This window comes from Enterobacter roggenkampii (assembly GCF_001729805.1).
Classification (GTDB): Bacteria; Pseudomonadota; Gammaproteobacteria; order Enterobacterales; family Enterobacteriaceae; genus Enterobacter; species Enterobacter roggenkampii.
Genome location: NZ_CP017184.1, coordinates 3,839,558 through 3,897,228, shown reverse-complemented (window position 1 = coordinate 3,897,228; position 57,671 = coordinate 3,839,558). Strand labels below are relative to the sequence as shown.

Sequence of the window (57,671 nt, the reverse complement as noted above, 5' to 3'; positions counted from 1 at the left end):
ACCGGCGGTTGGCACAATGCTCTTACGCGTATCCTCTACATCGACACTCATTGATGTACCTTTTGGATCAATGAAGACATCGTTGTATCTGTAAGGCGTCAGATAGCCGACAATCCCGTAGCCGTTATCTTTAATGACCGCATTTGAATCAGGGTAAACTCTTGCCCCTTCAGCGCCTTTGGCCTCTATCACGCCAATGGTGTCGCCTAACGTTGGGGTCAAATTGATACCGCCACGGTGCACAACCACGCCACCGTTCATGTTCAAACCGCCCATGAAGCTATGGAGGGACTGGCTGAACGCGACGCCGCCGGAAGCGCTATCGCCCACATAAGACAGGTTGGTACCGAAGTTGGTTTCCGGCCTGCTGGACTCGCTGAAATAGCCGCTAAAGCCATACTGCGATCGCTCGCCGGCCGAGCCGCTGAGCGAGGTGCGGATGGTGGCCTCATCACTGTTGTAGCTAAAGTTTGCTCCCAGGCGAGCCTGTTTTTCATAACGATGGCCGAGCGGCATAGATACGCTCAGGTAGATCGTATCGTCGTGACCACCGTCTTCATTGTTGGTTCGGCCAAGCGAAATGCCCCAGGTCGACGAGCCAAACCGGTTGTTGTATCCCAGCGCGTAGTTGGATTTTTCCGTGCGGCCCAGTTCATCGTTCCAGATGTTGCCGATGAAACCACTGACGTAGAAACTTCCCCAACCCGCAGGCAGCATCTGGTTGATGTTTGCTTCCAGGCGTTCACGATAGCGTTCGGGTAAATATCGGTCGTTACCATGCTCCAGCGCCTGCTTCACGCTGACGGCATCCGACAGCGAGTAGTAATTTTTACTGGAGTAGCGGTAACCCACCAGGCTGAAATTTGTCCCGGTTTCGGAAAGATTTTTAGCAAGGCTGATACGCAGGGACATGTCACACAGTGAGCCGCAGTCATCGCTCCCGGTGCTGGAGTTAAAGTTCGTATAAGAGCGGGTAACGTCCAGGCCTAATGCCCCCAGCGGGGTATTGATAGCCACACCACCCAGCAGGGCGTTGTAATCGCCATCAAACGCGGTTTGAGCGCCTACGTAACCGGTCAGATTATTAAGCAAACCGTACTGAAGCGTGCCTTCCGTCATCCACGGATCATCGGCAAGAAATGTGTTGCGGATTTCACCCGAGGAGACCGAATAGCGAAAATAGCCTTCGCGCAGCAGCTGCGGAACGCTGGAGTAGGGGACGGTAAAGGTATTGATGGTGCCATCGGTCTCTTTGACGGTGACTTCCAGATCGCCGTTGTAGCCCGTTGCATAGAGATCGCTGATGGCAAACTCGCCTGGGGGAACCACTTTTTCATAGAGGGTACTGCCGGACTGCTTGATGGTGACCGTCGCGTTGCTGTTGGCAAAACCACGAACGACAGGCGCATAGCTGCGCACGGAATCCGGCAGCATGCGATCGTCGGTGGCGAGTCTGACGCCGCGAATAGCCGTTGTATCAAACATCTCCCCGCTGGTGTTGAGATCGCCCAGCACCACTTCAGATTGCCAGGCCGCAATTCCCCGGCTGGCAAATGCCTGCAGATGATCGACCCCTTCATCCTCAATATCATTGCCGAGGTTCAGGGTGTCATAGGTTACAAAACGCCACGCACCGAGCGTCATAGCGGTTTGCAGGTTACCAAAGAGATAGTTGCTGGTTTCACCTAACTCACGGTTGCGCGTGCTTGAACCACTCAGCGCGTAGGAGGCCATGAGGGTAGGTTCACCGTCATCCCATAGTTCAGGGCTGATATAACCCTCTGGTGTATTGAGCAGCATCGCCTGCGGAACGGTGACATCCAGGCGCTCATCATCCTGGTTGTAGGTGACGGTCGCGCCGGGGATAAGCGTTTCGAGGATCAGGCAGCGGCCCGTCTTCCAGTTTTCCGGCAGTTTGCTGGTATCGACATCAAAGCGGATAATCATTTCCGGCGTCATGCAGGCATTTACGCCCTGCGTATTGTTTGCCGGAATAAATGAAATGGGCCAGGTTCCTAATTTCCGCAAGTTGCTAAATACTTCCAGTTTGTAATCACCTGGCTGGATTTTATCTACCCCGTCGAACTGGCTAAGGTCTAATCCACTGTCATAGAAATTCATAAAGCCGCGAGAAAAGTTTACCGCTTTTTTTTCTGTTTCTGCGTTAACCTGGCCTGAAATGCACAATGCCAGAATCATTATCTGGCCAAGGGTACTTTTCGCTTTTTTGAGAAGCCTGTATTTATTATGGCGTGCGGACATTTGACCTTCCGAAAGGTAGAACGTATAAAAAGTTAAAAGTTATAGGTGCGCTTAATATATGCGCCTAAATCAGTGATATAATTGTATTTAAATATGCCGCGTCCACTCACTGCGCTCACCTGCGGAAAGTGATAAACCAGCGTTCCATAAGGGACAATCATGTCACCGGGGATCTCAATGTCTTTATTGTCGGCATTCGTTAGCCACACGCTCGTCATGCTCACGTGGAAAGGCGAGTTATTGGTTCCCACCACGTCGTAGCCCTTTGCCACTTTACGCAGTTCCCACTTCAGATCGTCGCCCGCCTGCATGGGATTGCCTTTCAGGCCCGCAGGGCGATAGAAAAATTTGATCATCGTGCGGAACGCCATTTTTATCTGATTCCGATCCGCCTCTTCCGGCAGTTCAGGTGGAATATCCAGCACGTTTAGCCAGAGCAGGGTTTCACGATCTTTCGGGTATTTTCCTGCGGCTTCCTCTGTCTGGAATATACGGAAAACTTTCCCTTTCTGACCGTTAACGCGCGCAGCGGGAGGGTTGATAAAGAACGGAAGATTCTCCTTCTCCGTCCCATCGGTTTTGTCGGTGCTGGAAAGCCAGACCTGCACCAGCTCCGGGTTTTTACTGAGGTTATTTACGCGAACGGTTTGTTCACTCTCGTTTGCATTGAATGCCACACGAGTTGTTAAAATTTGTATAGTGGCGTTGGCGCAGGGGAACCACGTCAATGTCACCATTAACATTACTTTGAGAATATTACTGACCATCAGGCTCAACGTTCCTAAATGTGGCAGGGAAAGCAGTGGGATCACTCCCACTGCTCAAAGGTCTTACTGATACTTAATGGAATAAATGACGTCAGTGGTGACTTTACCGGCCGTTGCCGCACCGCCGGTGGCAACGTACTGCGCCCAGTAGTCGAAGCGAGCGGTATTACCCGAAATGACCGCTGTTTTCGGGTTATTGTTTGCGGTATTCAGATCCAAAACAGCTTTGCTGGAATCTAACAGACCGATTTCAACTTTATCGGCACCACCCGTGGTAACGGTGTTTTTCAGGTTACCGGTCGCGGTGTTGATATTGGTGCTCTGTGCCAGTTCGAAGAAGACGCTGGCGACTTTGTTGTTGGTGCAATTTGAGCCGCTCAGTTTAATGAAGAATGGCGTGTCTCCCGCGCGCTGACCCGCAGTGGCCAGCGCGGTGGTGCTGACGCTTGGCAGATGCACGGTGAAATCAGGAGAGGTGGATTCACCCTGTGCGTCACCGCCTGTAATGATACAGGTGGCGTCACTGATCGTTCCGTCAAAGGTAATTGTGCCATCTTCTGCCGCTGCTGCAGAACCCGCTCCCGCCAGAATGGTAAAAAGACCAATTTTTAAATATTTGTTCATAGATAATTCCATTTAGACATAAATTTTAATAAAGCGGCGGGATTGTAGGGAGTAAAAAAAGAGAAAACCACAGGATGAAACTAAATAAATTCCGAATTGAGACAGTCTCATGCTGTTTATGTATGTATGAATATGGTATGAGGTGTTTTTTTCTTTGAATTACAAGGGCGAAATAGATGGTGGGATGAATTAAATATTCGCTTGGAAAATATATGGATTGTAAAGATTATAATATTTTTATGGCTATGATTTTATTTGGTGAATAGGATGGGTTGTCTATATATGTTGTATTTATGAGTCGCTTGAATTTAATGGATTCAGGCGCTATTCTTAGCGCCATACAGCATTACGATATGAAACGATCCCTTCCTCGTCGGGCTTAACGACGCGGAAGGGATTTTTTTTCACCTTTAGCAACGATCGTCTATCTATGATACGAGGACAGGACATGAGCACTTTAGGTCATCAGTACGATAACTCTCTGGTATCTAACGCGTTTGGTTTTTTACGCCTTCCGATGAACTTCCAGCCGTACGACAGTGATGCGGACTGGGTGATCACCGGCGTGCCGTTCGACATGGCAACGTCAGGCCGTGCGGGTGGCCGCCATGGCCCGGCGGCGATCCGTCAGGTTTCCACTAACCTGGCCTGGGAGCACAACCGCTTCCCGTGGAACTTCGACATGCGCGAGCGTCTGAACGTGGTGGACTGCGGTGACCTGGTGTACGCCTTTGGCGACGCGCGTGAGATGAGCGAAAAGCTGCAGGCCCACGCCGAGAAGCTGCTGGCTGCCGGTAAGCGCATGCTCTCCTTCGGCGGCGACCACTTCGTGACCCTGCCGCTGCTGCGCGCCCACGCGAAGCACTTTGGTAAAATGGCGCTGGTGCACTTCGATGCCCACACCGACACCTACGCCAACGGCTGTGAGTTTGACCACGGCACCATGTTCTTCACCGCGCCGAACGAAGGTCTGATCGACCCGAACCACTCCGTGCAGATCGGTATTCGCACTGAATTCGACAAAGACAACGGCTTCACCGTGCTGGATGCGGGTCAGGTTAACGATCGCGGTGTTGATGACATCCTCGCGCAGGTGAAGCAGATCGTGGGTGATATGCCTGTGTATCTGACCTTCGACATCGACTGCCTGGATCCGGCATTTGCACCGGGTACCGGTACGCCGGTGATCGGCGGCCTGACCTCAGACCGTGCCATCAAGCTGGTGCGCGGCCTGAAGGATCTCAACATTGTCGGGATGGACGTGGTGGAAGTGGCGCCTGCGTATGACCAGTCCGAGATCACTGCGCTGGCCGCAGCGACCCTGGCACTGGAAATGCTCTACATCCAGGCAGCCAAAAAAGGCGAATAAGCCTCTTCTGGCGTAAAAAAAACCTCTCCCTGGAGAGGTTTTTTATTGCCTTTAAAACACGTTAAACGGGTATTCCACGTAAGCGCGGATCTCGTCCCCGCCCACGTTATAATCGCTGGCGTTGCTGGAGACGCGCAGTACGGAATAGCGCAGTTTCAGTTTCAGATCCTTCGCCGGACCATCCTGCACCTGGTACTGGATCTGATTAAACCACTCGTGCTCTTTGCCGTTGCTGGTTTCTGCGGTTTTGATGTTGTCCCCGCGCACGTAGGCGGTGGTCCAGCTCAGACCCGGCAGGCCAAGGCCACCAAAGTCCAGACCGTAGGATGCCTGCCAGGAACGTTCATCTTCGCCGTTAAAATCAGACCAGTAGGAGTTTGCCAGCCAGATGGTGTTACCGCCATCACCCACGCCGCCCTGGTCGCGGTAGCCGCCGTAGTTGTAGCCGGTGCTGCCGCTGCTCTGCTGGTACGCCACTTTGAACGTGTGAATATCCCAGATGTAGCTCGCCGCCAGGCTCCAGATAGCGTTGCTGCGGCCCGTGTCGAGGCTGTCCGCATAACTCTGGTCCAGACGGGAGTTATAACCGTTGAAGTCGAGCACCAGCTGCTGCCCGGTGCTGAACGGCTGTTTGAAGTTCAGGCCCAGATATTGCTTGTTCATTACCTCTTCATTGTGAGAGGCGTAAAACGCGCCGCTGAACTGGTCGTTGAACTGGTAGCTCGCGCCGCCGAAGGAGAGGCTCTTCAGCCCGCTGTCGTGGCGGTCGTCACTTTTACGCTGCTCGTCCGTGAAATAACCGGCGTTGATTTCCAGACCATCGATCTCTTTTGAGGTCAGCATGGTGCCGGTATAGCTTTCAAACAGCAGGCGGGAGCTGTCGGCATTCACGATAGGCAATTCTGGTCGCTGATTCCCGTAGCTCAGTACGGTATTCGAGATGCGCATTTTGGCGGTTGCGCCAAACTTTGCCAGATCGGATTTTGCCCGGCCGTCGTCTTCCTGCTTAAAGAAGTCGATGCCGCCCGCGCCGCTCTTGCCGCGGCCGCCGTCCAGGCGCACGCCGTATTGAGCAATACCGTCCACACCAAAGCCAACCGGTCCTTCAGTATAGCCGGATGCAAACGTGGCGATGATCCCCTGACCCCATTCGGCTTTGTCCTGCTGGCCCTGATGATAATCACGGCTGATATACGCATTGCGTAAAAACAGGTCCAGATGGCTGTCGTCAATAAAACCCTGGCTGTCGGATTGCTGACTTGCAGCGGCAGGTAATGCGGCAAATAAACTTAAAGCAATTAATGATAATTCTTTTTTCACGGAGGGAACGTCTCTGTCTGGATATATTAATTGAATAACTGCAGGGAGGATAATTACCGGAAAAAGTGACCTTTGCAATAATTATGTGACCAGGTGTTTCGATGTGACAGGGCAGATTTTGCGGGGCTTTCAGGGGTGTTATCGATACGTGCTGTTAAGTTAACAATTCATGCGAAATAAAAAGGAGGCAAAACTGCCTCCTTCTGAAATTATTTAATTCCGTCTGCGGCCATACGGTCGCGAATATGCTGTGCGCGTTCTTCTGAGGCAGGGTGATCGTCAAACATGGAGCTTTGACGTCCCGCTTCCAGCTTGGCCAGTTTTTCGAAGCTGGTGGCTAAACCGGATGGATTAATGCCGCGTTTGCGCAACAGATCGTAGGAGTAGTCATCCGCTTCGGACTCCTGACGCTGGGAGAACTGAGAGTTCACCAGCTTTTCACCTACGTCGCCCAGCTGTGACTGCGACAGGCTGCCAACGATACCGCCCGCTGAGGCTGCCGCTGCGCGGATGGCATTGGTGCCCAGGGCTACCTGCATCCCTTTCTTCACGTGGCCCAGGGCAACGTGGCCCATTTCATGGCCGATAACCGCTTCCACTTCGTTGTCGGTCATCATGTCCATCAGCCCGCTGTAAACGCGGATACAGCCGTTTGCCATCGCGAAGGCGTTGACGTCTTTCGCCATGTACACCTTGTAGTTCACCGGCTGGCCATTGATGTTATCGCCCAGCGCGGAAGCAATCTTATTCAGACGCTGCGTGTAGGTACTATCAGACGGCGCAAGGGTGGCTTTTCCGTCCATATCTTTACAGGCCTGGTCGCTCAGCGCTTTTACCTGCGCATCGCTCAGGGAATAGGCATGAAAGGCCTCTGCGCCTGACGTCATCAGACCGTTAGAGTCCATATTCTGACAGCCGCTCAGCAGGAGCGTTGTACCCAGGGCCAGCACTATTGCACGCATTTTCATGAGGTTGCTTCCGTACTCGTTAATCTGAATAAAATCCGAAAAGTGCACCGTCAGCGAAGCCGGTGTTGGGCTAAGTATAAGGAATATCTACAGGGCCGGGCGAGCAGATTGCGCAACATGCGAGCATGATCCAGAGATTTCTTAACAAGCAAAAGAATGCTCCATGTACATGACTTGCGGCTTGGGTTACATTGTTGGCACTTTTTTCCGGCGTAGCCCAAAACGCGCTGTCGTCAAGGGCATGGCCTTTAACAGTCCGATCTGGAGTTAAAATGTCCTCACGTAAAGAGCTTGCTAATGCTATTCGTGCGCTGAGCATGGACGCAGTACAGAAAGCCAAATCCGGCCACCCAGGGGCCCCTATGGGTATGGCTGATATCGCCGAAGTTCTGTGGCGCGATTTCCTGAACCACAACCCGCAGAACCCGTCATGGGCTGACCGCGACCGCTTCGTGCTGTCAAACGGCCACGGCTCTATGCTTATCTATAGCCTGCTGCACCTCACCGGCTACGATCTGCCTATCGAAGAGCTGAAAAACTTCCGCCAGCTGCACTCCAAAACTCCAGGTCACCCGGAAGTGGGCTACACCGCTGGCGTAGAAACCACCACCGGCCCGCTGGGTCAGGGTATTGCTAACGCTGTGGGTATGGCGATTGCTGAGAAGACCCTGGCGGCGCAGTTCAACCGTCCTGGCCACGACATCGTTGACCACTTCACTTACGCGTTCATGGGCGATGGCTGCATGATGGAAGGCATTTCTCACGAAGTGTGCTCCCTGGCAGGTACCCTGAAGCTGGGTAAACTGGTTGCGTTCTATGACGACAACGGTATCTCCATCGACGGTCACGTTGAGGGCTGGTTCACTGACGACACCGCTGCACGTTTCGAAGCCTACGGCTGGCACGTTGTGCGTGGCGTTGATGGCCACGATGCTGACTCGATTAAACGTGCAGTAGAAGAAGCGCGCGCTGTGACGGACAAACCGTCCCTGCTGATGTGCAAAACCATCATCGGCTTCGGTTCTCCGAACAAAGCGGGTACGCACGACTCCCACGGCGCGCCGCTGGGCGACGCGGAAATCGCACTGACCCGCGAAGCGCTGGGCTGGAAATACCCTGCATTCGAAATCCCATCTGAGATCTATGCTCAGTGGGATGCAAAAGAAGTAGGCCAGGCGAAAGAAGCGGCATGGAACGAGAAGTTCGCTGCTTACGCGAAAGCCTTCCCACAGGAAGCGGCTGAATTCACCCGTCGTATGAAAGGTGACATGCCGTCTGACTTCGACGCGAAAGCGAACGAATTCATCGCTAAGCTGCAGGCGAACCCGTCTAAAATCGCGAGCCGTAAAGCGTCTCAGAATGCCATTGAAGCGTTCGGTCCTCTGCTGCCTGAATTCCTCGGCGGCTCCGCTGACCTGGCGCCATCTAACCTGACCCTGTGGTCCGGTTCTAAGCCAATCAACGAAGACACTGCCGGTAACTACATCCATTACGGTGTACGTGAATTCGGTATGACTGCGATTGCCAACGGTATCTCCCTGCACGGTGGTTTCCTGCCGTACACCTCTACCTTCCTGATGTTCGTTGAATATGCGCGTAACGCCGTGCGTATGGCGGCGCTGATGAAACAGCGTCAGGTGATGGTCTATACCCACGACTCCATCGGTCTGGGCGAAGACGGCCCAACTCACCAGCCGGTAGAGCAGGTGGCTTCCCTGCGCGTGACCCCGAACATGAGCACATGGCGTCCATGTGACCAGGTGGAATCCGCGGTGGCGTGGAAATACGGCGTTGAGCGTCAGGACGGTCCTACCGCGCTGATCCTCTCCCGTCAGAACCTGGCGCAGCAGGAACGTACCCCAGAGCAGCTGGCGAACATCGCGCGCGGCGGTTATGTGCTGAAAGATTGCGCGGGCCAGCCAGAGCTGATCTTCATCGCTACCGGTTCTGAAGTTGAACTGGCCGTTGCTGCATGGGAAAAACTGACTGCCGAAGGCGTGAAGGCGCGCGTGGTTTCCATGCCGTCTACCGACGCGTTCGACAAGCAGGATGCTGCTTACCGTGAATCCGTACTGCCTAAAGCGGTTTCCGCGCGTGTGGCAGTGGAAGCGGGTATCGCTGACTACTGGTTCAAATATGTGGGCCTGAACGGCGCTATCGTCGGTATGACCACCTTCGGTGAATCTGCTCCGGCAGAACTGCTGTTCGAAGAGTTCGGCTTCACCGTTGAGAACGTTGTCGCGAAGGCGAAAGAACTGCTGTAATCACCATTTTGCCCGGTGGCGCTTATGCTTACCGGGCCTACAAATGGCTCGAAAGTAGGCCGGGTAAGCGCTAGCGCGCCACCCGGCTTTTTTGTAAGCATTATTCCACCTAAAATGTGACGCAAGTCATATAGCTCGCTTATTCATCTGGACAGACATTCCTTTTATTCCCCGATTCGCTTATTCTTGCTGAAGCGTTTCAGTCGATTAAATGTTCGACAAATGACCAATCAATCGCAGTTTGTGACAGCAAGGATTCCCCTTCGGGCGTAGCTGGATTACTCTTTCAGCCACCTCAAACTCAGGGATTGCTTTGCAGGAGATCTATGACCGTACGCGTAGCGATTAACGGCTTCGGTCGCATCGGGCGTAATGTGGTTCGTGCTTTGTATGAATCCGGACGTCGGGCGGAAATGACCGTGGTGGCAATCAATGAACTGGCGGATGCTGCGGGCATGGCGCATTTGTTGAAGTATGACACCAGCCACGGACGCTTTGCCTGGGATGTACGCCAGGAAAGAGATCAGCTTTTTGTGGGTGATGACGCTATTCGTGTGCTGCATGAGAACAGCATCTCCGGGCTACCCTGGCGTGAACTGGGTGTGGATGTCGTGCTTGACTGTACCGGTGTGTATGGCAATCGCGAACATGGCGAAGCGCATCTCTCTGCAGGTGCGAAAAAAGTCCTGTTTTCTCATCCCGGCAGTAACGACCTCGACGCGACCGTCGTGTTTGGCGTCAACCAGCATGAGCTGCAAGCCGAACATCGCATTGTTTCCAACGCCTCCTGTACCACCAACTGCATTATTCCGGTCATCAAACTGTTAGACGATGCGTATGGCATTGAGTCCGGCACCGTGACCACGATTCACTCCGCCATGCACGATCAACAGGTCATTGACGCTTACCACCCGGATTTACGGCGCACGCGTGCAGCGAGCCAGTCAATCATTCCGGTGGATACAAAGCTGGCTGCTGGGATTACCCGAATTTTTCCGCAGTTCAACGATCGTTTTGAGGCGATTGCCGTGCGCGTCCCGACGATCAACGTCACCGCGATCGACCTTAGCGTGACGGTGAAAAAACCGGTAAAAGCCTGTGAAGTCAACCTGTTGCTGCAAAAAGCGGCACAGGGGGCATTTCATGGTATAGTTGACTATACGGAATTACCGTTGGTCTCAGTAGATTTTAACCACGACCCGCACAGCGCCATCGTCGATGGCACGCAAACGAGGGTCAGTGGCGCACACCTTATCAAGACGCTGGTCTGGTGTGATAACGAATGGGGCTTTGCTAACCGAATGCTCGACACCACGTTAGCAATGGCTGCTCAAGGTTTCAGGTAAGGCGCATCGTGCGTCTGCAAAACTTTAAGAATCAACGAGAGGATTCACCATGTCTGTAATTAAGATGACCGATCTGGATCTGGCTGGTAAACGCGTTTTCATCCGTGCCGATCTGAACGTACCGGTTAAAGATGGCAAAGTGACCAGCGACGCGCGTATCCGTGCATCTCTGCCAACCATCGAACTGGCTCTGAAGCAGGGCGCGAAAGTGATGGTCACCTCCCACCTGGGTCGTCCAACTGAAGGCGAGTACAACGAAGAGTTCTCTCTGCTGCCAGTGGTTAATTACCTGAAAGACAAACTGTCCAACCCGGTTCGCCTGGTGAAAGATTACCTGGACGGCGTTGACGTTGCAGCCGGTGAACTGGTTGTGCTGGAAAACGTTCGCTTCAACAAAGGCGAGAAGAAAGACGACGAAACCCTGTCCAAAAAATACGCTGCACTGTGCGACGTATTCGTGATGGATGCATTCGGTACGGCTCACCGTGCTCAGGCGTCTACCCATGGTATCGGTAAATTCGCAGACGTAGCGTGTGCCGGTCCTCTGCTGGCTGACGAACTGGAAGCGCTGGGTAAAGCACTGAAAGAGCCTGCTCGTCCGATGGTCGCTATCGTTGGTGGTTCTAAAGTTTCTACCAAACTGACCGTTCTGGATTCTCTGTCTAAAATCGCTGACCAGCTGATCGTTGGCGGTGGTATCGCGAACACCTTCGTTGCCGCTCAGGGCCACAACGTCGGTAAATCCCTGTACGAAGCAGACCTGGTTGACGAAGCCAAACGCCTGCTGGGTACCTGTGATATCCCGGTTCCAACTGACGTTCGCGTCGCGACCGAGTTCTCCGAAACCGCAACCGCGACCCTGAAATCTGTAAACGACATCAAAGACGAAGAGCAGATTCTGGACCTGGGCGACGTTTCTGCACAGAAACTGGCTGAAATCCTCAAAAACGCAAAAACTATCCTGTGGAACGGTCCTGTTGGCGTGTTCGAATTCCCGAACTTCCGCAAAGGGACTGAAATCGTGGCTAACGCAATCGCAGACAGCGAAGCGTTCTCTATCGCAGGCGGTGGTGACACCCTGGCAGCAATCGACCTGTTCGGTATCGCTGACAAGATCTCCTACATCTCCACTGGTGGCGGCGCATTCCTCGAATTCGTGGAAGGCAAAGTACTGCCAGCAGTAGCAATGCTCGAAGAGCGCGCTAAGAAGTAAGCCATTCAAGGGCAGGGAAACCTGCCCAATTTTCAGCGCGCTTTTAAGAGCTCGCACCTTTTCTAACGGCCGAAGATACAGGACTAAGCAACATGTCTAAAATTTTTGATTTCGTAAAACCTGGCGTTATCACTGGTGATGACGTACAGAAAGTGTTCCAGGTAGCTAAAGAAAACAACTTCGCTCTGCCAGCAGTTAACTGCGTGGGTACCGACTCCATCAACGCCGTACTGGAAACTGCTGCTAAAGTTAAAGCTCCAGTTATCGTTCAGTTCTCTAACGGCGGCGCTGCGTTCATCGCAGGTAAAGGCGTGAAAACTGACATTCCTCAGGGTGCTGCAATCTTGGGTGCTATCTCTGGTGCGCACCACGTACACCAGATGGCTGAGCACTACGGTGTTCCAGTTATCCTGCACACTGACCACTGCGCGAAGAAACTGCTGCCGTGGATCGACGGTCTGCTGGACGCGGGTGAAAAACACTTCGCGGCAACCGGTAAGCCACTGTTCTCTTCTCACATGATCGACCTGTCTGAAGAGTCACTGCACGAAAACATCGAAATCTGCTCCAAGTACCTGGCGCGCATGGCCAAAATGGACATGACCCTGGAAATCGAACTGGGTTGCACCGGCGGTGAAGAAGACGGCGTGGACAACAGCCACATGGACGCTTCTGCACTGTACACCCAGCCAGAAGACGTTGATTACGCTTACACCGAGCTGAGCAAAATCAGCCCACGCTTCACCATTGCAGCGTCCTTCGGTAACGTACACGGCGTTTACAAACCAGGTAACGTGGTTCTGACCCCAACCATCCTGCGTGATTCTCAGGAATACGTTTCCAAGAAACACAACCTGCCGCACAACAGCCTGAACTTCGTCTTCCACGGCGGTTCCGGTTCTTCTGCTCAGGAAATCAAAGACTCCGTAAGCTACGGCGTCGTGAAAATGAACATCGACACCGACACCCAGTGGGCAACCTGGGACGGTATCCTGCAGTACTACAAAGCGAACGAAGCTTACCTGCAGGGCCAGTTGGGCAACCCGAAAGGCGAAGACCAGCCGAACAAGAAATACTACGATCCACGCGTATGGCTGCGCGCAGCGCAGACGTCCATGGTGACCCGTCTGGAGCAGGCTTTCAAAGAACTGAACGCGATCGACGTTCTGTAATTTGAGCTGCTAACAGCATCAGAAGGCCCGCAAATGCGGGCCTTTTTTTATGCTTTTTCAATACCCTGCCAGCCCTGTTTTTGTGATCTGTTTGGCAAAGCCGGTGCTTTTTGTTTACCCTTTACTGACCTGCCTGTCTCCATGGGGGATGGATTTTGTGTTTTGGTTTAACAAAAGGAAGAATAAATGGAACAACTCGATGTTGTAGACAGCATCAATAACGCCGGTAACTGGCTGGTGCGCAACCAGGCCCTGCTGCTGAGCTATGCCGTGAACATCGTCGCGGCGATTGCCATCATCATCGTCGGGATGATCGTGGCGCGTATTGTCTCGAATACGGTTAACCGCGTAATGCTGGCCCGTCACATTGACGCCACGGTGGCAGACTTCCTCTCCGCACTGGTGCGCTACGGCATTATCGCCTTCACGCTGATTGCCGCGCTGGGCCGTGTGGGGGTGCAAACCGCCTCCGTCATTGCCGTTCTCGGTGCCGCCGGTCTGGCCATTGGTCTGGCACTGCAGGGCTCGCTTTCAAACCTGGCGGCAGGCGTGCTGCTGGTGACCTTCCGTCCGTTCCGCTCCGGCGAATACGTTGACCTTGGCGGCATTGCCGGAACCGTGCTGCAGGTGCAGATTTTCTCAACGACTATGCGTACCGTCGATGGCCGCATCGTGGTCGTGCCGAACGGGAAAATTATCGCGGGCAACATTATCAACTTCTCCCGTGAGCCGGTGCGTCGTAACGAACTGATTATCAGCGTGGCATACGACTCCGACATCGATCAGGTGAAGTCGCTGATTACCAACATCATTGCTTCTGACGATCGCATTCTGAAAGACAAAGAGCAGACGGTTCGCCTGAATGAACTCGGCGCTTCCTCCATTAACTTTGTGGTGCGTATCTGGAGCAAAAGCAGCGATCTGCAAAACGTATACTGGGACGTGCTGGAACGCATTAAGCGCGACTTCGACGCCAACGGCATCAGTTTCCCGTATCCGCAGATGGACGTGAATCTTAAACGCGAGAAAGCCGCCGAGTAATCCCCCGACGTTGTAGGCCCGGTAAGCGCTAGCGCCACCGGGCTTTACCTTCATAAGCTCCGCTAATACCCAATTAATATTATCCATTTCATCTAATGTAGTTCGCGCAGTATAGTCAGCTTCCAGAACAACACTGCGAGAAAATCATCATGCTATCTTATTATTTTCAAGGGCTTGCCTTAGGTGCGGCTATGATCCTTCCCCTCGGCCCGCAAAATGCGTTCGTGATGAATCAGGGCATCCGCCGCCAGTACCATCTGATGATTGCCCTGCTGTGCGCGGTAAGCGATTTGCTGCTGATCTGTGCCGGGATTTTTGGCGGCAGCGCGCTGCTGATGCAGTCTCCGTGGCTGCTGGCGCTGGTCACCTGGGGCGGCGTGGCGTTTCTGCTCTGGTACGGATTCGGCGCGCTGAAAACGGCAATGAGCAGCAACCTCGAACTGGCGAGCGCGGAGGTCATGAAGCAGGGCCGCTGGAAGATTATCGTCACCATGCTGGCGGTGACCTGGCTTAACCCGCATGTGTATCTCGACACCTTCGTCGTGCTGGGCAGCCTGGGCGGTCAACTGGACGTTGAGCCGAAACGCTGGTTTGCGCTCGGTACGGTCAGCGCCTCTTTCCTGTGGTTCTTCGGTCTCGCCATTCTGGCGGCATGGCTGGCGCCCCGCCTGCGTACGGCCAAAGCCCAGCGCATCATTAATACCCTGGTCGGCCTGGTGATGTGGTTTATCGCTTTCCAGCTGGCGAAAGAGGGGATTCATCATGTCCAGGAATTGTTCAACTAATCCTTGTCTTATGGACAACTGAATAAGACCCGCTAAGCTTGCTGGCATGCGCCCTGTTATTGGGGCACTCTTCGCAACATGGAGGAATGACAGTGAAGTTTAAAGTGATGGCCCTGGCGGCATTAGTGAGTTTCGGTGCGGTGTCGGTGCAGGCAAGCGAATTGCCGGATGGCCCGCACATCGTCACGTCAGGCACCGCAAGCGTGGACGCGGTACCCGATGTTGCAACCCTGGCAATTGAGGTGAATGTGGCGGCGAAAGATGCAGCGACGGCCAAGAAGCAGGCTGACGATCGCGTTGCGCAATACCTCTCTTTCCTCGAGCAGAACGGTGTCGGTAAAAAAGATATCAACTCTGCGAACCTGCGTACTCAACCCGATTACGACTACCAGAATGGCAAAAGCATCCTGAAAGGCTACCGTGCGGTGCGTACCGTTGAAGTGACCGTGCGTCAGCTGGATAAGCTTAACTCGCTGCTGGACGGTGCGCTGAAGGCGGGCCTGAACGAGATCCGTTCCGTGTCGCTGGGCGTTGCGCAACCGGAGAAGTACAAAGACGAAGCGCGTAAAGCGGCGATTGATGATGCCATTCACCAGGCGGAACAGCTGGCTTCTGGCTTTAAGAGCAAGCTCGGTCCGGTTTACAGCGTGCGTTACCACGTCTCAAACTACCAGCCAAGCCCGATGGTTCGTATGATGAAGGCTGACGCAGCGCCGGTATCCGCTCAGGAAACTTACGAGCAGCCGACGATCCAGTTCGACGATCAGGTGGATGTGGTGTTCCAGCTTGAACCTGTTGCAGCACAGCCGAAACCGGCTCAGTAATCTGTAGGCCGGGTAAGGCGTGGCCGCCACCCGGCTTTTCTTTTTAATCCTGTCTCAATACCTTATGCCCGTACGCCAGCAGCGCGTCAGTGACGTTGCGCATCATGCGGCTTTCCGGCGCAAAACGGTGCCAGTAGAGCATCCGACGCTGATACAGCCCCGGCGTTAAGTCAATCAGCTCACCGCTTTTCAACTCTTTCTCAATCTGCAGGTGCGGGATCATGCAGCAGGTCGTGCCCTGGCGTGCAAGCTGCACGAAGGCTTCTGACGAGTTCACGATATGGCACGGCACGCTGCCCGGCGGCAGGTCGAAGTTTTGCTGCAGGAACGCCTGATGCATATCGTCCAGATGGTCGAAGGCCACGGCAGGGGCTTTCAGCAGCGCCGCGCGGGTGACGCCGTTGGGGAAGTAGCGTTCCGCAAAGGCTTTTGAACCCACAAACAGATAGTCCAGGGCGCCTAACTGATCGACAAGGCAGCTTGGCAGCGCCTGAGGCTGAATACTGACCGCCCCAACCACTTCACCGCGACGCAGGCGTTCCTGGGTGCGGGTTTCGTCTTCAACCTGCAAATTCAGACGGATAGGGGAGTCCGCGAGGACCGGCGCCAGGGCCGGCAGCAGCCAGGTTGCCAGACTGTCGGCGTTGACCGCCAGAGAGAGCAGCAGCGGCGTAGAGCCCGTTTGTTCGTCACCCAGCCACTCGTCTTCCAGCAGTTCAACCTGACGCAGCAGAGCGAGGAGCTTTTGCCCTTGCTCTGTTGGACGTGGCGGCACGGTACGCACCAGCAGCGGCTGGCCGAACATGTTTTCAAGCTGTTTGATACGCTGAGAGACGGCGGACTGCGTGATGCAAAGCTTTTGCGCCGCGCGCTCAAAGCCTCGTTCACGAATAACTGCATCAAGTGCCTGTAGTGTTCTGTAGTCCGGACGTTTCATTGCTCTGGCTGGCTCCTTAATTTTGCTTATTCTGCACTATGACACAATTTTCCCTTTGTGGCAGACGAATTCCATTCGACGTGTTCTATAATGCGCCCTGAGTTTTCACACCACAGGCAAAACGATCATGACGCAGGATGAACTGAAAAAAGCAGTAGGATGGGCCGCTCTCCAGTACGTACAGCCGGGTACCATTGTCGGTGTCGGTACGGGATCAACCGCGGCACACTTTATCGATGCGCTGGGCACGATGAAGGGGCAGATCGAGGGCGCGGTTTCCAGCTCTGATGCTTCCACGGAAAAGCTGAAAAGCCTCGGCATTACCGTTTTCGATCTTAACGAAGTGGATCGTCTGGGGATTTACGTTGATGGCGCGGATGAAATCAACGGCCACATGCAGATGATCAAAGGCGGCGGCGCGGCGCTGACGCGCGAAAAAATCATCGCCTCCGTTGCGGACAAGTTTATCTGCATCGCCGACGCCTCCAAGCAGGTGGACATTCTGGGGAATTTCCCGCTGCCGGTTGAAGTGATCCCGATGGCCCGCAGCGCGGTTGCCCGTCAGCTGGTCAAGCTGGGCGGTCGTCCGGAATATCGTCAGGGCGTAGTGACCGACAACGGCAACGTGATCCTCGACGTTCACGGTCTGGAAATTCTTGACGCGATTGCGCTGGAAAACGCCATCAACGGCATTCCAGGCGTAGTGACCGTAGGGCTATTCGCCAACCGTGGCGCGGATGTGGCGCTGATCGGCACCGCTGACGGCGTGAAAACCATCGTAAAATGATCTGACGGGGGGAGTCCTCCCCCCGCTAAAAAATTTTTGAAACGCTAAATTTGGTGACTTGTGTCACGTTTTTATGTCTCTTTTGCCGATCCTTCCGCGTTTGTAAATTTCCATAGCATTTTCCTCTGCCATTTTGCGCTGTATGACTTTCCTTCAGCGTACTGACGCAAACGTTCATATTGCTGCAATAGTTTTTTTTGATATGTTGGCTACAGCGGATTTATATCCAGCACAACATCAGTTCAGACAAAAACAGGGTCGGGTAAATGGCAAAGGTATCACTGGAGAAAGACAAGATTAAATTCCTGCTGGTCGAGGGCGTGCATCAAAAAGCAATCGATAGCCTTCGTGCGGCAGGTTACACCAACATCGAATTTCACAAAGGCGCGCTCGATACCGAAGAGCTGAAAGCGTCCATCCGTGATGCCCACTTCATTGGCCTGCGATCCCGTACTCACCTGACTGAAGATGTGATTGCCGCGGCGGAAAAGCTGGTGGCTATCGGCTGCTTCTGCATCGGTACCAACCAGGTTGACCTGAATGCTGCTGCGAAACGCGGTATTCCTGTCTTTAACGCCCCGTTCTCCAACACCCGTTCCGTGGCGGAGCTGGTGATTGGCGAACTGCTGCTGCTCCTGCGCGGCATTCCGGAGGCTAACGCCAAAGCACACCGCGGCGTCTGGAACAAACTGGCTGCAGGCTCCTACGAAGCCCGTGGGAAAAAACTGGGTATCATCGGCTATGGCCACATCGGTACCCAACTGGGGATTCTGGCGGAATCTCTCGGTATGCATGTCTATTTTTACGATATCGAAAGCAAGCTGCCGCTGGGCAATGCCACCCAGGTTCAACACCTGTCTGACCTGCTGAACATGAGTGACGTGGTAAGTCTGCACGTGCCGGAAAATGCGTCCACCAAAAACATGATGGGCGCAGAAGAGCTGGCGCTGATGAAGCCGGGCTCACTGCTGATTAACGCCGCGCGCGGCACGGTGGTCGATATCCCTGCGCTGTGCGATGCGCTGAAGCGTAAGCATCTGGCAGGGGCGGCCATCGACGTTTTCCCAACGGAGCCCGCCACCAACAGCGATCCGTTCACCTCTCCGCTGTGCGAGTTCGACAACGTGATCCTGACGCCGCACATCGGCGGGTCTACGCAGGAAGCGCAGGAGAATATCGGTCTGGAAGTGGCAGGTAAGCTGAGCAAATACTCCGACAACGGTTCTACGCTCTCTGCGGTGAACTTCCCGGAAGTGTCTCTGCCGCTGCACGGCGGTCGTCGTCTGCTGCACATCCACGAAAACCGTCCAGGCGTGCTCACCGCGATCAACCAGATCTTTGCCGAGCAGGACGTCAACATTGCCGCGCAGTATCTGCAGACCAACTCGCAGATGGGCTATGTGGTCATTGATATCGAAGCGGATGACGATGTGGCCGAGAAAGCGCTGCTGAGCATGAAGGCCATTCCAGGGACGATTCGCGCGCGTCTGCTTTACTGATGGTGCGGTCTGTGGTGTCGGGGGGCGCTGACGCTTACCCGACCTACAATGTTTGAGGATTTATGTAGGCCGGGTAAGGCGCAGCCGCCACCCGGCTTTATCCTACCAGACCCAGATTTTGCTGGGCGTCACCACCGCCGGTAACGGCACATCCCATTTCTCCACCGGCAACGCCTCCACGCCCTGGCAATCATGCGCGTAGCCTACCGGCTGCAAACCATACTGCTGCCAGTTTTGTAGCGTTCTGTCGTAAAAACCACCGCCCATTCCCAGGCGCTGTCCCTGCTCATCAAACGCCACCAGCGGCGTAATCAGCACATCCAGCTGTGACAGCGGCAGCACGTCGCGCACGTCAAGTTTCGGCTCGGTGATTTTCAGACGATTCACCACCAGCTCGCTCTGCGGGTGATAGTGCAAAAAAAGCAGATTGCCTTCGCTGAACGGGTGCAGCACCGGCAGGTATACCTTCTTCCCGGCGCGCCAGAGCTGCTCTATCAGCGGTTGGGTGTCCAGTTCGCCGTCAAACGACAGAAACAGGGCAACCGTGCGCGCCATCACGACAGGGGGATACGCCATCATACGGGCGGCGGCCTGCTGGGCAAAATGCGCTTGCTGTTCTGGAGTTAACGCACGACGGCGCTGGCGAATGAGCTGACGGATGTCCTGGCGTGAAGCCGAAACTTCAGGGAATTGAGTCATGGTAGTCGGTAGAAGAAGAAAGAGGGAATCTCCGAGATGCCGCCGCAGGCTGTAACCCTTGAACCCTTGGTTCAAGGTGAATGTGTCGTCATAGTTTTAAGGCTTCTCGGACGGACCGAGCATGCTCACCAACCATGGAGCGCCACATTCTTGTGGTATGAAATATCGGCTCAGGGGACTGGCCCGCTTGCGAACATCTCAGAGAAATTTTGTCTTCACAGTTACTCTACCATAGTCAACTGAGAAGTGTTATTCAAACTTGGGTCCCGGTCTTTCGGGATTGCGACCTTGATCAAGCAATGCTTGTTCTATGGTCTGCTGGAGCATTTTTATGCGCTGCTCCATGCTTGCCGCGTAGTCGCGGGTCTTCGCTTTTTCCTGAGTCAGTTCATAGCTGATGTTCAACGCGGCGATGAAAACCAGCTGCTCAGTATTTGTGACTCTAGTGCGTTCTTTTAGATCTTGCAACCGCTGATTCAAATCGTCCGCAGCCTGATTCAAAGCATCCCTTTGTTCAGGCGGACAATTCACTCGCAGTGAACGGCCAAAAATCTGGAGATCGACGGGTTGTGCAGACATGCCACCTTCCTGCTGATTGACTGCGCTGCCTTCGCTTACTGCCCCGGGGGCTGCGAAGGGGCGACACTATAGCTACCCTGATGTGAAGATACAAGCCCTTTTCTGGTATCACCAGGGTCCAAAGTGGTAGCATATCATGAAACTTCCCCCCAATGATGACGAATGCGCATGTCTATACAGAACGAAATGCCTGGTTACAAGGATTTAAACCAGTTACTGAACCAGCAGGGAGTCGGTTTAACCCCTGCCGAAATGCACGGTCTGATCAGTGGCATGCTGTGCGGCGGAAACAGCGACAGCTCCTGGCAGCCGCTGATCCACGACCTCACGAATGAAGGGCTGGCGTTTGGTCACGAGCTGGCGGAAGCGCTGCGTAAAATGCACGCCGCCATCAGCGATTCGCTGGAAGACGATGGCTTCCTTTTTCAGCTTTATCTGCCTGACGGCGACGACGTCAGCGTGTTCGATCGCGCCGATGCGCTGGCCGGCTGGGTAAACCACTATCTGCTGGGGCTGGGCGTCACGCAGCCTAAACTGGATAAAGTGACCGGCGAAGCGGGTGAAGCGATCGACGACCTGCGCAACATTGCCCAGCTTGGCTACGATGAAGACGAAGACCAGGAAGAGCTGGAAATGTCTCTCGAAGAGATCATCGAGTACGTGCGCGTGGCGGCACTGCTGTGCCACGACAACTTTACGCGCTCACAGCCGACCGCACCGGAAGTTCGTAAGCCAACCTTACATTAAGAAAAATAACGCACAGGAGGGTGTCATGGTTATCTCGAGTCAAGAGTATTCGCGCCGCCGTCAGTCGCTGCTGGCGAAAATGCAGCCGGGCAGCGCCGCGCTAATTTTTGCCGCGCCCGAAGTGACGCGCAGCGCCGACAGCGAATATCCCTATCGCCAGAGCAGCGATTTCTGGTACTTCACCGGCTTTAACGAGCCGGAAGCGGTACTGGTGCTGATTAAAAGCAATGACACCCACAACCACAGCGTGATTTTCAACCGCGTGCGCGACCTGACGGCCGAAATCTGGTTTGGCCGCCGCCTGGGCCAGGAGGCCGCGCCGGCGAAGCTGGGCGTTGACCGTGCGCTGGCGTTTAGCGAAATCAACCAGCAGCTCTACCAGCTGCTTAACGGCCTCGACGTGCTCTATCACGCGCAGGGCGAATATGCCTACGCCGATGAGATTGTCTTCACCGCGCTGGATAAGCTGCGCAAAGGCTCGCGCCAGAACCTGTCCGCACCGGCCACGCTGACGGACTGGCGTCCGGTGGTGCATGAGATGCGCCTGTTCAAGTCTGAGGAAGAGCTAAATGTGATGCGCCGCGCGGGCGAAATCAGCGCGCTGGCACACACCCGCGCCATGGAGAAATGCCGTCCCGGGATGTTCGAATACCAGCTGGAAGGCGAAATTCACCACGAATTTAACCGCCACGGCGCGCGCTATCCCTCCTACAACACCATTGTCGGCGGCGGCGAAAACGGCTGCATTCTGCACTACACCGAAAACGAAAGTGCGCTGCGCGACGGCGATCTGGTGCTGATTGACGCCGGTTGCGAATATCAGGGCTATGCGGGGGACATCACCCGTACCTTCCCGGTGAACGGTAAATTCTCGCCGGCACAGCGCGCGATTTACGACATTGTTCTCGAATCCCTTGAGACAGCGCTCAAACTGTATCGTCCGGGGACTTCCATGCAGGAAGTGACCGGCGAAGTGGTGCGCATCATGATTACCGGTCTGGTCAGGCTCGGGATCCTGAAAGGGGATGTCGACACCCTGATTGCTGAAAATGCGCACCGACCGTATTTCATGCACGGCCTGAGCCACTGGCTGGGGCTGGACGTGCATGACGTTGGCGCATACGGCGCCGACCGTTCGCGCGTGCTGGAGCCGGGCATGGTGTTAACCGTGGAGCCGGGTCTCTACATCGCGCCGGATGCCGACGTGCCAGAAGAATACCGCGGGATTGGCATTCGTATTGAAGACGATATCGTGATTACCGAAACCGGTAACGAAAACCTGACCGCCAGCGTCGTGAAAAACGCTGACGATATCGAGGCGCTGATGGCAGCGGCGCGCGCATGAGCGTGATTATCGTGGGCGGCGGCATGACCGGGGCCACGCTGGCGCTGGCCATTTCGCATTTGACGCAGGGCCAGCTTCCGGTGCACCTGGTGGAAGCCGTTGCGCCAGAGGCGTCAAACCACCCTGGTTTTGATGCCCGCGCCATTGCGCTGGCGCAGGGCACCTGCCAGCAGCTTTCCCGCATTGGGATCTGGCAGGCGATTGCCGACCGCGCCACGGCGATCGGGACCGTTCACGTCAGCGATCGCGGACATGCAGGCTTTGTCACGCTGGACGCGCAGGATTACCGGATTGATGCCCTGGGTCAGGTTGTTGAGCTGCACGACGTCGGATTGCGTCTGTTCCGCCTGCTCCAGGACGCGCCGGGCGTCACGCTGCATTGCCCCGCGCGCGTGGCCAGCGTGAGTCGGAGTGACGCGTCGGTCAGCGTGACCCTGGAAAGCGGTACCGTCCTTGAAGGCCAGCTTCTGGTCGCTGCGGACGGTTCGCGCTCGTCGCTCGGTACCCAGTGCGGCGTGGAGTGGCGCCAGCAGCCTTACGGCCAGGTGGCGGTCATTGCGAACGTCTCTACCGCAGCTGACCACAACGGCAGGGCCTTTGAGCGCTTTACGCAGCATGGCCCGCTGGCGATGCTGCCGATGTCGGACGGGCGCTGTTCCCTGGTCTGGTGTCACCCGCAGGATAAGGCGGAAGAGGTTAAGGCCTGGTCCGACGAACGTTTTTGTACCGAGCTGCAGAAAGCCTTTGGCTGGCGGCTGGGGCGTATTACCCATGCCGGCAAGCGGACGGTCTACCCGCTTTCGCTGACCACGGCGTCTCAGTCTGTCTCCCATCGTCTGGCGCTTGTCGGTAACGCCGCGCAGACGCTGCACCCTATCGCGGGGCAAGGTTTCAACCTTGGCTTACGCGATGTCATGAGCCTGGCCGAATCTCTGGCGCAGGCGTGGGGCGAGCAAAAAGACTGTGGGGCCTATTCGGTGCTGAGTCATTACCAGAAGCGCCGACAGGCGGATAAAGAGGCCACCATCGGTGTGACCGATGGTCTGGTTCATCTTTTTGCCAATCGCTGGGCACCGCTGGTTGCGGGTCGCAACCTTGGGCTGATGGCGATGGAATTATTCATTCCGGCACGTGACGTGCTGGCGCAGCGGACCCTGGGTTGGGTCGCGCGTTAAGGAGTTATCACCGTGCAAAATGTTGATGTCGCCATCGTTGGCGGCGGAATGGTTGGACTGGCATTGGCCTGCGGATTACAGGGCAGCGGCCTGCGCGTGGCGGTGCTGGAGCAAAAGCAGCCTCAGCCCGTTGCACCGGATGCGCCGCCGGAACTCCGCGTCTCGGCGATCAATGCGGCCAGCGAAAAGCTGCTGACGCACCTTGGCGTCTGGGCAGATATTGTGGCTTACCGCGCCAGCTGCTATCACGGCATGGAAGTGTGGGATAAAGACAGCTTTGGTCATATTGCTTTTGACGATGAAAGCATGGGCTATAGCCATCTGGGGCACATCGTTGAAAACGCGGTGATCCACCACGCGCTCTGGCAGAAAGCACAGCAGTGCAGCGACGTGACGCTGATTGCGCCTGCGCAGATCCAGCAGGTGGCGTGGGGCGAAAACGAGGCGTTTATCACCCTGCAGAGTGGCGACATGCTGACCGCGCGTCTGGTGGTCGGTGCTGACGGTGCCAACTCCTGGCTGCGTAATAAAGCCGATATCCCGCTGACGTACTGGGATTACCGCCATCATGCTCTGGTCGCGACGATCCGTACCGAAGAGGCGCACGGAGGCGTGGCGCGCCAGATTTTCCACAACGATGGCATACTGGCGTTCCTGCCGCTTGCCGATCCGCACCTGTGCTCAATTGTCTGGTCCCTGGTGCCGGAAAAAGCCCAGCAGATGCATGAGGCGACGCCGGAGGCCTTTAACCAGGCGCTGTGCGTGGCCTTTGATAACCGCCTTGGCCTGTGCACGCTTGAAAGCGAGCGTCAGGTATTCCCGTTAACCGGCCGCTACGCGCGCCAGTTTGCGGCGCACCGTCTGGCGCTGGTGGGGGATGCGGCGCATACCATTCATCCGCTGGCCGGGCAGGGGGTTAACCTTGGCTTTATGGACGCGGCGGAGCTGGTAGAAGAGCTGCGTCGCCTGCATCGTGAAGGCAAAGATATCGGCCAGCATCTCTACCTGCGTCGCTACGAGCGCAGCCGCAAGCACAGCGCGGCAATGATGCTGGCGGGCATGCAGGGCTTCCGCGAGCTGTTTGCCGGGTCAAATCCGGCGAAGAAATTGCTGCGCGACATCGGCCTTAAGCTTGCTGACACCCTTCCGGGTGTTAAACCTCAACTCCTCCGTCAGGCGATGGGTCTGAACGACCTCCCGGACTGGCTGCGTTAATGTAGACCCCTGTCACACTTTCTTTTCCCGGCCTCTGCGCCGGGGAAATTCCCTCGTTTGAAATATTCTAATTTCACGTCATTTTTCGCATTAGATAATCTAATGTCGTGTTTTTCTCGTTACGGAAATTCGGCCCGTTTTTCCGCACGAAATATCACCATGTGCTAAATCCTGTTAGATCATTGTTAATTTTGTGCGGGGTTAATCGCATTTTTCCAGTGGATAACTCTGTAGGCTTTTCAGCGTTTTTTGGTCATAAGCTAATGTGATGACCTGTTTTGCCTTATGGTTAACCGCCGTTTTCGGTGGTAAGTTCAGGTAAAAGAGAACGTTTGCGTCGGTGCCCGAACGCGGGGCCGATACCGGGTTTCACGGTGAATTTTTCAACGAGGACAAGATGGCTCAACAGACTCCTTTGTACGAACAACACGTGTTATGCGGCGCCCGCATGGTGGACTTCCACGGCTGGATGATGCCGCTGCACTACGGCTCGCAGATTGATGAGCACCACGCGGTGCGCACCGATGCCGGTATGTTCGACGTGTCCCACATGACGATTGTCGATCTGCGCGGTAGCCGCACCCGGGAGTTTTTGCGTTATCTGCTGGCAAACGACGTCGCCAAACTGAAGACGCCGGGTAAAGCGCTCTATACCGGCATGCTGAATGCCTCGGGCGGCGTGATTGATGACCTTATCGTCTACTACTTCACCGAAGATTTCTTCCGCCTCGTTGTAAACTCCGCCACCCGCGAAAAAGACCTCTCCTGGATCACCCAACACGCCGAACCGTATGCCATCGACATCACCGTCCGTGATGACCTGTCGCTGATCGCCGTGCAGGGGCCTAACGCGCAGGCGAAAGCCGCGTCTCTGTTCAACGATGAGCAACGTAAAGCCACCGAAGGCATGAAGCCGTTCTTCGGCGTGCAGGCGGGGGATCTGTTTATCGCCACCACCGGCTACACCGGTGAAGCGGGCTACGAAATTGCGATGCCGAACGAAAAGGCCGCTGATTTCTGGCGTGCGCTGGTGGAGGCGGGCGTGAAGCCTGCGGGCCTGGGCGCGCGCGATACGCTGCGTCTGGAAGCGGGCATGAACCTCTACGGTCAGGAGATGGACGAAGGCGTCTCTCCGCTGGCCGCCAACATGGGCTGGACCATCGCGTGGGAACCGGCTGACCGTGACTTTATTGGCCGTGAAGCGCTGGAGATGCAGCGCGAGAAGGGCACTGAACAGCTGGTTGGCCTGGTGATGAAGGAAAAAGGCGTACTGCGCGGCGAGCTGCCTGTACGTTTTACCGATGCTGACGGCAATCCTCGCGAAGGCGTGATCACCAGCGGAACCTTCTCACCGACGCTGGGCTACAGTATTGCACTGGCACGCGTGCCGGCGGGCATTGGCGAAACGGCGGTGGTGCAAATCCGCAACCGCGAAATGCCGGTCAACGTGACCAAACCGATTTTTGTTCGCGCCGGTAAGCCGGTCGCCTAACTATTTTTATCAGGAGAACTTCAATGAGCAATGTGCCAGCAGAACTGAAATACAGCAAAGAACACGAGTGGCTGCGTAAAGAGGCGGACGGCACTTACACCGTCGGGATCACCGAGCACGCGCAGGAGCTGCTGGGCGACATGGTGTTTGTTGACCTGCCTGACGTGGGCACGACCGTGAGCGCGGGCGACGACTGCGCCGTGGCGGAGTCCGTAAAAGCGGCATCAGACATCTACGCACCGGTAAGCGGTGAGATTGTTGCAGTCAACGACGCGCTGAGCGACTCCCCGGAGCTGGTCAACAGCGAGCCTTATGAAGGCGGCTGGATCTTCAAGATCAAAGCCAGCGACGAATCCCAGGTTGCCGCGCTGCTGGATGCGACCGCATACGAAGCACTACTGGAAGACGAATAACGTTGTGCCGGATGGCGCTGCGCTTATCCGGCCTGGAGATCAACGTAGGCCCGGTAAGCGTTAGCGCCACCGGGCAACAGCGTTACAGATAACTACGATTCACTGCACGTTTCAGGAACCATCGCTCATGACACAGACTTTAAGCCAGCTTGAAAACCGTGGCGCCTTCATTGAACGTCACATTGGGCCGGATGCTCAGCAACAGCAGGAGATGCTGAAGACGGTTGGCGCGGATTCATTAAACGCACTGATCGGCCAGATTGTGCCAAAAGACATCCAGCTAGCCACGCCGCCTCAGGTGGGGGAAGCCACCACGGAGTTCGCCGCGCTGGCGGAGCTGAAGGCTATCGCCGGCCTGAACAAGCGCTATAAGTCTTACATTGGCATGGGCTACACCAACGTGCAGTTGCCGCCGGTGATCCTGCGCAACATGCTGGAAAACCCGGGCTGGTACACCGCCTATACGCCGTATCAGCCAGAAGTGTCCCAGGGTCGCCTGGAAGCGCTGCTGAACTTCCAGCAGGTAACGCTGGATCTGACCGGTATGGATATCGCCTCCGCGTCTCTGCTCGATGAAGCGACCGCCGCCGCCGAAGCGATGGCGATGGCGAAGCGCGTGAGCAAGCTGAAAAATGCCAACCGCTTCTTCGTGGCGGCGGACGTGCATCCGCAGACGCTGGACGTGGTGCGCACACGTGCGGAAACCTTCGGCTTTGACGTGATCGTCGATGACGCTGACAAAGTGCTGGATCACCAGGACGTCTTCGGCGTGCTGCTGCAGCAGGTGGGCACCACCGGTGAAGTTCACGACTACGGCGCGCTGATTGCCGAGCTGAAATCCCGCAAGGTGGTTGTGAGCGTTGCCGCCGATTTTATGGCGCTGGTGCTGCTGACGGCGCCGGGCAAACAGGGCGCGGATATCGTATTCGGCTCTGCGCAGCGCTTCGGCGTACCGATGGGCTACGGCGGCCCGCACGCGGCGTTCTTCGGCGCGAAAGATGAATTCAAACGTTCCATGCCTGGCCGTATTATCGGCGTCTCCAAAGACGCTGCCGGTAATACCGCGCTGCGCATGGCGATGCAGACCCGCGAGCAGCATATCCGCCGCGAGAAAGCGAACTCCAATATCTGTACCTCACAGGTGCTGCTGGCTAACATCGCCAGCCTGTACGCCGTGTTCCACGGCCCGGCTGGTCTGAAACGCATTGCCAGCCGCATTCATCGCCTGGCCGATATCCTGGCCTGCGGCCTGCAGCAAAAAGGTCTTAAGCTGCGCCATGCCCACTACTTCGATACCCTGTGCGTGGACGTGGCGGACAAAGCGGCCGTGCTGGCCCGCGCGGACGCGGCAAAGATCAACCTGCGCAGCGACATCCACAACGCCGTCGGCATTACGCTGGATGAAAGCACCACCCGCGACGATATCCTGAACCTGTTCAGCGTGCTGCTGGGTGACGCGCACGGTCTGGACATTGACGCGCTCGACAAAGAAGTTGCGCTCGACAGCCGCTCCATTCAGGACAGCATGCTGCGTAACGACGCCATCCTGACGCACCCGGTCTTCAATCGCTACCACAGCGAGACCGAGATGATGCGTTACATGCACTCTCTGGAGCGCAAGGATCTGGCGCTGAACCAGGCGATGATCCCGCTGGGATCCTGCACCATGAAGCTGAATGCTGCAGCAGAGATGATCCCGATCACCTGGCCTGAATTCTCCGAGCTGCACCCGTTCTGCCCGCCGGAGCAGGCGGAAGGTTATCACGTGATGATTAACCAGCTTTCCGACTGGCTGGTGAAGCTGACCGGTTACGACGCGCTCTGCATGCAGCCGAACTCCGGCGCGCAGGGTGAATATGCGGGCCTGCTGGCAATCCGTCACTATCACGAAAGCCGCAACGAAGGCCATCGCGATATCTGCCTGATCCCAAGCTCCGCCCACGGCACCAACCCGGCTTCAGCCCAGATGGCGGGCATGGAAGTCGTGGTGGTCGCGTGCGATAAGAACGGTAACATCGACCTGGCTGACCTGCGCGCGAAAGCCGAACAGGCGGGCGACAAGCTCTCCTGCATCATGGTGACCTATCCGTCCACCCACGGCGTGTACGAAGAGACCATCCGTGAAGTGTGCGAAGTGGTGCACCAATTCGGCGGTCAGGTATACCTCGACGGCGCGAACATGAACGCGCAGGTGGGCATTACCTCTCCGGGCTTTATCGGCGCGGACGTGTCACACCTTAACCTGCACAAAACCTTCTGCATCCCGCACGGAGGTGGCGGCCCGGGCATGGGCCCAATCGGCGTGAAGGCGCACCTGGCACCGTTTGTCCCAGGCCACAGCGTTGTGCAGATCGAAGGCATGCTGACCCGTCAGGGCGCGGTCTCTGCGGCACCGTTCGGTAGCGCCTCTATCCTGCCAATCAGCTGGATGTACATCCGCATGATGGGTGCGGAAGGGCTGAAGCAGGCGAGCCAGGTGGCCATTCTGAACGCCAACTACATTGCGACGCGCCTGAAGTCTGCCTACCCGGTGCTCTATACCGGCCGCGACGGTCGCGTGGCGCACGAGTGCATCCTCGATATTCGTCCGCTGAAAGAGCAGACCGGCATTAGCGAGCTGGACATTGCCAAACGCCTGATCGACTACGGCTTCCACGCGCCTACCATGTCGTTCCCGGTTGCGGGCACGCTGATGGTGGAGCCAACGGAGTCCGAAAGTAAAGCCGAGCTGGACCGCTTTATCGACGCGATGCTGGCCATCCGCATGGAAATTGACCGCGTGCAGGACGGCGAGTGGACGCTGGAAGATAACCCGCTGGTCAACGCTCCGCACACCCAGCACGAGCTGGTGGCCGAGTGGAACCACGGCTATTCCCGCGAGCTGGCCGTCTTCCCGGCAGGCGTGGCGAACAAATACTGGCCGACCGTGAAGCGTCTTGATGATGTCTACGGGGACCGTAACCTGTTCTGCTCCTGCGTACCGATGAGCGAATACCAGTAACATTGCTGATGTAGTAACGTAGGCCGGGTAAGGCGAAGCCGCCACCCGGCTTTTTTATTGGGAGAAGAAAATGGGCATTGCACTTGTGACCGGCGCCAGCCGGGGCATTGGGAAAGCCACTGCGCTGCAGCTGGCCCGTGAAGGCTACACCGTGGCGGTGAACTATCATCACAACATTAAGGCCGCAACGGATGTGATCAACCAGATTGTTGAGGCGGGCGGTAAAGCCTTTGCCGTTCGGGCAGACATCAGTGATGAAGCTCAGGTGCTGGCGATGTTTGAAAGCCTCGATCGTGAAGGCGAGCCGCTGACCGCGCTGGTGAATAATGCGGGGATTCTGTTTGAGCAATCCACCATTGAGAATCTCTCCGCCGAGCGCATTAACCGCGTCCTGGCGACCAACGTCACGGGCTACTTCCTCTGCTGCCGGGAAGCGGTAAAACGCATGTCCTTCAAACATGGCGGCAAGGGCGGGGCGATAGTGAATGTCTCTTCCGCGGCGTCCCGCCTGGGCGCACCGGGGGAATATGTGGATTACGCCGCGTCCAAGGGGGCGGTGGATTCGCTGACAACGGGGCTGTCGCTGGAGGTGGCGGCGCAGGGCATTCGAGTCAACTGCGTCCGTCCGGGCCTGATCTATACCGATATTCATGCTTCGGGCGGAGAACCGGGGCGAGTGGACCGCGTGAAAGCGTTACTGCCGATGCAGCGCGGCGGCCAGCCGGAAGAGGTCGCCCAGGCGATTGTCTGGCTGCTGAGCGAAAAGGCGTCGTACGTGACGGGGAGTTTTATTGAGTTAGCGGGCGGGAAATAAGCCGGGTGGCGGCCCGGCCTCCTATTCGTGTAGGCCCGGTAAGCGCAGCGCCTCCGGGCAAAAAATCACAGCGCCTCGCCGTTGCTGGCAATCACGCCTTTATACCACTCGAAGCTCTTCTTGCGGGAACGCGACATGTCGCCCGTGCCGTCGTCGTGCTTGTTCACGTAGATAAAGCCGTAGCGCTTGCTGTACTGGCCGGTGGTGAACGACACGCAGTCGATACAGCCCCATGGCGTATAGCCCATCAGATCGACGCCATCGTGGGTGACGGCTTTGATCATCTCCTCCACGTGGGCACGCAGGTAGTCGATGCGATAGTCATCGTTGATGCTGCCGTCTTCTTCCACCTTGTCGTAGGCACCGAAGCCGTTTTCAACGATAAACAGCGGCTTCTGGTAACGCTCGTACAGTTCGCACAGAGAATAGCGCAGGCCCACCGGGTCAATCTGCCAGCCCCAGTCGGAGGCCTTCACGTGCGGGTTCGGCACGCTGCCTTCGAAGCCGGAAATGGCATCGCCGGTACCGCCTTCCGCCTTCACTGCGTTGGTCATGTAGTAGCTGAAGCCCAGGTAGTCGCAGGTGCCTTCGCGCAGGATCTGCTCGTCACCCGCTTCCATTTTGATGGAGAAGCCACGACGCTCCCATTCGTTCAGCACGTAGGACGGGTAGTAGCCGCGCAGCTGGACGTCGGTAAAGACGTAGCGCTCGCGCATCGATTCCTGGGCGAACATCACGTCTTCCGGTTTGCAGGAGAACGGATAGAGCGCCACCATCGCCAGCATGCAGCCGACTTTCATCTCCGGGTTGATGCGGCGCGCGGCCTTCACCGCCAGGGCGCTGGCCACAAACTGATGATGCAGGACCTGGTACATGGTCTCTTCCGGATTTTCATGTTCCGTATAGACCACGCCCGAGCAGCAGTAGCCGAAGAGCGGGGCGCGCCAGTTACGCTGGTTGTTGATTTCGTTGAAGGTCATCCAGTATTTGACCTTGTTTTTGTAGCGCTCGAAGACCACTTCCGCGAAGCGTACATAGAAATCGACCACTTTACGGTTGGTCCAGCTGCCGTACTCCTTCACCAGGTGCAGCGGCATTTCGAAGTGGGAGAGGGTGATCACCGGTTCGATGTTGTATTTCAGCAGCTCATCGAACATGTCGTCGTAAAACTTCAGCCCTTCTTCGTTTGGCTGCGTTTCGTCACCGTTCGGGAAGATACGCGTCCAGGCAATCGAGGTGCGGAAACACTTGAAGCCCATCTCGGCAAACAGCTTGATGTCTTCTTTGTAATGGCCGTGGAAATCAATCGCTTCATGGTTGGGATAGTATTTTCCCGGCACCACGTCCTGCGTGATTTCGCGCGGCACGCCGTGTGCGCCGCCGGTTAATACGTCGCAAATGCTTGGCCCTTTGCCGCCTTTGTTCCAGCCGCCTTCAACCTGGTGAGCGGCAACCGCGCCACCCCATAAAAAATCTTTTGGTAAGGTCAATTTTTTCATCGCTGCTATTCTCAATAAATGGCTTATTGGCATCGAGTCTAGCAAAGCGAAATTAAATGTCACGATATAACAAATTGGGCATAATGTGATTTGTCACATCAAAAAAACAGGATGTTTTATTCTGCAAGTTTCTTCGCCAGCTTACGGCCGAGAGATTCCAGAATATAGATGACGGGAATTTGCGTGGTGATATCGTAGACGCCTGCAATACGCGTCTGGGGAACGTGCCAGGAGAGATTAAAGTCCGCCAGTTTTGCGAGACGCGAGTGCTCGTGGCTGGTAATGGAGAGCACCTTGCAGTGATGCAGGCTAAACTGGCTGGCGAAGCGCAGGATCTCCTCGGTCTCACCCGAGACGGAGAGCACAATCGCCAGCGCATTTTTCGCCATGTCATTGGTGACCGGGAAATAAGGGTCATCAATATGGTTACTGAATTTTCCGATATTAGAAAAGAAACGTGCGCCATATTTTGCCAGCGAGCCTGACGTTCCTGCGCCGACAAATATAATGCGTTCCGACGATAAAATAATATCGACCGCATTATCTAATAACGCGTCGAACTCTTCATTATTTACGCTTTTAAAGAAGCTGATAATTTCGCTGGCGCCAAAGTTCGCCTGCTGGGGTTCATTCTGCTCGAGATAGAGCTTAAAGCGCACGCGAAACTCCGAGTAGCCTTCGCAGTTAAGCTTGCGGCAAAAGCGCAGGATAGTGGTCGTCGAGACACCCGCCGCATCCGCCAGCTCGCGGATGGTCATGTACATGACTTTGTCACGGTTTTTAATGACATAGTTGTAGACCATCATCTCCAGGTTATTGAGACTGGCAATGGCGGAGTGGGTGAACATACTCACAGTGGCATAACTCTTATTCAGACCTCATGTATCCATCATAACATGCGGCCAGACGGCAGGATCCATTTTTATGCTCTTGATTCTTAATGGTTAAATTTTAATGTGAACAAATGTTAGGTGAAAAATTCATTTATACCTATGATTTTTAGGTATAAATCCTGATGTGAAATTATTTTAGCTAACAGGTGTTCACTGGAATCATTCTCAGTTAGCATAGTGATGCGATGAATAATCATCTTTTGTTTTCCCGGAGTTTTGTATGGTGAGCAGACCATTAATCGCACAGGGATATTCGCTGGCTGAGGAAATAGCCAACAGCATCAGCCACGGCATTGGCCTGGTGTTTGGGATTGTCGGTTTAGTGTTATTGCTGGTGCAGGCGGTAGACGCCAATGCCAGCGCGATGGCTATTACCAGCTACAGCCTCTATGGCGGGAGCATGATCCTGCTGTTTCTGGCCTCGACGCTGTATCACGCGATCCCGCATCAGCGGGCCAAGATGTGGCTCAAGAAATTTGACCACTGCGCTATCTACCTTCTCATTGCAGGTACCTACACGCCGTTTCTGCTGGTGGGGCTCAACTCACCGCTGTCGCGCGGGCTGATGATCGTTATCTGGAGCCTGGCGCTGCTCGGGATCCTGTTTAAGCTCACCATCGCGCACCGGTTTAAGGTGCTGTCGCTGGTCACCTATCTGACCATGGGCTGGCTGTCGCTGATCGTGGTGTACCAGCTGGCAATCAAACTGTCGATAGGGGGCGTAACGCTTCTGGCCTTAGGCGGCGTGGTGTATTCGCTCGGCGTCATTTTCTACGTCTGCAAGCGCATTCCGTACAACCATGCTATCTGGCACGGCTTTGTGCTGGGCGGCAGCGTGTGCCACTTTTTGGCGATTTATTTGTACGTGGGGCAGGTGTAGTTTTTCGTCGGGTGGCGGCTTCGCCTTACCCGACCTACGGGATAAGTAGACCCGGTAAGCGCAGCGCCACCGGGCGATACAGCATCACTCTTCCAGAGAATACGGCAGCGGCTCGATGCTCAGTGTGTTCACATCGTCACGCACGCGGAACACGCTGTCCGCTTCCATGTCGTTATTCATAACGGCCTGTACCAGAAGACGTCCATCCTCCAGCTGTACGGCGGCTAATACGGTGCCGGTACGGCGCCAGTTTTCACCCATCTTCAGCTCTAAATCTTCACCCGCTTCAGGGACGCGGCTGGCATGTCCCGCCAGCGTCCACAGCGCGCGTTTGTTTGCCCCGCGGAATTTCGCACGCGCGACCATCTCCTGGCCGGTGTAGCAGCCTTTTTTAAAGCTGATGCCGCCCAGCGCCTGTAAGTTCGTTGCCTGAGGAATAAACTGCGCGCTGTTTGCAGCGTCAATGATCGGCAGACCCGCTTCGATGTTCAGCGCCAGCCACTGCTGGCTGTTGTTGAGCTGCGCTTCGCCGCGCAGCGCTTCGGTCACGCGTTCGGCAGTTGCCGCATCCGTGACTAACAGGAAACGCTCCGCCGGGTGTTCAAACCACAGGATTGAGGTGGCGCCTTCGCTGACGAGCTGCTTTTCGGCATCCGGCAGTTCGCTGAACAGGTTTTTCAGCGCCGCACGCGCCTGGAAGCCGGCCACACCCAGCAGGACATGTTCGTCGTCTGCGGCAATGGTGACTTTGGAAAAGACCGCGTATTTTTTCAGCTCTTTGAGCTGGGCGTCTCGCAGGCTGCGGCGCTCAATAAAGGCAAAGCCGTCCTGACGGCGGAACAGACGCAGGTTGCTCCACATTTTGCCTTTTGGGTCGCAATGGGCGGCCAGCAGGTGCTGGTGTTCGGTCATCTGGCTGACGTCGGCGGTCACCTGGCCCTGCAGATATTTTTCGGCGTCGGCACCGGTGAGCGTTGCCAGCGCCCAGTCATCAAGAGAAATAAGCGTCAGCGGCAGACGCGCAGAGGCGGCGGGCTGGCGAGGAGAAAATGGTGTAAAGGCCATAACGATATCCTGAATTGCTTAACGCTTTGATAATGCCTAATGGTAAAAGAGCCTGCAGGCAATGCAAGCGCTTTCAACAGGCCATTTGTGCCATAAATCGGTTCTGCGTAGCGCCACGCAAAATAGTGTAATCCGCTGTCTTTGTAGGGATTATTCTGGAAGCCTGCTCGTTGATCGCAATATTCCAGTAATGAAACGGTCAAAAACACGTTACACTAGCTGGTGTCCCCGTAGAGAAATAAAGAACACCGAATGGGGTACCGACTGTGCCAAACGTAATGCAGGAAACTGAACATGGATATTAACAACAAGGCCCGTATTCACTGGGCGTGCCGTCGCGGCATGCGTGAACTTGATATTTCCATCATGCCTTTCTTCGAATATGAGTATGACACCTTAAGCGACGACGATAAGCGTCTGTTTGTTCGCCTGCTTGAGTCTGACGATCCGGATTTATTCAACTGGCTGATGAACCACGGCAAACCCGCCGACACCGAGTTGCAACGGATGGTGCAATTAATTCAAACACGGAATCGGGAACGTGGTCCTGTGGCAATCTGATCTTCGCGTCTCGTGGCGCTCGCAGTGGATGTCTTTATTGCTCCACGGCCTGGTTGCGGCCTTTGTGTTACTGATGCCGTGGCCGCTGAGCTATACGCCGCTGTGGCTGCTGCTACTTTCGTTTGTCGTTTTTGACAGCGTACGCAGCCAGCGTCGCATTAATGCCCGTCAGGGAGAGATTAAATTACTGATGGATTCCCGCCTGCGCTGGCAGGGTAAAGAGTGGGATATTCTCGGTATGCCCTGGATGCTCAACTGCGGCATGATGTTACGGTTACGCAAGGTGGACGGCGGGCGTTGCCAGCATCTGTGGCTGGCGGCTGACAGTATGGATGCTGCCGAATGGCGAGACCTGCGCCGGATGCTATTGCAACAGACGACGCAGGGGTAATACGCGTTAGCTAAACTTTTCTGCCATTTCGCCCAGAATCTGCTCGCACCAGGTTTGCAAACGTTCATCGCTAAGATCGTACTGGTTGGTTTCGTCCAGCGCGAGCCCAACAAACAGCTCGCCGTCGGCAATAATCGGTTTTTTACTGGTGAACTCGTAACCTTCGGTTGGCCAGTAGCCGATGAACGACACCCCTTTCGGCGCCAGCTTGTCGTGCAGCATGCCGAGCGCGTCCAGGAACCATTCCCCGTAACCCAGCTGATCTCCCATGCCGTACATGGCAACAATCTTGCCGTCGAGATTGACTGAGTCGAGTTGATCCCAGATGACTTCCCAGTCTTCCTGTATCTCACCAAAATCCCAGGTTGGGATGCCCAGAATCAGCACATCGTACTGTTCCATCAGCGCGACCGCGTCATCTTTCAGGTTATGCAACGTCACCAGTTCCGGGCCAATGATGTCGCGAATTTTCTCTGCCGCCATTTCGGTGTAGCAGGTGCTGGAACCATAGAACAGACCAATATTCATCGCGTAACTATCTCAATTCATGCTTTGACTTTGCGCGTAGTGTACCAGAAACCGGTCACAATCAGGCATAATGGCCTGACTGCAGAATCAAAGGGGCTGATGTGGAAAAGGATCTCGCACTCGTTGAACAGTTTCTCGACGCGCTGTGGCTGGAAAAAAATCTGGCCGAGAATACGCTCAGCGCCTACCGGCGCGATCTTACCATGCTGGTGGAGTGGCTGGCCCGTCGGCAGCTCTCGCTGGCGAGCGCGCAAAGCGACGACCTGCAGGCGCTGCTCGGTGAACGTGTAGAAGGGGGCTACAAAGCCACCAGCTCTGCGCGCTTGCTCAGCGCCATGCGTCGGCTGTTCCAGCATCTCTACCGTGAGAAGATCCGCGAAGACGATCCCAGCGCGCTGCTGGCATCCCCGAAACTTCCGCAGCGGCTGCCGAAAGATCTCAGCGAAGCACAAGTTGAGAGATTATTACAGTCACCGGCTGTTGACCTGCCGCTGGAGTTACGCGATAAAGCGATGCTTGAGCTATTGTATGCTACCGGCCTGCGCGTTTCGGAGCTGGTTGGCCTGACGATGAGCGACATCAGCCTGCGTCAGGGCGTGGTGCGCGTCATCGGTAAAGGAAACAAGGAAAGGCTGGTTCCGCTGGGCGAAGAGGCGGTTTACTGGCTGGAAACGTATCTGGAGCATGGTCGCCCGTGGCTGCTCAACGGCGCGTCTATCGACGTTCTGTTTCCGAGCCAGCGCGCACAGCAGATGACGCGGCAAACGTTCTGGCATCGCATCAAGCATTACGCCACACTGGCCGGTATCGACAGTGAAAAGCTTTCGCCGCACGTATTGCGTCATGCCTTCGCGACGCATCTGCTCAACCACGGCGCGGATTTACGCGTGGTGCAGATGCTGCTGGGACATAGCGATCTTTCCACGACGCAAATTTACACCCATGTCGCGACGGAACGCCTGCGGCAGCTACACCAACAGCACCACCCTCGTGCGTGAGTGCCGACGAATTGTAACAGGATCAACTATGAAAAAGAGTTTCGCGCTGTTCACCCTGCTGGCAGCCTCCTTCACCGGTTTCGCCCATGCTGACGACGCCGCTATCAAACAGTCGCTCGCTAAGCTTGGCGTCACCGGCAGCGATATTCAGCCAGCACCGGTCGCCGGGATGAAAACGGTACTGACTAACAGCGGCGTGCTGTACGTCACCGAAGACGGTAAACACATTATTCAGGGGCCGATGTACGACGTGAGCGGCGCGCAGCCGGTCAACGTGACCAACCAGCTGCTGATGAAAAACCTGAACGCGCTCGAAAAAGAGATGATCGTCTATAAGGCGGCGCAGGAAAAACACGTTATCACCGTCTTCACCGATATCACCTGCGGCTACTGCCACAAGCTGCATGAAGAGATGAAAGACTACAACGCGCTGGGTATTACCGTGCGTTACCTGGCCTTCCCGCGCGCGGGCGTGCAGAGCCAGCCGGAGCAGGACATGAAGGCCATCTGGTGTGCAAAAGACCGCAACAAAGCGTTTGACGACGCGATGAACGGCAAAGGCGTTAAGCCGGCCTCCTGCGACATTGATATCGCTAACCACTACGCGCTGGGCGTGCAGTTTGGCGTGAGCGGTACGCCAGCGATTGTCCTGAGCAACGGGTACGTCGTTCCGGGCTATCAGGGACCAAAAGAGATGAAAGAGTTCCTCGACGCGCACCAGAAACAGGTTAGTGGTAAATAATCCGCGTGAAAGCCCCGATAAAATTGCGCCGCCGCGAGGCGGTTGAACCGATTGATTTGCCGGACGATCTCCCGCCGCTGCTGAAGCGCCTCTACGCCAGCCGCGGCGTGCGTCGTGCTGAGGATCTTGAACGTAGCGTAAAAGGGATGCTGCCCTGGCAGCAGCTGAACGGCATCGAAAAAGCCACTGAAATGCTCTACAACGCCCTGCGTGAGAACACGCGTATTGTGGTAGTAGGGGATTTCGACGCCGACGGCGCAACAAGCACCGCGCTGAGCGTGCTCAGCCTGCGCGCGCTGGGCTGCGATAACGTCACGTATCTGGTGCCGAACCGTTTTGAAGACGGCTACGGACTCAGCCCGGAAGTGGTCGATCAGGCCCACGCCCGCGGTGCGCAGATGATCATGACCGTCGATAACGGGATCTCTTCCCATGCGGGGGTCGATCATGCCCACGCGTTGGGGATCCCGGTGCTGGTTACCGATCACCATCTCCCCGGTGAAACGCTGCCTGCCGCCGACGCGATTATTAACCCCAACCTGCGCGACTGTGATTTTCCGTCGAAATCCCTCGCGGGCGTAGGCGTGGCGTTTTATCTGATGCTGGCGCTGCGTACCCTGTTACGCGACAAGGGCTGGTTCGAATCCCGCGGTATTGCCGTACCAAACCTGGCCGAATATCTCGATCTGGTGGCGCTGGGTACCGTCGCTGACGTGGTGCCGCTCGATACCAATAACCGTATTTTGACCTGGCAGGGCTTGAGCCGTATCCGGGCGGGCAAGTGCCGTCCGGGGATCAAGGCGCTGCTGGAAATTGCCAACCGCGACCCGCTCAAGCTGGCGGCAAGCGATTTGGGCTTTGCGCTCGGGCCGCGCCTGAACGCGGCCGGAAGACTGGACGATATGTCCGTTGGCGTCGCGCTGCTGCTGTGCGACAACCTCGGTGAGGCGCGCGTGCTGGCCAACGAGCTGGACGCCCTGAACCAGACCCGTAAAGAGATTGAGCAGGGAATGCAGGCCGAAGCGCTGACCCTGTGCGAAAAACTGGAGCGCAGCGGCGTCACGCTGCCGGGCGGCCTGGCGATGTACCATCCCGAGTGGCATCAGGGCGTGGTCGGCATTCTGGCGTCGCGCATTAAAGAGCGCTTCCACCGGCCGGTGATTGCGTTCGCCCCCGCGGGCGACGGCACGCTGAAAGGCTCTGGCCGCTCGATTCAGGGTCTGCACATGCGCGACGCGCTGGAGCGTCTCGATACGCTGTATCCGGGCCTAATGATCAAGTTCGGCGGCCATGCGATGGCGGCAGGCCTGTCGCTGGAAGAGGCGAAATTCGACGAGTTTCAGCGCCTGTTCGGCGAGCTGGTCACCGACTGGATTGACCCGGCCCTGCTGCAGGGGGAAGTGGTGTCCGATGGCGAGCTTTCACCGCTTGAGATGACGATGGACGTGGCGCAAATGCTCCGCGATGCCGGTCCATGGGGGCAGATGTTCCCGGAGCCGCTGTTCGACGGCCGTTTCCGCCTGCTGCAGCAGCGCATCGTCGGCGAGCGTCATCTGAAGGTGATGGTTGAACCGGTCGGCGGCGGCCCGCTGCTGGACGGCATTGCCTTTAACGTTGACACGTCGGTATGGCCGGACAACGGCGTGCGCGAGGTCGAGCTGGCGTACAAACTGGACATCAACGAGTTTCGCGGTAACCGCACCCTTCAGATCATCATCGACAATATCTGGCCAATTTAGCGGCAGTAATCTCTATAAAAAAGGGCGTGGATTCGGTACAATCCCGCTCTTATCACCGCATTTTGACAAGTCCATAAAAGAAAACAGACCATGTTTGAAATTAATCCGGTAAAAAACCGTATTCAGGACCTCACGGAGCGCTCTGACGTTCTTAGGGGGTATCTTTGACTACGATGCCAAGAAAGAGCGTCTTGAAGAAGTAAACGCCGAGCTGGAACAGCCGGACGTCTGGAACGAACCTGAACGCGCACAGGCGCTGGGTAAAGAGCGTTCCTCTCTCGAAGCTATCGTAGATACGCTGGATCAAATGGCCCAGGGGCTGGAAGATGTTTCCGGTTTGCTGGAGCTGGCCGTCGAAGCCGACGACGAAGAGACCTTTAACGAAGCCGTAGCAGAACTCGACGTGCTGGAAGAGAAGCTGGCGCAGCTTGAATTCCGTCGCATGTTCTCCGGCGAATACGACAGCGCTGACTGCTATCTCGATATTCAGGCAGGTTCCGGCGGTACCGAAGCGCAGGACTGGGCCAGCATGCTGATGCGTATGTATCTGCGCTGGGCCGAAGCGCGCGGCTTCAAAACCGAAATTATCGAAGAGTCAGAAGGTGAAGTGGCCGGTATTAAATCCGTGACCATCAAGATCATCGGTGATTACGCCTACGGCTGGCTGCGCACTGAAACCGGCGTTCACCGCCTGGTGCGTAAGAGCCCGTTCGACTCCGGCGGCCGTCGCCATACCTCCTTCAGCTCCGCGTTTGTTTACCCGGAAGTTGATGAAGATATCGATATCGAAATTAACCCGGCGGACCTGCGTATCGACGTTTACCGCGCATCCGGTGCGGGCGGTCAGCACGTTAACCGTACGGAATCTGCGGTGCGTATTACCCACATTCCAACCGGGCTGGTCACGCAATGCCAGAACGACCGTTCCCAGCATAAGAACAAAGACCAGGCCATGAAGCAGATGAAAGCGAAGCTTTATGAGCTGGAGATGCAGAAGAAAAATGCTGAGAAACAGGCGATGGAAGACAACAAGTCTGACATCGGCTGGGGCAGCCAGATCCGTTCTTACGTCCTTGATGACTCCCGCATCAAAGACCTGCGTACCGGGGTTGAAACCCGCAACACGCAGGCGGTGCTGGACGGCAGCCTGGACCAATTTATCGAAGCAAGTTTGAAAGCAGGGTTATGAGGAACCAACATGTCTGAACAACAAGCACAGGGCGCTGACGCGGTAGTCGATCTTAACAACGAACTGAAAACCCGCCGCGAGAAGCTGGCAGCGCTGCGCGAGCAGGGCGTGCCGTTCCCGAACGATTTTCGTCGTGACCACACCTCAGACCAACTGCACGCTGACTTCGACGCGAAAGAGAACGAAGAGCTGGAAGCGCTGAACGTTGAAGTGGCCGTTGCGGGCCGCATGATGACCCGTCGTATCATGGGTAAAGCCTCTTTCGTGACCCTGCAGGACGTTGGCGGCCGCATTCAGCTGTACGTGTCCCGTGACGATCTGCCGGAAGGCATCTACAACGAGCAGTTCAAGAAGTGGGACCTGGGCGATATCCTGGGCGCAAAAGGTAAACTGTTCAAAACCAAAACCGGTGAACTGTCTATCCACTGCACCGAGCTGCGTCTGCTGACCAAAGCCCTGCGCCCGCTGCCGGACAAATTCCACGGCCTGCAGGATCAGGAAGCGCGCTACCGTCAGCGCTACCTGGATCTCATCTCTAACGATGAATCCCGCAAGACCTTCAAAATTCGCTCCCAGATCATGGCCGGTATCCGCCAGTTCATGGTGAACCGCGACTTTATGGAAGTGGAAACACCAATGATGCAGGTGATCCCGGGCGGCGCGTCTGCGCGTCCGTTCATCACCCATCACAACGCCCTGGACCTGGACATGTACCTGCGTATCGCGCCGGAACTGTACCTGAAGCGTCTGGTGGTTGGTGGTTTTGACCGCGTGTTCGAGATCAACCGTAACTTCCGTAACGAAGGGATCTCCGTTCGTCATAACCCAGAGTTCACCATGATGGAACTCTATATGGCGTACGCGGATTACAAAGATCTGATCGAGCTGACCGAATCCCTGTTCCGTACGCTGGCGCAGGATATTCTGGGCACCACGCAGGTTCCTTACGGTGAAGAAGTCTTCGACTTCGGCAAGCCGTTCGAAAAACTGACCATGCGCGAAGCGATCAAGAAGTACCGTCCGGAAACCAATATGGCCGATCTGGATAACTTCGATTCTGCGAAAGCGATCGCCGAAAGCATCGGTATCAAGGTTGAGAAGAGCTGGGGTCTGGGCCGTATCGTGACCGAGATCTTCGAAGAAGTGGCCGAAGCGCACCTGATTCAGCCGACCTTCATCACCGAATACCCGGCGGAAGTCTCTCCGCTGGCGCGTCGTAATGACGAGAACCCGGAGATCACTGACCGCTTCGAATTCTTCATCGGCGGCCGTGAAATCGGCAACGGCTTTAGCGAGCTGAACGATGCGGAAGACCAGGCTCAGCGCTTCCAGGATCAGGTTGACGCGAAGGCGGCAGGCGACGACGAAGCGATGTTCTTCGACGAAGACTACGTGACCGCGCTGGAGCACGGTCTGCCACCAACGGCGGGTCTGGGAATTGGTATCGACCGTATGGTGATGCTGTTTACCAACAGCCACACCATCCGCGACGTGATCCTGTTCCCGGCGATGCGCCCGGTGAAATAAGGCGTTAAGATGTAAAAAAAGCCCCGAAAGGGGCTTTTTTATTGCGCCGCGAAGGCTATGAGTTTTTCGCGGGCGGTCGTCGCTTCCATGACCATCCACGGGCTGAAGGCCCAGGGCGTCGCGTCCAGCGCACGGAATAGCGCATCAAGCTCAACCCACTGATAGTCCATCACTTCATCTTCGTTTATTGTCACGTCATTGGTAATGCGTGCCGCGAATACAGGGCAAATTTCGTTTTCCACGATCCCGGACGGGTCGGTTTCCCGATAGCGAAATTCAGGGGCGACGGCGGTGATATCGGTCAGTTCTGCGCCCACTTCAAAGCGGCAGCGGCGGATTATCGCCTGGACTGTCTCTTCACCCGACTGCGGGTGGCCGCACACGGAGTTGGTCCAGACGCCGGGCCAGGCTTTTTTGCTTAAGGCGCGTCGGGTGATCAGACATTCGCCTTTTGCGTTAAAAAGCCAGGAAGAGAACGCCAGATGCAGCGGGGTATGTAACGTGTGCGCGGCATATTTTTCCTGAGTGCCAATCACCATTCCCTGGTCGTTTACCAAAATAACGTGTTCTTGAATACTCATTGATGCTCCAGTGCCAAATTGCCGAGTGGTTCAGCACCATCAGCCGAAGCATTATACTGCATTCTTATACGAACGGTTTGGCTCGTAGAGCGGAAAAGGGCATGACCCCTGTTCGTTTTGGCTGTTATCATAGTGCGCCATTCACGCTGACCGAGGATCTGTTTTGTTTGCAGGAAGCCTGACGAGAAAACCCCTTACCGCTATTTTTTGCCTGACGCTGACGCTATTACTGGTGGGCTGTTCAGGGAGCAAATCTTCGGATACGGGAAGCTATTCCGGTTCGGTCTACACCGTCAAACGCGGGGACACCCTGTACCGGATTTCGCGCGCAACGGGAACCAGCGTGAAGGATCTGGCGCGTCTGAATAACCTCTCTCCGCCCTACACCATCGAGGTGGGGCAGCAGCTGAAGGTTAGCGGCGGATCGTCCTCCGGTAAAAAATCCTCTTCGAAAGGCAAAACCGCCAAAGTGACGCCGTCCTATCAGGTGCCACAATCGTCATGGCCGCCGGTTGGACAGCGCTGCTGGATTTGGCCTGCCAGCGGTAAAGTGGTCGCCCCTTACTCACTCTCTGAAGGTGGCAACAAGGGTATTGATATCGCCGCTGCGCGCGGTACGCCGGTTTATGCCTCCGGAGCCGGGAAGGTGGTTTACGTGGGTAACCAGCTGCGCGGCTACGGTAACCTGATCATGATTAAGCATGGCGAAGACTACATCACGGCCTATGCGCACAACGACACGATGCTGGTCAACAACGGGCAGAACGTCAAAGCCGGGCAGAAGATTGCCACCATGGGCAGTACCGGTACGGATTCAGTGAAGCTGCATTTCCAGATTCGCTACAAGGCGACGGCCATCGATCCGCAGCGTTATCTTCCTGCGCCCGGCAGCAAACCGAAGTGCTAAGTGATTATTTAATCGCCGGTTAGTTGTGAAGAGGCTTGTATGAAGGTGCGTAAGGTCTATAATGCCTTACGCACCTCAAAGCGGGCGTAGTTCAATGGTAGAACGAGAGCTTCCCAAGCTCTATACGAGGGTTCGATTCCCTTCGCCCGCTCCAGAATTTTTTGATGTGATCCTCCTCTGTCTATTTTTTAACCAGCCTATCCTTTTCCATCCAGGTATCGTCATGCTGTTGTTTGATCGCTTCAACGAAGTTATCACGCATGCCTTCATATTCAGCACTGAGTTATCAGGTGTCATCAGAATTTTCAGCACGATGAATGCAACGGATAATTTAATCTGCGCTGCTAGCTGATGTTTATATCTAACTATTGGAAGGGATGATTAAAATTTTTTGAAAGAAGAAACAATCAGACAATAATAAAAAATTCCGATATGACGCTCTTCGTCATAACGGTTTTTTTAAACTTAACGCAAATATTACTACCAATTATAGTAGCCTTTTTTTGAGACTATTCCCTATTGCGCCAGAGCTGGCATACTGAGGAAAACAAAAAATATTATCCTTTAATATGCGCTATTACAGCAAAGCCGTCTTTTTTTGCTCGTTATTTTTTTGCTCTCTGAGCCATGCAGCCCCCCTTACTCCTGCTGACCGGGACACAGTGCGTCAGCAGCAGGAGGAACTGTTATTAAAGAACCAGCAACAGCGTGAGGAGCTGGAGCGGAGTATTCCTCGCCCCGCGCCCGCCAGACCGCTGCCGGTTACCGGCTCCGGACCCTGTTTCACCATTCATACCATTACCCTTTCCGGTGCGACCTTAATCTCCCCGAAAACCCGGCAGACCCTTGTCGCGCCGTGGCAGGGCCGCTGTCTGGATATGGCGAAAATAACGGAACTTCTCGCGCATATTTCTGACTGGTATATCAGCCGGGGATATATCACCAGCCGCGCTTTTCTTACCGAGCAGGATCTCTCCGGCGGCCAGCTGAATATTGTTGTGCTGGAAGGCAGACTGGAAGCGATCCGTCTGGAAGGCGAAACGCCGCGCATGCTGAAAATGGCGTTTCCGGGACGGGTGGGCGGCATCCTTAATTTACGCGACATCGAACAGGGCATGGAGCAAATTAACCGTTTGCGTACTGACCCGGTTCAGATTGAAATTCTTCCGGGAACGCAGGCCGGATATTCCATTGTTAATCTTACGGCAAAGCCGGAATTTCCCTTAAGTGCATCGGTAAGCCTGGATAATAGCGGGCAGAAGAGTACCGGCGAAGATCAGCTGAGCGGCGTGCTCACCGCGAATAATATGCTGGGGCTGGCGGATAAATGGTTTGTCAGCGGCGGGCGCAGCAGTGATTTTGCCAGCGCGTACGATGCGCAGAATTTCCAGGCGGGCGTCAGCGTGCCGTTTGGCTACGGATTACTGGACTACAGCTACGCCTGGAGTAACTACCGGACCACCATCAGTAACCAGGGATTCAACTGGCTCTCCACGGGCGATACCAAAACCCACCGCCTTAACGCGTCCTGGGTGGTCTTCCGCAACGGGGAGGTGAAAACCGGCATTGCGGCAGGCGTGGTTCAGCGATCCAGCCGCAACTGGCTCAACGACGCGCCGCTTCAGAGCAGCACGCGCAACCTCTCCAGCCTGATTCTGGGCATTACGCACACGCAAAAAATGCTGGGCGGCGTGGCGACCTTCAACCCGACCTGGAGCCACGGCATGCCGTGGTTCAATGCCGAAACCGACGAAGATAAGTCCGGGGATATGCCGCGCGCGGAATTCCGTAAATGGAGCCTGAACGCCAGCTTCCAGCGTCCAGTCGCCCGTAACGCCTGGTGGCTGACCAGCGCCTACGGCCAGTGGTCGCCCGACCGGCTGTACGGCTCCGAGCGCCTGACGCTCGGCGGCGAAAGCTCCGTGCGCGGTTTTAAAGAGCAGTACCTGTCCGGGGACAACGGCGGCTACTGGCGCAACGAGCTGGGATATTCCCTGTTCACCCTTCCGGTGATTGGCGCGGTGAGCGCAACGATCGCCGTTGACGGCGGCTGGCTGGAAAAAGACCGTCAGGACCGCTTTGCCTCCGGCACGTTGTGGGGCGCTTCGGTGGGACTGAACAGCGCAGGGCGCGGGTACAGCAGCCAGATTTCGGTCGGTACGCCCCTGCACTACCCCGACTGGCTCGGCCCGGATCATGTGAGCGTTAACTGGCGCATTGCCTTCATGCTTTAAGAGACTCTACGACTATGGATACCCGTCACCCACCCGTTCGTTTCTCGCAGCGTCTGATCAGCTGGATTGTCTGCGGCTTAATGGTCTGGCAGCCGATGGCACCTGCCGTCGCGGCGGCGCTTACGCCGACCGGGCAGACCACGGTCGATCGGGCGGGGAACGGGGTGCCGGTCGTCAACATCGCCACGCCCAACGGGGCGGGTATCTCGCATAACCAGTTCGGTGAGTATAACGTCGGCAAAGAGGGGCTTATCCTCAATAACGGCACGGACCGTTTAACCCGGACCCAGCTGGGCGGGCTTATCCAGAACAACCCCAACCTGCAGGCCGGGCGGGAAGCGAAAGGCATTATCAACGAAGTCACGGGCGCCAGCCGCTCGCAGCTGCAGGGCTATACGGAAGTCGCCGGTAAAGCAGCAAACGTCATGGTGGCCAACCCGTACGGCATTACCTGTAACGGGTGCGGATTTATCAACACCCCGAACGTCACCCTGACCACGGGGAAACCGCAGTTCGACGCCAGCGGTAACCTGCAGGCGCTGGAGGTGACGAAAGGCGCCATCACGGTTGAAGGCCAGGGGCTGGATGCCAGCAGGAGCGACGCGCTGTCGATTATTGCGCGCGCGACGGAAGTGAACGCCGCGATACATGCGAACGACCTGAAGGTGACGGCAGGGGCGAACCGCGTGGGCACGGACGGCAGCGTCAGGCCGATTGCCGGTGAGGGTGCCGCGCCCGTGGTGGCCGTGGATACCGGCGCGCTCGGCGGGATGTATGCCAACCGTATCCGCCTGGTCTCCAGCGAGACGGGCGTGGGGGTGAACCTCGGCAACCTCACCGCGCGCCAGGGCGACATTCAGCTGGACGCGGGCGGGAAACTGACGGTCACGAACAGCCTGGCCAGCGGATCGATTACCGCGAACGGCGCGGGAGTGGCCCTCAACGGCAGCCATCAGGCCGGTGGCGCGCTGAATGTGGCCAGCTCGCAGGATGTGGAACTCAATAACAGCACGCTCGCCAGCCAGGGCGATATGCGCCTTTCCGCTGCGGGGAAAGTGCAGACGACGGGCGGCGGGACAAACAGCGCGGGCGCGCTTGCGGTGAGCAGCGGGCAGGGGATGACGCTCAGCAATACCTCCCTGGTCTCCCGCGGCGCGGCGACGCTGGACAGTAAAGCTACCCTGACCGTCAACGGCGGCGGCGTGTCGGCTCAGGGCGGGGCGCTAACCGTCACGAGCAAACAGGGAATGGCGCTTGCGGATGCGACGCTGACGGGTCAGGCCGACACCACGCTGTCCACCGACGGCAGCCTGACGCAGCGCGGCGGCAGCGTCACCAGCAAAGGCGCGCTCAGCGTGGCGGCCGGGAAAGATATCACGCTGACGAATACCCGCAGCGGTAGCGATACCCGCGCGACCCTCAGCAGCGGCGGCACGCTGTCATCCACGGCCAGTGCGGTCTCGGCAGGAGAGAATCTGGCCCTGAGCGGCGGACAGCTGGTGATGGACGGCCAGAGCCGGGCCGATGCCACGGGCGATGTCCGCCTGACGGGCAGCGCCGTCAGTAATCAGGGGCAGGTGAATGCGGGGCGCGACATTGCCCTCTCCGGCGACAGGGTCTCCAGCAGCGGCCAGCTGGCAGCGAAAGGCCACCTTAACGTGAACGCGGGAGAGCTGACAAACGGCGGCACGGTGCAGGGTAACGACGTCACCCTGAAGGGGCAGACGGTCACTAACAGCGGTACCCTGCAGAGCGCCGGCAACCTGGCGCTAAGCGTTGATACCCTGGAGCAGCGGGGCACGCTGAGCGCGAAAGGCAATGCGAACGTCACGGCGCAGCAGGCCCTGCGTAACAGCGGCAGCCTGCTGGCTGACGGGGCGATGAGCGTGACGGCAGACGCGCTTGAGCAGAATGGCACCCTGTCCGGCGCGACGGCGCTGACGGCGCAGACCGGCACCCTGACCAGCGGTCAGGCATCCCGCACCACCAGCCAGGGCAATGTACAGATTTCCGCGACCCGCAGCGTCAGCCTGAACGGGCAGACGGACGCGGCGGGGACCTTAACCGTCAGCACCGGCGACCTGACCACCGGCCGGGATGCGCATCTGCAGAGTGGGCAGGCGCTCACTCTGCAGGCGCAGAATGCCGCGCTGAACGGCACGCAGGCGGCGAAGGGTGCTCTGTCGGTGACGGCGGGCACCCTTGCGCACGCCGGGAAATCCACCGGTAACGCGCTGAGTTTTAACGCAACCGGCGACCTGACCAGCGGCGGAGAGCTTACCGCCAGCGCCATCGCGCTCAGCGGACAGAACATCCTCCAGTCCGGCGTCGCAAAAGCGGATCGCATGACCCTGACGGCTCCTGACCGCATCACCAGCAGCGGTACGCTGGTTGCCGGTACGCTGGCGCTGGACGCTGCCTCGGTGGAGAACAGCGGGCTGCTGCAGGGGATCACCCTGCTCGGCCTGAAGACCGGGTCACTCACAAACCTCGCGGGCGGATCGGTCTACAGCACGCAGGATTTAACGCTGAACGTTCCGGTGCTGTCTAACAGCGGGCTTATCACCACTGACGGCACATTGCGCCTCCGGGGCGACACGCTGACAAACCAGGGTGAAATCAACGGCGTCAGCCTGAGCAGCGACTACCTCAGCCTGACCAACACCGATACCGGACGCCTGCTGGCGGACGACCGGCTCACCCTGAACGGCACTGCGTTTGCTAACGCGGGCAATATTGCGGCCAGCGACCTGCACATCACGGCGGACAGCCTGCAAAACCAGGGCACCGTCGAGGGGGACTCGGCGCTGACGCTCGGCGTGGCAGACCTCACTAACCGTGGCGCGCTGCGCAGCAGCGGAACGCTGACGCTCGGCGGTGAGACGCTGGCCAACAGCGGCGAGCTCAGCGCCACCGCGCTGCTGCTGAACCTGACCCGACAGGCCAGCAACGATGCCGACGGGCGGGTGATTGCCCGGAACGGCCTGACGCTGACCACCGCCAGCCTGACGAACAGCGGGCTGATGGCCGGCACCGACGCGCAGTTCAACAGCGCGTCGGTGACCAACGGCGGCACGCTGCAGGGGACACACTCCCTCACTGCGACCGGGACACAGCTCAGCAACCAGCAGGCGGGCATGCTGCTCTCCGGCGGCGCGCTCGACCTGCACCACACCACCCTGAACAACGCCGGGCTGCTGCAGGGCAACACCCTGAACCTCGCGACCGGTGAGTGGATGAACACCGGCAACGCGCTGGGGGAAGCGGGCGTGACGGCGGCGGTGAACGGCACGCTGACCAACAGCGGCAAGGTGCTCAGCCAGCAGGCGCTGGACGTCCAGGCCGACAGGACCGATAACCGGGGCCAGCTGCTGGCAAAAGTGCTGACCCTGCGGGGCGACCTGCAGAACAGCGGCCTGCTTCAGGGCAGCAGCACGCTGGCCTGGTCCGGGAACACCTTCACGAACCAGCCTCAGGGGCAGGTGACGGGCGGCGAGACCCTGACGCTCAGCGGACAAACCCTCAGCAACGCGGGCAGCCTTCAGGGGCGCAGCGCGACGCTTGACGCCGGGAGCCTGAATAACCAGGGCAGCGTTCAGACGCTGGATGCCCTGACGCTTTCCGCGACCGGCAGGCTGGATAACACGGGCGCCCTGCTCAGCCAGAATCTGTTCACGCTGACGGCGGCGCAGCTGTTCAACGACGGCCAGCTGGCCGGGAAAGCCCTCGCGGTGAAGGCTGCGCAGCTGAACAACACCGGGATCCTTCAGGGCAACGACACGCTGGCGCTGACCACCCGCGCGCTGAGCAACGGCGCCACCGGTCAGCTGGTGAGCGGCAGTCCTCTGAACGTATCCCTCGACACGCTCGATAACGCCGGCCTGCTGCTGGTGAAGGGCGGGTTCACCCTGCGGGGCAGCGACCTGACGAACCGGGGCGATATTCAGGCGCAGAGCCTGGATTTGGGCCTGAGCAATGCCCTGACCAACACGGGGAACATCGTTGCCACCGACGATGCCGCGCTTAACGCGACGACGCTGACCAGCAGCGGCACGGTGGCGGGCAAAACGCTGACAGCAGGCGGTACTGAGCTGCGCAACAGCGGCCTGATGCAGGGCAGCAACGCGGTTAACACCACCGCCGACCGCTTTATCAACGAGCTGAACGGTAAATGGCTCTCCGGCGGCGGCTTCACGCTGGCGGGCGGACAGCTGACGAACGCCGGTACGCTGCAGGGCGCCACGCTGGGCATGACCGGCACCACCCTCACCAACAGCGGCACGGTGAACGGGCAGACGGGACTCAGCGGCACGCTCAGCGGGGCGTTAACGAATACCGGGCTGCTGCAGAGCGGCGGCGCGACCGCCTTCACCGCGGATACCCTGGCGAACCCGGGGCGCATCACGGGCGGTACGCTGTCCCTCACTGCCCGCGATATGAACAACGGCGGGCTGATGCAGGGAACGAATGGCCTGGCGCTCACCGGAACCACGCTGACCACGGGCGCGGCCTCGCGCACCCTCTCCGGCGGCATGCTGACGCTGGATGCAGGCCAGCTGACCACGCAGGGCACGCTGCAGGGGAACGGCGCGGACATCCGCGCCAGCGACTGGGCGCACGGCGGGTCTCTGCTCAGCCAGGGAACGCTGACGGCCACGACCGGCGGCACGCTGACCTCAGCCGGCTCGCTGATGAGCCAGGGCCGGGCGGATATCACCGCCCAGACGCTGGATAACCGCGGGCAGCTCCTCAGCGAGGGCGAGGTGACGCTCGGCGGCAGCACGCTTAAAAACAGCGGCACCGTGCAGGGGAACACCCTCGCGCTGCATCAGAACAGCATTAACAACCAGGGCACCTTAACCGGTCTGCAGAGCCTGACCGTTCAGGGGCAGCAGCGGCTGATGGCGCGCATGGCGATGGCCGCGCCTCAGCAGGAGCTGATCAACGGCGCAGGCGGCAAACTTCTTACCCAGGGCGCGCTGACGATTGCGTCCGGGGCTGTGACCAACGCCGGCAGCTGGCAGGCACAGAATATTCTGCTTAACGCCCGGTCGCTCACCAACAGCGGCGCGGTGCAGAGCGCCGGTGCGCTGCAGATGACGCTGGCCGATACGCTCACCGGAACCGCAGGCAGCAGGATCACCGCGCTGGGTGCGGCGACGCTGCAGGCCGCGACGCTGGCGAACCAGGGGCAGTGGGCGGCGAAAAACCTGACGCTGACAGGCGGTACGCTCAGCAACAGCGGCGCCATCAGCGGCGTGAATGGTCTGACCCTCAGCCAGACCGGCGCGGTCAGCCAGCAGTCTGGCGGCACCCTGCTGTCCGGCGGGGCGCTGAACATCACGGCGGCCTCCGTCACCAGCGACGGCAAAATGCAGGGGGGCACGCTCGGCATCACCACCGGGGCGCTCACCAACAACGGACGTCTGCAGGGCGATAACGGCGCGACGCTGGCCCTCAGCGGGACGCTGACCAACAACAGCGGAGGCGAAATCGTCAGCCGCGATGCGCTGACGCTGACCACGCCCGCGCTGTTTAACTACGGCCTGATCCAGGGGGGCGGCGAGACGCGCGTGACCGCCTCCTCGCAGGCGCGTAACGACGGCAGGCTGCTCTCCGGCGCGCGCCTGACGCTCGGCACGCCGCAGTTCACCGGCACCGGCTGGCTGCAGGCCACCGACCTGATCCTCAATGCGGCAAACGCCACCAACGGCGGCACGTGGGTGGCCGATCGCGCCACCCTGACCGGCACCAATTTCGCCAGCCAGGGCACCACCCAGGCGGGACAGCTGACGGTTAACTACAGCCAGCTGAACAACAGCGGCACGCTGCTCGGCAACACGCAGCTGAATATTGGTGCGGACCAGGTAACCCAGAGCGCGGGCGGCAAGCTGCTGAGCGGCGGCAACCTGTGGCTGCAGAGCCGGGGGCTGGATCTGACCGGCCAGCTGGTGTCCCTGGGGGACTTAACGCTGCAGCTGACGAACGCGTTTACCAGCCGGACTGCCGTGGCGGCAGGCAGAACCCTGACTATCAACAGCGGCGGCGACATCGATAACCGCAGCGTGCTGCAGGGGCAGGCGGTCAACCTGAGTGCGGGCGGGCAGCTCAGCAACAACGGACAAATCACCACCGGCGGCGGCGCGAGTACGCTTTCCGGCAGCAGCGTGGCGCTGAATGCCGCGGGTTCGGTGCAGGGCGGAGGTGACATCACCGTGGCCAGCCGGAGCAACATTACCGTGGACGGCTTCACCGGCACGCGCGGCTCGCTGACCCTGAGCGCGCCGGGCGCCATCGTCAACACCGCGCTGCTGTACGCGGCGAATAACCTGGCGCTGTTTGCCGACAGCATCACCAACCAGCGCGGCGACATCATGGCGGGAAACAACCTGTGGATGCAGCGGGATGCGGCGGGAAATGCGAACAGCCAGGTGGTGAATACGTCTGGGAATATTGAGACGCAGCGCGGGGATATTGCGATCAGGACGGGGCATTTGCTGAACCAAAGGGATGGTCTGAAAGCAACGACAAACGTTGTCTCAACAGGAGCTGATCCTAACCTGTCGGCCATTAAGGTCAATATTGCAGATATGCCTAAGGATAGTTTCGGTGTTTATAGTGATTTTAGACATGTCGGCATCGGTAGTTGTGGCCCTAATGGATCATGCATTCGTGAGGATTACTATACCTACCACTATGCTCCCTACAAGGATTATATCCAAAAAGAGATCCTACTCTCTCAAACCTTTACTTCTGTAGAAAGTCAGGGGGGAGCAGGCAGAATAACGTCTGGCAGAGATGTGTATGTCGGAACAACAACTCTTGATAATCAGGCAAGTAACATTCTTGCTGGACGTAACATTACGCTAGACGGTTCTGTTTTTAATAACCAGTCCTGGCAGGATGGCTACGTATCCAGGTATCTCACCTATACCTATAACGGAAAGATTGCAACGGGTCCTGTTTCCGGGATGATGGAAGATGGCGGTGACGTTCACGTTACACCTCCTTCGAAGAATACAATAACCTTTGCCTTGACTGGTGAGAATTCTCGCGCTGAAAACGGTCAAATCTACCGCGCCGTCATCCAGGCGGGCGGCAACGTTACCGCAAACTTCACCAGCAACATCAGCAACACTAATACCACCGCCAATGCTGGTGGCGTCAGCAACGTCATCTCCACGCCGTCGCTGAACACCCTCAGCAACCAGAGCGTCGGCAGCGGCGTACAAAAACAGGGGCTGAGCAATACCGGCACCGTGGCGGTGAACTCGCCGCAGTGGAACGATCAGCTTCAGGGTGCGCTGCAGCAGCTTAACGGCGGCGGCGCGCTGGAAAACGGCGGCGCGTCCGGCACGCCTCTCAGCAACATTGGCACCACGCAGAAAGGCAACGCGAACCTCGGCCAGCTGGGCGCACTGGCGAACGCCGGGGTCACCACCGCCGATCTCAGAACCGCTCAGGGCGGCGCCGTCGGGCATTACCAGGGCCAGCGCGTCGATACCAGCGCTTACCCGCTGCCGTCGGGCAACAACGGCTATTTCGTCTTCTCCGACAACCTGAAAAGCCCGTACCTGATCAGCATCAACCCGAAACTGAACGGTCTCGGACAGCTTGATCCCGCCCTGTTTGCCGACCTGAACGCAATGCTCGGGGTCAAACCGTCGTCCACGGCACCGCAGGAGACGCGGCTGGCGTTTACCGACGAGAAGCAGTTCCTCGGCTCGTCTTACATGCTCGGCCGACTCAACCTGAACCCGGATTACGATTACCGCTTCCTCGGTGATGCGGCGTTCGATACCCGCTATGTCTCCAACGTGGTGCTCAACCAGACCGGTAACCGCTACCTGAACGGCATCGGCTCCGATCTGGATCAGATGCGCTATCTGATGGACAACGCCGCGGCGGCGCAGCAGTCGCTGGGCCTGCAGTTTGGCGTCTCGCTGACCGCCGATCAGATTGCCGCGCTCGACCACAGCCTGCTGTGGTGGGAGAAAGCCACCGTCAACGGCGAAACCGTGATGGTGCCGAAACTCTACCTGTCGCCGAAGGACGTCACCGTCAATAACGGCAGCGTGATCGCGGGTAACAACGTCACCCTGAAGGGCGGCGACATCACCAACAGCGGCAGCTCGCTGCTGGCGAAAAACAGCCTGACGCTCGATAGCCAGAACAGCATCAGCAACCTCAACAACGGCCTGATGAAAGCGGGCGGCGACCTGAACCTGAGCGCCATCGGCGATATCAATAACATCAGCTCCACCATCAGCGGCAAAACGGTCGCGCTGGAGAGCCTGGACGGCAGCATCAACAACCTGACCCAGGTTGAGCAGATTGATATCAACGCCGGAGGGAAGTACGGCAAGATCGGCCTGAAAGACACCCTGCTGGGCAACACGGCGTCTATTACCGCGCAGGATGGCCTGTCGCTTGAGGCGGGGAAAAACATCACCGTTACCGGGGCGAACCTGGCCTCCGGCGGCGATATGCTGCTGAACGCGTGGGGCGATATTGCCGTCAACGCGAATCAGATCAACGACGCATTCAGCTCCAGCCGGGCGAAAACCAGCCGTTCGTCCGTCACGTATCAGGGCAGTAACGTCACCGCGGGCGGCAACCTGCTGGTGAACGCCGGGCACAACCTTGACGTGACCGCCAGCGACCTGAAGGCGGGCGGCAGCGCGGGGCTGAGCGCGGGCAACGATCTCAATCTGAACGCGGCACAGACCAGCGAAAGCAGCCGTAAAGGGAAAAGCGAGTCCCACAGCACCGGGCTCGACCGCACCACGATTTCCGCAGGCGATAACCTGGTCCTGAAGGCCGGGCAGGATATCAACGCGCAGGCCGCCGCGCTGGCGGCGGAGAAAAGCGTCGGGCTGCAGGCGGGTCGCGACGTGAATCTGGCGGCGGAAGAGACCACGCAGGGCGACAGCTATAAGTCAGGCCGTAAAAAAGTGATTAACGAGTCGGTTCGCCAGTCGGGAACCGACATCACTGCGGGTGGGAATGTGACTGTTGTCGCCGGACGTGATGTAACGGCGCAGGCAGCAGATGTCTATGCCAAAGGCGATACAGCCGTGGCCGCCGGGCGGGATATTACCCTTTCCACTGCGACGGAAAGTGACTATGCATACCGGGAGGAGAAAAAGACGTCCGGTGGATTCCTCAGCAAGAAAACCACTCACACCATCCACGAAGAAACGCATACGCGTGAGAAAGGTACGCAGCTTTCGGGCGACAACGTTGCTCTCCGGGCTGGTAACAACCTGACGGTGCAGGGCTCTTCAGTTGCCGCTGAGCGCGATGTGGCCCTGAAGGCTGGAAATGATCTGACCGTGGAGGCAGCAACCAACACCGACACGTACTACGACATGAAGAAGACGAAGAAATCCGGCGTTTTCTCCAGCGGGTCGGGATTGGGTATCACCATCGGGTCGCAGTCTTCAAAAAGCACCCGGCAGGGGGCAAATACGACGCAGAGCGATGCCCGCAGCACGGTGGGCACTACTGGCGGTAATGTCATCATCAGCGCCGGAAATGACGTCCAGTTGAGTGCGGCAGATGTGGTTGCCGGAAGAGGGAAGGATGATTTCTCCCGCAAAACCGGCCATATCGATATCACTGGCGACAGCATCGCCATCCTTCCTGGACGGGATACGACCACTGAGTCCATGAAGCAGGAGTCCAAATCGTCTGGCGTCACGGTCAGTGTGAAAGCGCCATTTGAAGACACTGTGCGTAACGTGCGCGATATCGTTCGTGGTAAGGGCAACAGCGGCAACAGCACCGTCGATAAGGTGAAGGGGCTGGGGGCGGAAGGCGGTGCGCTCGCGCTTGACGGACCAGGGCAGATGATGGCCATTGCCGCAGGACGCACCCGGGCTTCCTCTGAGTCGCACTACGAGGGCGAGTTTAACAGCGGCAGCCATCTTGCCGCCGCAGGCAATATCCAGATGACTGCCACCGGTAAACAGGGAGGCAGCAACAGCGGCAATATCCTGATTGCCGGGAGCCAGGCTAAGGCCGGTGAAACGGTGATCCTCGATGCGAAACGCGACGTTGATATCACTACGTCCACAGACAGCGAGAAATACGGCAGTAGCACGAAAAATAGCGGCTGGAATCTTTCGAGCGCCCTGAGCGCCGGAAGTGCTGTTCGCGCCATCGCGGGTGGGGGTTCCCACGGCAATCAGCTCCTGCCGGGCGGGATGAGCAAGGCAGAGAGCAACAATAGCGGCAACCGGACTACACAAAACGCGTCGGTCATTCAGGGCTCAGATATTTACGTTAACAGTCGTGACGGCAGCGTGAATATCAGCGGCAGCCTGATGACCGCCACGGACGATCTTCTGCTGTCAGCCACAAATGGGGATATCTCCGTTTCTGCCGGACGTGACACATCACTCAGTGAGAGCAGCGGCAGCAGCAAATTGCTGGGAACGCTGGGCGGCGATGGTTACAGCGCCACGGCAGGCTACCGTCATGAAAAAAACAGCAGTCGGGAAGATAGCAGCCTCGAAAACGGATTGCGCAGCCAGCTAAGCAGCAAAAACGGTAACGTTGTCGCGCAGGCCGGTAACGATCTCTCCCTGTCAGGTACGGATATCCGTGCCGGTAAATCGGTGTCACTCAGTGGCGAAAATGTCCTCATGGGGGGGAGCCGGGATACCCGCGACGGTGAAAACCACAGCAGCAGCGCCCAGTATGGTGTGACGGCATCTGCTGGCGGCTGGGCTGTTGAGGCTGCAAAAGCCGCTGAGACGGCTGCCCGCAGCGCAGAAAACGGCGATGATCCACGGCTGACCGCCATCAGAACAGGCCAGTCGGCGGCAACCGCGGCGCAGGGCGCTATGTCGGACTCGTCGCTCATCAAGGCTAAAGTGTCTTTAACGGCGGGGACGTCCTCTCAGGACAGTCGTTACCACAGTACCGACACGCAGGGCACCACCATTAATGCCGGCGAGAATGTCTCTGTTCGTGCCGGAAATGACATTGCCGGTATGGGGGTACAGATCGCGGGTAAACACGTGGCGCTGGATGCGGGGCGGGATATTCTGCTGTCTTCCTCCCAGAACACAACCCACTCTGAGAGTAAAAACAGCGGCAGCCAGTTCAGCGTCGGTGTCGGTGTGAGCCTGATTGGTGCGCAAAACGGCATCTCGGTGGAGCTGGGGGCGTCACAGCATAAGGGTAAGGAAAACAGCCAGTCGCAGCGCAATACGAACAGCGTTGTCCATGCTGATGAACAGCTTACGGTGAACAGCGGACGCGACACCACC

Annotated in this window: 42 protein-coding genes, 1 tRNA gene and 1 other RNA gene (2 of these 44 running past the window's edge); 30 read left to right on the top strand and 14 right to left on the bottom strand. The window is 57.3% G+C overall.

Going from position 1 to position 57,671, the window contains the following annotated elements; translation table 11 throughout:
* The 3 genes from BFV67_RS18185 to BFV67_RS18175 all read right to left on the bottom strand — a co-directional run.
* Positions 1-2,262: the 5' portion of a fimbria/pilus outer membrane usher protein gene (locus BFV67_RS18185; protein ID WP_069598764.1), read on the bottom strand. The gene continues 321 nt to the left of window position 1, outside the view; 2,262 of the gene's 2,583 nt are visible here — the first part of the coding sequence; the start codon lies at positions 2,260-2,262; its stop codon lies beyond the left edge, outside the window.
* A gap of 32 nt (positions 2,263-2,294) precedes the next feature.
* A complete protein-coding gene (locus BFV67_RS18180; RefSeq protein ID WP_225828762.1) occupies positions 2,295-2,999 on the bottom strand; it encodes a fimbrial biogenesis chaperone in 705 nt (234 codons plus the stop codon).
* Positions 3,000-3,092: 93 nt separating this feature from the next.
* Complete coding sequence (locus BFV67_RS18175; protein ID WP_008499738.1) at positions 3,093-3,653, bottom strand: fimbrial protein; 561 nt, start codon at positions 3,651-3,653, stop codon at positions 3,093-3,095.
* Positions 3,654-4,101: 448 nt separating this feature from the next.
* Between BFV67_RS18175 and speB the strand changes: the two genes are divergently transcribed.
* Complete coding sequence (speB, locus tag BFV67_RS18170; protein WP_008499737.1) at positions 4,102-5,022, top strand: agmatinase; 921 nt, start codon at positions 4,102-4,104, stop codon at positions 5,020-5,022.
* A 51-nt stretch (positions 5,023-5,073) separates the two neighbouring features.
* On the opposite strand, the gene BFV67_RS18165 is transcribed toward speB, so the two are convergent.
* Positions 5,074-6,342: an OprD family outer membrane porin gene (locus tag BFV67_RS18165; protein ID WP_008499736.1), complete on the bottom strand. Its 1,269-nt coding sequence runs from the start codon at positions 6,340-6,342 to the stop codon at positions 5,074-5,076.
* A gap of 209 nt (positions 6,343-6,551) precedes the next feature.
* Positions 6,552-7,310 (bottom strand): metalloprotease LoiP, encoded by a 759-nt coding sequence (gene loiP / locus BFV67_RS18160; RefSeq protein ID WP_069598763.1) that lies wholly within the window; start codon positions 7,308-7,310, stop codon positions 6,552-6,554.
* 272 nt (positions 7,311-7,582) lie between these two features.
* Here loiP and tkt point away from each other — a divergent pair, with 272 nt between their 5' ends.
* The 7 genes from tkt (at position 7,583) to BFV67_RS18125 (ending at position 15,955) form a co-directional block, all read left to right on the top strand.
* Complete coding sequence (tkt, locus tag BFV67_RS18155) at positions 7,583-9,574, top strand: transketolase (RefSeq protein WP_021242065.1); 1,992 nt, start codon at positions 7,583-7,585, stop codon at positions 9,572-9,574.
* A gap of 326 nt (positions 9,575-9,900) precedes the next feature.
* Complete coding sequence (epd, locus tag BFV67_RS18150; RefSeq protein WP_032675470.1) at positions 9,901-10,920, top strand: erythrose-4-phosphate dehydrogenase; 1,020 nt, start codon at positions 9,901-9,903, stop codon at positions 10,918-10,920.
* A gap of 49 nt (positions 10,921-10,969) precedes the next feature.
* Entirely contained in the window at positions 10,970-12,133 is a 1,164-nt protein-coding gene (gene pgk / locus BFV67_RS18145; RefSeq protein WP_008499732.1) for a phosphoglycerate kinase, read from the top strand.
* Positions 12,134-12,225: 92 nt separating this feature from the next.
* Entirely contained in the window at positions 12,226-13,305 is a 1,080-nt protein-coding gene (gene fbaA, locus BFV67_RS18140) for a class II fructose-bisphosphate aldolase (RefSeq protein ID WP_008499731.1), read from the top strand.
* Positions 13,306-13,491: 186 nt separating this feature from the next.
* The gene (gene mscS, locus BFV67_RS18135) at positions 13,492-14,346 is read left to right on the top strand and encodes a small-conductance mechanosensitive channel MscS (protein WP_008499730.1); all 855 of its coding nucleotides are present in this window, start codon (positions 13,492-13,494) and stop codon (positions 14,344-14,346) included.
* A gap of 149 nt (positions 14,347-14,495) precedes the next feature.
* Positions 14,496-15,131, top strand: a complete 636-nt coding sequence (gene argO / locus BFV67_RS18130) for an arginine exporter ArgO (protein ID WP_021242063.1) — start codon at positions 14,496-14,498, stop codon at positions 15,129-15,131.
* A gap of 92 nt (positions 15,132-15,223) precedes the next feature.
* Positions 15,224-15,955, top strand: coding sequence for an oxidative stress defense protein (locus tag BFV67_RS18125; RefSeq protein WP_008499728.1), 732 nt, complete (start codon positions 15,224-15,226; stop codon positions 15,953-15,955).
* A 43-nt stretch (positions 15,956-15,998) separates the two neighbouring features.
* Here the strand turns inward: BFV67_RS18125 and argP are convergent, their stop codons facing one another.
* Positions 15,999-16,892 (bottom strand): DNA-binding transcriptional regulator ArgP, encoded by an 894-nt coding sequence (gene argP / locus BFV67_RS18120; protein WP_008499727.1) that lies wholly within the window; start codon positions 16,890-16,892, stop codon positions 15,999-16,001.
* Between the two features lie 127 nt (positions 16,893-17,019).
* Between argP and rpiA the strand changes: the two genes are divergently transcribed.
* Together rpiA and serA are read left to right on the top strand one after the other, a co-directional pair.
* Positions 17,020-17,679: a ribose-5-phosphate isomerase RpiA gene (gene rpiA / locus BFV67_RS18115; protein WP_003860091.1), complete on the top strand. Its 660-nt coding sequence runs from the start codon at positions 17,020-17,022 to the stop codon at positions 17,677-17,679.
* Positions 17,680-17,945: 266 nt separating this feature from the next.
* Positions 17,946-19,178: a phosphoglycerate dehydrogenase gene (serA, locus tag BFV67_RS18110; RefSeq protein ID WP_045407146.1), complete on the top strand. Its 1,233-nt coding sequence runs from the start codon at positions 17,946-17,948 to the stop codon at positions 19,176-19,178.
* Between the two features lie 102 nt (positions 19,179-19,280).
* Here the strand turns inward: serA and BFV67_RS18105 are convergent, their stop codons facing one another.
* From BFV67_RS18105 to zapA, 3 genes are all read right to left on the bottom strand, one after another.
* Entirely contained in the window at positions 19,281-19,877 is a 597-nt protein-coding gene (locus BFV67_RS18105) for a 5-formyltetrahydrofolate cyclo-ligase (protein ID WP_059359733.1), read from the bottom strand.
* Positions 19,878-19,901: 24 nt separating this feature from the next.
* A non-coding RNA gene (gene ssrS / locus BFV67_RS18100) (6S RNA) lies at positions 19,902-20,085 on the bottom strand.
* A gap of 41 nt (positions 20,086-20,126) precedes the next feature.
* Positions 20,127-20,456 (bottom strand): cell division protein ZapA, encoded by a 330-nt coding sequence (zapA, locus tag BFV67_RS18095; protein WP_006811891.1) that lies wholly within the window; start codon positions 20,454-20,456, stop codon positions 20,127-20,129.
* Between the two features lie 168 nt (positions 20,457-20,624).
* Between zapA and BFV67_RS18090 the strand changes: the two genes are divergently transcribed.
* The 8 genes from BFV67_RS18090 to BFV67_RS18055 all read left to right on the top strand — a co-directional run bounded on the left by BFV67_RS18090 (position 20,625) and on the right by BFV67_RS18055 (position 30,658).
* Positions 20,625-21,203: a YecA/YgfB family protein gene (locus BFV67_RS18090; protein ID WP_025912457.1), complete on the top strand. Its 579-nt coding sequence runs from the start codon at positions 20,625-20,627 to the stop codon at positions 21,201-21,203.
* A gap of 31 nt (positions 21,204-21,234) precedes the next feature.
* Entirely contained in the window at positions 21,235-22,548 is a 1,314-nt protein-coding gene (gene pepP / locus BFV67_RS18085) for a Xaa-Pro aminopeptidase (RefSeq protein WP_114138897.1), read from the top strand.
* A complete protein-coding gene (gene ubiH / locus BFV67_RS18080) occupies positions 22,545-23,723 on the top strand; it encodes a 2-octaprenyl-6-methoxyphenyl hydroxylase (protein ID WP_069598762.1) in 1,179 nt (392 codons plus the stop codon). Before pepP ends, ubiH begins: the two co-directional genes overlap by 4 nt.
* Before the next feature lie 12 nt (positions 23,724-23,735).
* Complete coding sequence (ubiI, locus tag BFV67_RS18075; protein WP_069598761.1) at positions 23,736-24,938, top strand: FAD-dependent 2-octaprenylphenol hydroxylase; 1,203 nt, start codon at positions 23,736-23,738, stop codon at positions 24,936-24,938.
* A 397-nt stretch (positions 24,939-25,335) separates the two neighbouring features.
* Entirely contained in the window at positions 25,336-26,430 is a 1,095-nt protein-coding gene (gene gcvT, locus BFV67_RS18070) for a glycine cleavage system aminomethyltransferase GcvT (RefSeq protein WP_008499719.1), read from the top strand.
* A 23-nt stretch (positions 26,431-26,453) separates the two neighbouring features.
* Positions 26,454-26,843, top strand: coding sequence for a glycine cleavage system protein GcvH (gene gcvH / locus BFV67_RS18065; RefSeq protein WP_008499718.1), 390 nt, complete (start codon positions 26,454-26,456; stop codon positions 26,841-26,843).
* 127 nt (positions 26,844-26,970) lie between these two features.
* Complete coding sequence (gene gcvP, locus BFV67_RS18060) at positions 26,971-29,844, top strand: aminomethyl-transferring glycine dehydrogenase (protein ID WP_069598760.1); 2,874 nt, start codon at positions 26,971-26,973, stop codon at positions 29,842-29,844.
* A 70-nt stretch (positions 29,845-29,914) separates the two neighbouring features.
* Positions 29,915-30,658, top strand: coding sequence for an SDR family oxidoreductase (locus tag BFV67_RS18055; protein WP_032675464.1), 744 nt, complete (start codon positions 29,915-29,917; stop codon positions 30,656-30,658).
* 65 nt (positions 30,659-30,723) lie between these two features.
* Here the strand turns inward: BFV67_RS18055 and BFV67_RS18050 are convergent, their stop codons facing one another.
* Positions 30,724-32,157, bottom strand: a complete 1,434-nt coding sequence (locus BFV67_RS18050) for a 6-phospho-beta-glucosidase (protein WP_069598759.1) — start codon at positions 32,155-32,157, stop codon at positions 30,724-30,726.
* A gap of 116 nt (positions 32,158-32,273) precedes the next feature.
* Entirely contained in the window at positions 32,274-33,005 is a 732-nt protein-coding gene (locus tag BFV67_RS18045; RefSeq protein ID WP_008499714.1) for a MurR/RpiR family transcriptional regulator, read from the bottom strand.
* 265 nt (positions 33,006-33,270) lie between these two features.
* Between BFV67_RS18045 and trhA the strand changes: the two genes are divergently transcribed.
* Positions 33,271-33,930 (top strand): PAQR family membrane homeostasis protein TrhA, encoded by a 660-nt coding sequence (gene trhA / locus BFV67_RS18035; RefSeq protein WP_021242052.1) that lies wholly within the window; start codon positions 33,271-33,273, stop codon positions 33,928-33,930.
* An 84-nt stretch (positions 33,931-34,014) separates the two neighbouring features.
* On the opposite strand, the gene ygfZ is transcribed toward trhA, so the two are convergent.
* Positions 34,015-34,995: a tRNA-modifying protein YgfZ gene (gene ygfZ / locus BFV67_RS18030; protein WP_045351721.1), complete on the bottom strand. Its 981-nt coding sequence runs from the start codon at positions 34,993-34,995 to the stop codon at positions 34,015-34,017.
* Between the two features lie 294 nt (positions 34,996-35,289).
* Here ygfZ and sdhE point away from each other — a divergent pair, with 294 nt between their 5' ends.
* Both sdhE and BFV67_RS18020 read left to right on the top strand, forming a co-directional pair.
* The gene (sdhE, locus tag BFV67_RS18025) at positions 35,290-35,556 is read left to right on the top strand and encodes an FAD assembly factor SdhE (RefSeq protein WP_006178375.1); all 267 of its coding nucleotides are present in this window, start codon (positions 35,290-35,292) and stop codon (positions 35,554-35,556) included.
* On the top strand, positions 35,537-35,947 hold the full coding sequence (locus tag BFV67_RS18020; protein WP_021242050.1) for a protein YgfX: 411 nt from the start codon (positions 35,537-35,539) through the stop codon (positions 35,945-35,947). The genes sdhE and BFV67_RS18020 overlap by 20 nt, the downstream gene beginning before the upstream one ends.
* A gap of 6 nt (positions 35,948-35,953) precedes the next feature.
* Here BFV67_RS18020 and fldB read toward each other — a convergent pair whose 3' ends face one another.
* Positions 35,954-36,475 carry a flavodoxin FldB gene (fldB, locus tag BFV67_RS18015; RefSeq protein WP_069598758.1) on the bottom strand — a complete coding sequence of 174 codons (522 nt, stop codon included), beginning with the start codon at positions 36,473-36,475 and terminating at the stop codon, positions 35,954-35,956.
* Positions 36,476-36,576: 101 nt separating this feature from the next.
* On the opposite strand from fldB, the gene xerD reads away from it, so the two are divergent.
* From xerD to lysS, 5 genes are all read left to right on the top strand, one after another.
* Positions 36,577-37,473, top strand: a complete 897-nt coding sequence (gene xerD, locus BFV67_RS18010; RefSeq protein ID WP_008499709.1) for a site-specific tyrosine recombinase XerD — start codon at positions 36,577-36,579, stop codon at positions 37,471-37,473.
* 28 nt (positions 37,474-37,501) lie between these two features.
* Positions 37,502-38,215 carry a bifunctional protein-disulfide isomerase/oxidoreductase DsbC gene (gene dsbC, locus BFV67_RS18005; RefSeq protein WP_008499708.1) on the top strand — a complete coding sequence of 238 codons (714 nt, stop codon included), beginning with the start codon at positions 37,502-37,504 and terminating at the stop codon, positions 38,213-38,215.
* A 5-nt stretch (positions 38,216-38,220) separates the two neighbouring features.
* Complete coding sequence (recJ, locus tag BFV67_RS18000) at positions 38,221-39,954, top strand: single-stranded-DNA-specific exonuclease RecJ (RefSeq protein ID WP_069598757.1); 1,734 nt, start codon at positions 38,221-38,223, stop codon at positions 39,952-39,954.
* Between the two features lie 90 nt (positions 39,955-40,044).
* Positions 40,045-41,143 (top strand): peptide chain release factor 2 gene (gene prfB / locus BFV67_RS17995; protein WP_095908218.1). Its coding sequence is split into 2 segments (ribosomal slippage): positions 40,045-40,119 and positions 40,121-41,143, totalling 1,098 coding nucleotides; the frame shifts between segments, so codons are not numbered across the junction.
* A 9-nt stretch (positions 41,144-41,152) separates the two neighbouring features.
* Complete coding sequence (gene lysS / locus BFV67_RS17990) at positions 41,153-42,670, top strand: lysine--tRNA ligase (RefSeq protein WP_023309094.1); 1,518 nt, start codon at positions 41,153-41,155, stop codon at positions 42,668-42,670.
* Positions 42,671-42,708: 38 nt separating this feature from the next.
* On the opposite strand, the gene idi is transcribed toward lysS, so the two are convergent.
* Entirely contained in the window at positions 42,709-43,251 is a 543-nt protein-coding gene (gene idi / locus BFV67_RS17985; RefSeq protein WP_008499704.1) for an isopentenyl-diphosphate Delta-isomerase, read from the bottom strand.
* A 163-nt stretch (positions 43,252-43,414) separates the two neighbouring features.
* Between idi and actS the strand changes: the two genes are divergently transcribed.
* The 4 genes from actS to BFV67_RS17965 form a co-directional block, all read left to right on the top strand.
* Complete coding sequence (gene actS / locus BFV67_RS17980; RefSeq protein WP_025912449.1) at positions 43,415-44,158, top strand: amidase activator ActS; 744 nt, start codon at positions 43,415-43,417, stop codon at positions 44,156-44,158.
* A gap of 80 nt (positions 44,159-44,238) precedes the next feature.
* Positions 44,239-44,312: transfer RNA gene (locus tag BFV67_RS17975), tRNA-Gly, on the top strand.
* A gap of 415 nt (positions 44,313-44,727) precedes the next feature.
* Entirely contained in the window at positions 44,728-46,392 is a 1,665-nt protein-coding gene (locus tag BFV67_RS17970) for a ShlB/FhaC/HecB family hemolysin secretion/activation protein (RefSeq protein ID WP_069598756.1), read from the top strand.
* Between the two features lie 14 nt (positions 46,393-46,406).
* Positions 46,407-57,671, top strand: partial view of a hemagglutinin repeat-containing protein gene (locus BFV67_RS17965; protein WP_084833300.1) — the 5' portion only. The gene runs 1,881 nt beyond the window's last position; 11,265 of the gene's 13,146 nt are visible here — the first part of the coding sequence; the start codon lies at positions 46,407-46,409; its stop codon lies off the right edge, out of view.

Excerpts from the sequence above, each read along its gene's own strand:
- BFV67_RS18180 (WP_225828762.1), bottom strand. The coding sequence starts at position 2,999 with ATGGTGACATTGACGTGGTTCCCCTGCGCCAACGCCACTATACAAATT.
- BFV67_RS18175 (WP_008499738.1), bottom strand. The coding sequence starts at position 3,653 with ATGAACAAATATTTAAAAATTGGTCTTTTTACCATTCTGGCGGGAGCG.
- speB (WP_008499737.1), top strand. The coding sequence starts at position 4,102 with ATGAGCACTTTAGGTCATCAGTACGATAACTCTCTGGTATCTAACGCG.
- loiP (WP_069598763.1), bottom strand. The coding sequence starts at position 7,310 with ATGAAAATGCGTGCAATAGTGCTGGCCCTGGGTACAACGCTCCTGCTG.
- tkt (WP_021242065.1), top strand. The coding sequence starts at position 7,583 with ATGTCCTCACGTAAAGAGCTTGCTAATGCTATTCGTGCGCTGAGCATG.
- epd (WP_032675470.1), top strand. The coding sequence starts at position 9,901 with ATGACCGTACGCGTAGCGATTAACGGCTTCGGTCGCATCGGGCGTAAT.
- pgk (WP_008499732.1), top strand. The coding sequence starts at position 10,970 with ATGTCTGTAATTAAGATGACCGATCTGGATCTGGCTGGTAAACGCGTT.
- fbaA (WP_008499731.1), top strand. The coding sequence starts at position 12,226 with ATGTCTAAAATTTTTGATTTCGTAAAACCTGGCGTTATCACTGGTGAT.
- mscS (WP_008499730.1), top strand. The coding sequence starts at position 13,492 with ATGGAACAACTCGATGTTGTAGACAGCATCAATAACGCCGGTAACTGG.
- argO (WP_021242063.1), top strand. The coding sequence starts at position 14,496 with ATGCTATCTTATTATTTTCAAGGGCTTGCCTTAGGTGCGGCTATGATC.
- argP (WP_008499727.1), bottom strand. The coding sequence starts at position 16,892 with ATGAAACGTCCGGACTACAGAACACTACAGGCACTTGATGCAGTTATT.
- rpiA (WP_003860091.1), top strand. The coding sequence starts at position 17,020 with ATGACGCAGGATGAACTGAAAAAAGCAGTAGGATGGGCCGCTCTCCAG.
- serA (WP_045407146.1), top strand. The coding sequence starts at position 17,946 with ATGGCAAAGGTATCACTGGAGAAAGACAAGATTAAATTCCTGCTGGTC.
- BFV67_RS18105 (WP_059359733.1), bottom strand. The coding sequence starts at position 19,877 with ATGACTCAATTCCCTGAAGTTTCGGCTTCACGCCAGGACATCCGTCAG.
- zapA (WP_006811891.1), bottom strand. The coding sequence starts at position 20,456 with ATGTCTGCACAACCCGTCGATCTCCAGATTTTTGGCCGTTCACTGCGA.
- BFV67_RS18090 (WP_025912457.1), top strand. The coding sequence starts at position 20,625 with ATGTCTATACAGAACGAAATGCCTGGTTACAAGGATTTAAACCAGTTA.
- ubiH (WP_069598762.1), top strand. The coding sequence starts at position 22,545 with ATGAGCGTGATTATCGTGGGCGGCGGCATGACCGGGGCCACGCTGGCG.
- gcvT (WP_008499719.1), top strand. The coding sequence starts at position 25,336 with ATGGCTCAACAGACTCCTTTGTACGAACAACACGTGTTATGCGGCGCC.
- gcvH (WP_008499718.1), top strand. The coding sequence starts at position 26,454 with ATGAGCAATGTGCCAGCAGAACTGAAATACAGCAAAGAACACGAGTGG.
- gcvP (WP_069598760.1), top strand. The coding sequence starts at position 26,971 with ATGACACAGACTTTAAGCCAGCTTGAAAACCGTGGCGCCTTCATTGAA.
- BFV67_RS18055 (WP_032675464.1), top strand. The coding sequence starts at position 29,915 with ATGGGCATTGCACTTGTGACCGGCGCCAGCCGGGGCATTGGGAAAGCC.
- BFV67_RS18050 (WP_069598759.1), bottom strand. The coding sequence starts at position 32,157 with ATGAAAAAATTGACCTTACCAAAAGATTTTTTATGGGGTGGCGCGGTT.
- BFV67_RS18045 (WP_008499714.1), bottom strand. The coding sequence starts at position 33,005 with ATGTTCACCCACTCCGCCATTGCCAGTCTCAATAACCTGGAGATGATG.
- trhA (WP_021242052.1), top strand. The coding sequence starts at position 33,271 with ATGGTGAGCAGACCATTAATCGCACAGGGATATTCGCTGGCTGAGGAA.
- ygfZ (WP_045351721.1), bottom strand. The coding sequence starts at position 34,995 with ATGGCCTTTACACCATTTTCTCCTCGCCAGCCCGCCGCCTCTGCGCGT.
- sdhE (WP_006178375.1), top strand. The coding sequence starts at position 35,290 with ATGGATATTAACAACAAGGCCCGTATTCACTGGGCGTGCCGTCGCGGC.
- fldB (WP_069598758.1), bottom strand. The coding sequence starts at position 36,475 with ATGAATATTGGTCTGTTCTATGGTTCCAGCACCTGCTACACCGAAATG.
- dsbC (WP_008499708.1), top strand. The coding sequence starts at position 37,502 with ATGAAAAAGAGTTTCGCGCTGTTCACCCTGCTGGCAGCCTCCTTCACC.
- lysS (WP_023309094.1), top strand. The coding sequence starts at position 41,153 with ATGTCTGAACAACAAGCACAGGGCGCTGACGCGGTAGTCGATCTTAAC.
- idi (WP_008499704.1), bottom strand. The coding sequence starts at position 43,251 with ATGAGTATTCAAGAACACGTTATTTTGGTAAACGACCAGGGAATGGTG.
- BFV67_RS17970 (WP_069598756.1), top strand. The coding sequence starts at position 44,728 with ATGCGCTATTACAGCAAAGCCGTCTTTTTTTGCTCGTTATTTTTTTGC.